Genomic DNA, 57,671 nt, shown 5'->3' on the forward strand with positions numbered 1-57,671 from the left:
TTGCTCCGTCAGACTTTCGTCCATTGCGGAAGATTCCCTACTGCTGCCTCCCGTAGGAGTCTGGGCCGTGTCTCAGTCCCAGTGTGGCCGATCACCCTCTCAGGTCGGCTACGCATCGTTGCCTTGGTGAGCCGTTACCTCACCAACTAGCTAATGCGCCGCGGGTCCATCTGTAAGTGATAGCCGAAACCATCTTTCAATGTTGAACCATGCGGTTCAACATATTATCCGGTATTAGCTCCGGTTTCCCGGAGTTATCCCAATCTTACAGGCAGGTTACCCACGTGTTACTCACCCGTCCGCCGCTAATATCAGGGAGCAAGCTCCCATCAATTCGCTCGACTTGCATGTATTAGGCACGCCGCCAGCGTTCGTCCTGAGCCAGGATCAAACTCTCCAATAAAGTAGTGTTTGACTTGCTCATAGTTTGTTTCGTTTTTGTACTATATAGTACGTTTTGTTAATCGAAATTAACGTTGGCACGCTTGGTTTTGTTTAGTTTTCAAAGAACTTTAACCGCTCAAAAGCGACTCCTTTAATATAACATAAATCATCGTAAAGGGTCAAGAGTTTTTTATTTTAATTTTCAATAGAAAATAGTGAAAATCTCAATCTCTGATCGGCTGACTTTTAAGAGTATATCAGCTTAATAATCATGCGTCAACACAATCAGAGTATTTTCCTTATAAAAGTTCCTCAATAAAAAGGTCACTTCTATCTTTAAGAGCAATTATCTCTTCAGAATAATCATATTTTATTAACGGTCTTGTAGGATACTTCTCATCTACAAAGACGATTTCAGCGGCAAAGCCATCGGAAATTCTCACCTTTGTTCCTGCGGAAAATTTAATTAACGCTTGTTTTAGGGCATCTATTATCTTAATATCAAATTTACCAAATTCATCTTGCATTATCTGTTCTAGTACTTTAAAAGGAGATTGTTTACTTCGATATGGCCTTACGGATACCATCGCTTGATATGTATCTGCTAAAGCAACTATTTTGCTATAGGGATTTAATTGATCTCCTTTAACTCCGAGAGGATATCCACTGCCATCAATTCTTTCATGATGTTGTAGTACACCTAATTTTACTCCCTCTTTTATAGACATAATATTTTTCAATAAATTGTAACTATGAACAGGATGTTGCTTAATATCTTTATACTCTGTTTCTGTAAGAGTAATATTTTTTTTGACAATTGTAGGTGTAATTTTCGACATTCCACAATCACATAATAAGCCGGTTAGAGCAATTTGGTTAATATCACCTTGCTTATATCCTAGTTTTTGAGCAAGAAACGCACTAAGTAAAGCTACTGAAATGGAATGATGATAAATATATTCTTCTTGTTTACAGTAATGATATAGCTTTAAAATTTCATCTTCTGAACTTTGTGATTTTTCAACTAAAGGAATGATTATTTGTCTCACTTTACCTATATCGATTAAAACTCCTGATTGCCATTCAGTAAAAAGTTGTTTAAAGGATTGAACAGCCTCTGTATAGTTTTGATAGAAGTCCTGAAAAACATTTCCTTGCTCTATAGTTTCCTGTTCAACAGAATCAACTGGATATACTTTGTCTTGATCTGTATTTTCTTCCACATCAACTTCTTTAATTAAAAATGCTTGTAATGCTTCTTTAATATTCTTCGTTACTACTGTTTTTTTATAGGCAAGTGGCCTTTTAGTAGCTGAAATGATATCTTTTGATAGAATGTAACCTTCTTTTAATTGATTGATATGGATCTTCAAAGGAACCGCTCCTTTACTTTTATCTAATATAGTCCTGAGTGAAGTTATATTTCGGGATCATATTTCTTTTACTTTTATTATCTTGTAAAAGATTGAATTAGTACATAGCTAAATGATCATATTAGCAGAATGTTGCACATAGTATATGGTTTTTACATTCTAACCATATACTAGATACCACCTCAAAAAGTGACGATTTAATTAATGTAATGAGGTTTATTGCTAATAACCATTCAACAAAAAAGCTGATACATAAGTTGTATCAGCTTTTTTACTCTTATTCTTCTCCTTGAGAATCATCATTATTTTCTGATGTTTCATCAACTGGAGTATCACTAGTATTTTCAATTTCTTCAACAGATTCTGTATCTAAATCGTCATCTGTTTTCTCTATTTCTTCTTTCTCTACTAAGGCAACTGTAGAAACGGCAACATTTTCATCAAGTCTTATTAGTTTTACACCTTGAGTGTTACGTCCCATTGTAGAAATCGTATCAACATCCATACGAATTAATACACCGCTTGCTGTAATAAGCATTAAATCTTCCTCACCAGTTGCTGCCTTAACTGAAACAACAGGACCGTTTTTATCCGTAATATTACATGTTTTTAAGCCTTTACCGCCTCGGCTTTGTACACGGTATTCTCCAGAAGGGGTACGTTTTCCGTAACCATTACTTGTGACGATTAAAACATCGACACCTTCTTCTAAGATTTCCATACCAACTACTTCATCATCAGCATCTAAAGAGATTCCTTTTACACCAGTAGCTGTACGTCCCATTGAACGAACATCTGTTTCAGGGAATCTGATTAACATTCCTTTTTTCGTTCCGATGACCATATCTTTAGATCCATCTGTTAATTTAACTGAAATTAATTCATCTTCTTCACGCAGATTAACTGCAATCAAACCATTATTTCTAATGTTTGCAAACTGCGATAAAGGTGATCGTTTAGATATCCCTTCTTTTGTTGTAAAGAATAAATACCAATCATCAACAAATTCAGAAACTGGGATAATCGCATTAACCCATTCACCTTTTTCAACACTTAATAGGTTAATAATCGGAAGTCCTTTAGCAGTTCTACTATACTCAGGGATTTCATAACCTTTAGCACGATACACTTTACCTTTATTCGTAAAGAAAAGAATGGTGTCATGTGTAGAAGTTGTTAAAAGTTGTTCTACGAAGTCATCGTCATTTGTACCCATTCCTTGAATACCTCTACCTCCACGTTTTTGGCTGCGGTAAGTAGAAACTGGAAGGCGTTTAATATAACCATTATGAGTTAATGTAATAACAATATTCTCAACAGGAATCAAATCTTCATCTTCAATATTTTCAAGACCGCCAGCAACAATCTCAGTGCGACGCTCATCATTAAAACGTTCTTTAATTTCTATAAGCTCTTCACGGATAATTTCTAATACTTTTTCTTCGTCAGCAAGAATCGCTTTTAATTCAGCAATTAACTTAACTAAAGATTGATATTCTTCTTCAATTTTTTCTCTTTCTAAACCAGTTAATCTTTGCAATCTCATATCTAGAATGGCTTGTGCTTGCTTTTCGCTTAATGAAAATTGCTCTATCAACCCATTACGAGCTATTTCAGTCGTTTGTGAGCTACGAATTAACGAAATAACAGCATCTAGATGATCAAGAGCAATTCTTAATCCTTCTAAAATGTGAGCTCTTGCTTCAGCTTTTCTTAATTCAAAAGCAGTTCTACGTTTAATAACAACCTTTTGATGTTCTAAATAATAATAAAGCATTTGCTTAATATTAAGAACTTTCGGATGCCCATCAACTAAAGAAAGCATATTAATACCAAAGCTTGTTTGTAGTGCTGTTTGCTTATATAGGTTATTTAAAAGCACATTGGCATTGGCATCTTTACGAACTTCAATAACTACGCGCATTCCATTACGATCTGATTCATCTCGTAAATCTGTAATACCTTCAATTTTCTTATCTCGAACAAGCTCAGCAATTTTTTCCACAAGCTTTGCTTTATTAACTTGATAAGGCAACTCTTTAACAATGATAACTTGCTTACCAGAAGGCTTTTCTTCTATTTCTACCTTCGCACGGATCGTGATTGATCCACGCCCTGTTTCATAGGCCTTTCTAATTCCGCTTCTTCCGATAATTTGACCGGCAGTTGGAAAATCAGGCCCTGGAATAATCTCCATTAATTCAGGAATTGTTATTTCTGGATCTTTACTAATAGCTAGTACCCCATCAATAACTTCTCCGAGTTGATGAGGGGGAATGTTCGTTGCCATACCAACCGCAATTCCTGTTGCTCCGTTTACTAGTAAATTAGGAAATCTCGCAGGTAATACAACTGGTTCTCTTTCTGATCCATCATAGTTATCTTGATAATTAATTGTATCTTTGTTGATATCACGGATTAATTCCATTGAAATCTTAGACATTCTTGCTTCTGTATAACGCATTGCAGCAGCCGAGTCGCCATCAACAGAACCAAAGTTTCCATGTCCATCAACTAGCATATAACGGAAGTTGAAGTCTTGAGCCATACGAACCATTGTTTCATATACAGCTGAATCACCATGTGGATGATACTTACCAATTACTTCTCCAACGATACGTGCCGATTTCTTAAATGGTTTATCTGAAGTCATCCCTAAATCGTTCATTGCATAAAGAATTCTTCGATGTACTGGTTTTAAACCATCTCTAACATCAGGTAAAGCACGTGAAACGATAACACTCATTGCATAACCTAAGAAAGATTCACGCATTTCATTACTAATATTTCTGCCTATAACGTGTGAGTTTTGATTTTCGGCCATACTATAACAACCTCCCTTATTCCTTTATGTATTTTAAATTGGAAGAGGTAAATGATTTATATAAGAGAAATTAATTCCTGCCCAATTGGAGTATTAATATATCTAATAGTCTACTCTTCATTATAGCAATATTCACTAGAGATTACACATCTATTTCCTATAATATTACTAGAACTGTGAAAATCTCTGCTTTTCTATATTCTGATTAACAATTAATCTTACTAGAAAAAAACACCTCACCATGTAATGAGGTGTTGCATATTATTAAAGGCCTTTTTCTAAGCTACTGTCTCATTTCACTAATTATCAGGTGAAAACAGTGTTTATTTCTAATTCTTCCCCTTGTAGAAACAGCTCTATTAAATATCTAGGTTCTTTACATATTGTGCATTTGCTTCGATAAAATTACGTCTCGGCTCAACTTTGTCACCCATTAGGGTATCAAATGTTTCATCAGCATCAATTGCATCTTCTAATGTTACTTGTAATAATGTTCTTGTTTGAGGATCCATTGTTGTTTCCCAAAGCTGACCTGGATTCATTTCTCCTAAACCTTTATAACGCTGTATACCTGGTTTAGGCTGTGTTGGCATTTCAGCAAGGAATGTTTCAAGTTGACGATCATTATATGCGTACTCAATGCGTTTACCTTGTTGAATCTTATAAAGTGGTGGCTGTGCAATATAAATATATCCTTGCTCTATAATTTCTCTCATATAACGATAAAAGAAAGTTAGTAATAATGTTCGGATATGTGCACCATCTACATCGGCATCAGTCATAATAACAACTTTATGGTACCTAGCTTTGGCAAGGTCAAAGTCTTCGCCAATCCCAGTTCCCAACGCTGTAATAATCGCTCTTATTTCATTGTTTGATAAAATTTTATCTAATCTCGCTTTTTCAACATTAATGATTTTACCTCTTAAAGGTAATATCGCTTGGAAATGGCGATCTCTTCCTTGTTTAGCTGATCCACCTGCAGAGTCACCCTCAACGACATAAATCTCACTAATTGTAGGATCCTTCGAAGAACAGTCTGCTAATTTACCTGGTAGATTAGAAATTTCCAATGCGCTTTTTCTTCTTGTTAACTCACGCGCCTTTTTAGCTGCAAGTCTAGCTCTTGCTGCCATTAAACCTTTTTCAACAATTTTCTTAGCTGTTGAAGGATTTTCTAAAAGGAATTTATCAAACGCTTCAGAAAAGACTGAGTCAGTAACAGTTCGAACTTCTGAATTTCCTAGTTTTGTTTTCGTTTGACCCTCGAATTGAGGATCAGGATGTTTGATAGAGATGATTGCTGTAATTCCTTCGCGCACATCTTCACCTGATAAGTTATCATCATTTTCTTTAAAGATTTTATTTTTACGAGCATAATCATTAATGACTCGAGTCAAAGCAGATTTAAAGCCCGCTTCATGTGTTCCACCTTCATAAGTGTGAATATTATTGGCAAAAGAATAAATATTACTTGTATAGCTATCATTATATTGAATCGCTACCTCTGTTGTTATCCCATCCTTTTCACCTTCAATATAGACAGGCTCATCATGGATAACCTCACGAGTACGATTTAAATGCTCAACATATGATTTAATTCCACCTTCGTAATAGTATTCATTTTGACGTTTATTTTCACGTTTATCTTCTATCGTTATTTTTAAACCACGATTAAGAAAGGCAAGTTCTCTAATACGATTAGCTAATGTTTCATAATCGTATTCTATTGTTTCTTTAAAAATCTCTTCATCGGGTTTAAAATGGGTGATTGTACCAGTTATATCTGATTCTCCGATGACTTCTAAATCTGCTGCAGGTGCACCTTTATGGAATTTTTGGAAGTGAACTTTCCCTTCACGGTGAACCGTAACATCCAAAACGGTAGAAAGTGCATTAACAACAGATGCTCCAACACCATGAAGGCCACCTGAAACTTTATATCCACCGCCGCCAAATTTACCACCAGCATGTAGAACTGTCATAATTACTTCAACTGCAGGACGTCCCATTTTCTCGTGAATCCCTACTGGTATTCCACGACCATTATCTTTAACTGTAATGCTATTATCTTCTTCGATGATCACATTAATTTCATCACAGTGGCCTGCTAGAGCCTCATCAATACTATTATCAACAATCTCCCATACTAAGTGATGAAGACCTTTTGCACTAGTAGACCCAATGTACATTCCTGGTCGTTTACGTACAGCTTCAAGACCCTCTAAAACTTGAATCTGGTTTTCATCATATGATTGTTCTTGGACTTGGTTCTCTTCCATCGTCACACTGATTCACCTACACTTTTCCTAAAGCTTTCTTTTTTATTCAATTACTTAAGTAGCAATGATTCCTTTGAAGTGATATTTCTAGTAAAGGTTGGGTATATATAAATAAATTTAGAAGCAATTATATAAAAAACATGGTTATAAATCTATATCAAGCGCTATTTCTGCTCGTTTTTTTAAAGTACCTGACGATAATGATGAAAAATAAATTTTATCAAACGTTACAATAATTGATTTTGCTTCACCACTTGCAAGTTCGACAATTTTATCTTGTTGTTTCACAAAAAATTCATCAACAATAGGTGATTCGAGTGAGGACTGTCGATCTAAAATCATAACAACTTCTTTTGAGGGAACAACAAAATTGTCACCTAAATGAATATACAAAACAAATCACCTCATTTATCGTCTGAAAGCTTTCCTGCCTGTACATGAAATGTAGCCGCTTCTCTAAGTGTTTGATGATCAATACCTTCCACACTTGTTGTTGTTACAAAGGTTTGTACTTTCCCTTGTATCGTATTTAACAAATGTGATTGCCTATAATCATCTAACTCTGATAAAACATCATCTAGTAAAAGAATAGGATATTCCCCAATCTCATTATGAATCAAATCAATTTCAGCTAATTTTAATGATAGGGCGGTTGTTCTTTGTTGACCTTGTGATCCATATGTTTGAACATCATGATTATTCACAAAAAATAGCAAATCATCACGATGCGGACCAACGAGTGTCGCACCACGTTCAATTTCTTTTTCTTTGACAGTAGCAAACTTATTTTCGAATACTTCTATCATTTTCGACAAATCATAATCTTCTGATACATCCAAAGATGGTTTATATTTTATTGTCAGTACCTCTAACCCTCTGCTTATTCCTGAATGGATTGGTTGCGCCCACTTTTCTAATTCTGATATAAAACGTAATCGTTTAATAATAATTTTAGCAGCCGCTTCACTCAATTGCGCAGTTAGTACGTCTAACATTGTTCGATCTGTTTGCTTTCTTAACTGTAAAAGCTTCAAATAGTGGTTTCGTTGCTGCATAATCTTTTGGTATCTACTCAAGTCATGGAGGTAAATGGCTGATACTTGCCCAATTTCCATATCAATAAATCTTCTTCTTACCTGAGGACTACCTTTCACAAGGCTTAAATCTTCAGGGGCAAACATAATCACATTCATTGCTCCAACATATTGGCTTAGTTTTTCTTGTTCAATATGATTCAACTTAGCTTTCTTACCCTTTTTCGAGATAACTAATTGCATTTCTGCTGATCGATTATGCTTTTCCACACTACCCTCTATTTTAGCATATTCTTTATCCCAGTATATAAGTTCTTTATCATTTGACGTTCGATGTGACTTCGCCATGGCTAGAACATAGATTGACTCCATTACATTTGTCTTACCTTGTGCATTTTCTCCAAGGATAACATTTACTTTATTTGCAAACTGAATGGTTAAATCTTCATAATTCCGGTAATTTTTTAATTTCAGCTCTTTAATAAACAAATTTTGTACACCAACTTTAATTTTTCACAATGTATGTGCCGAAATCAGGAATATAAACCATATCGCCATTTCTTAATTTTTTCCCACGACGATTTTCAGGTTCATTATTCACAAAGATTTCGTATTCTCCTAAGAACCATTTTGCCATTCCACCTGATTGAATAACATCTGCTAATTTCAGAAATTGTCCAAGTGTTATGTACTCTGTATCAATCTTAACTGGTTTTGCCATAGCGAACCACCTTCCTTCAGTAGTCTCTAACTTTATATTTTACTAAAAAATCACTCTAAAGTACAACAACACAAGTATCACCTAATGTTGTCCACTGGAGAAACACACTAAAACCACACCAAGAACACTCGTAGTCCTTTTTACCCATACAACCATTTTTAGGTAAATTTTCATTTAACTTTAAAGTGTGAAAATACTGTGCAAATTCTATGAAAAAATAGCAACTTTACAGAGGGGAACATTCATGAAGTAAAGAAAACTAATGAATACAGAAAAGAGGCTGACCTACGCCAGACCTCTTTTCTAACTCATTATTAGTAAGTTCTTACAGGTAAAATAAGTTGTAGCATAGAATCGTCATTTGTTGTTTTGATAACAAAAGGTCTCATCGCTCCAGTAAAGTTGACATTTATTTCTGTTCCTTCAAGAGCTTTTAATGCGTCCATTACATATTTTGCACTAAAAGAAATCTTTAATTCTTCACCTTGTACTTCTTCCGCTTGAATTTCTTCACTTACTTTTCCAATTTCAGGTGAGTTAGAAGATATTTCAATCAATCCATCTGTAAAAGTTGAAAGTTTAACAACATTATTTCGAGCTTCTTTCGCTAATAATGATGCACGATCTATTGCTTGTAAGAAATCTTTAGAGTTTAACGTTAGGTTTGTTTTGCTATCAGCTGGAATTAGTCGAGATGTATCTGGGTAATTTCCGTCTAATAATCTAGAGAAAAATAATAGATTTTTGGCTTTGAATAATACTTGATTTTCAGTGATGACAATCTCAATCAATTCGTTTGTATCATCAAGGATCTTACTCAATTCACTTAAACTTTTACCTGGAATGACGACATTGTAAGTTTCAAGTTTTTCTGAATCTATCATTGCTTTTCTTAAAGCTAGTCTGTGGCTATCAGTAGCGATACAAATTAGTTCACCATTTTCTAATTTCCAGTTAACACCTGTTAATATTGGTCTCGTTTCTGAAGTAGAGACAGCAAAAACAGTTTGGCGAACCATAGCTTTTAATAGATCTGTTGGTATTTTAAATATATTTTCTTCCTCAATTTGTGGAAGGTGAGGATATTCTTCTGCATCCAAGCCATTTAAACTAAATTCAGCTTTTCCTGAACGAATTGTTGTTGAATGATGATTTCCTACTTCAATTTCTACAATATCTTTTGGTAGTTTTTTAACAATTTCACTGAAAAACTTTGCTTGTAAAACGACACTTCCAGCTTGAAGCACTTCTACGTTTTCTTTGTCATCTTCTTCACCAGGGATAAAAGATTCAATAGAAATATCAGAGTCACTACCTGTTAATGTTACTCCTTCAGAATGTGCAACAATTTTTATACCTGTCAATATTGGAATTGTTGTTCTAGATGAAACAGCCTTCATGACATCTTGAACACTTTGGACTAATTTATCTTTTTGAATAACGAATTTCATAAATGATTTTCCTCCTTATGCTTAACCAACATTTTTAACACTATGAACAAATGATTTCCATGAAATTTTCTGGTTATAGTTATATTATTTATTATAAAAAATATAGTAGTAATAGTAATAGGGGCTGTGGAAATGTGGATAACTGCGCTAAACGAAAGGAAACACAGCCTATCCACATGTGGACAGACTGTGTATATGTTTGCACCAGTTATTCACATAATTCAGTTAGTAAATTCTATGATCCTCTTAAAAGTCCGGTAATATCTTTAAGCTGCTTTTGTAATAATTCATCATTTTGAAGCAACTTAGAAATTTTTTCATGGGCATGGATGACTGTCGTATGATCACGACCTCCAAATTCTTCACCTATTTTAGGCAAAGATGAATCTGTTAATTCCCTTGATAAATACATGGCGATCTGTCTAGGGAACGCAACCGATTTTGTTCGCTTTTTAGCTTTGAAATCCTCTAATTTCACTTGAAATTCTTGTCCAACAACTCGTTGGATATCACTAATTAAAATGATTTTGGGCTTAGAATTTGGAATGATATCTTTTAATGCTTCTGCTGCTAAATCAGCATTTATATCTTTATTAATTAATGAAGAATATGCGACAACGCGTATTAAAGCACCCTCTAATTCACGTATATTTGAATCAATTTGATTAGCTATATAGAGCATAACTTCATTAGGAATATCAAGACCTTCAGCTTTAGCCTTTTTTCTTAAAATGGCAATTCTCGTTTCAAGATCTGGTGGTGTAATATCGGTTATTAAACCCCATTCAAACCTAGAACGAAGTCTGTCTTCTAAAGTAGGGATTTCTTTAGGTGGTCGATCGCTGGAGATAACTATTTGCTTACTTTCTTCATGTAGAGTATTGAAAGTATGGAAAAACTCCTCTTGAGTTTGTTCTTTTCCAGCTAGGAACTGAATATCATCTATAAGAAGTACATCAACACTTCTGTATTTATTTCTAAAGTCTACAGCTTTGTTATCACGAATCGAATTGATAAATTCATTTGTAAACTTCTCTGAAGATAAATAAACGACCTTTGCAGAAGGGTTATGATCAATTACATAATGCCCAATAGCATGCATTAAATGCGTTTTCCCTAATCCCACGCCCCCGTATATAAATAAAGGATTGTATGCTTTTGCAGGAGCTTCTGCCACAGCAAGAGAAGCAGCATGAGCAAAACGATTACCTGAACCAATAACAAAAGTATCAAATGTATATTTAGGATTTAGCATATTTTGAGGTAATTCAGTCTGTTCCTCATCGTTTTTATTATTTTTTTTAATTGGGGAATTTGGAACAAAATCATCGTCAGCTTGATTTTGCGGAATAATAAATTTAATCGCGAACTCTTCACCAGTTAATTGATAAATTGTATCTGCAATTAAATGCAAATAACGAGACTCTAACCAATCTCTAGCAAATTCATTTGGTGCTGTGATTGTTAAAGTATCTCCTTGTATTGTGTGAGCTTTTGTAGACTTCAGCCAAGTTTCATAACTCGGTTTACTAATTTTCTTTTCAATCTCTGATAAAGCTTTATTCCAAAGTTCGGATATGTTCTCCATTAGGTGTTTTGTCCCTCCTTTACAACAGTGTCTTTTTAAATGTATAACCTTTGTACAAGACACGAATACTCATGTATAAACATACAAAATTCAAAAATGTGCATAAATATATAATATAGTAGAAAAACGTCTTTTCGACAAAACTCACGCGTTGTGGACAACAATTTACACAAGCTGTTTATAAACTTTCCACACTTTATCCACAACCTGTGGACAAAGTTAATTTACAGATAGAATATTAAGAGTGAAAACACAAATATAATATCAAAATAAATCAATAGATGCAATGGTTTTTACAAACTTATCCACATAACTATTGATTTGTTGAGAGAAATTGTCCACAAGAAGCTAACTTGTGAAAAACTTGTCGATAACATATGTGGATACTGCAGAATGATGTCGAAAGTTTATCCACAGGCTATTGTGTTGTACATAAAATGACTTTGTAGATCTATATTTTTGAAAAAACGGATCACATATATGAGCAAATTTAAAATAGTAGGATGTGTAAAAAGATCAAGTTTGCGAAAACAGCCAAAGTAAATGTCTAGAGTGGGAATTAAGGAAAAGTGAGTCAATAAATGTTGATTTGAGTGAGATGTATGAGAATCCTGCTGGAGAAGAGGTAGTTTTTTTCAGGGAAAGCGAATGCCTGTAACGGAAATCAACAATAAATTTATCAGAGTCTAAAAAACGAGAAAATATAAAAAATAGCACTATTATGTTGTTGATGATCGTGAAACGCATGTGAATTCTGTTTAAAAAAGGATGTAAAGGGAGAAATAAGTCTGCTCGTGGTGAGGAGGCTTATGAACTATGGAGAAATTCTGAATGCTTGAAATAGGAATCAACAATAAAGTTTAACAACATCAAAATTTAAAAGAGGGTGAAGAGCATCTAGAAAGAAACGAGCAAGACAGAATAAAAAAATGCTTTTAAAAAAAGTCTTTATTTTTAAAAACGTTTCAACGGTTGACAATTCCTATGTTAGGTAACTATAATTAGTAGGACTGTCTTTAACTGTTATTCCTCAGGGAGGTGTCATATATGAAACGTACTTATCAACCAAATAAACGCAAACGTAGTAAAGTTCATGGTTTCCGTAGCCGCATGAGCACAGCTAATGGACGTAAAGTTCTTGCTCGCCGTCGTCGCCGAGGAAGAAAAGTATTATCAGCATAGGCCACTGACAAATCAGTGGTCTTTTTTTAACAAATAAGTAGATTTCATTAATTGCTTCTTTTTTATAATAAAGAGGGGAGAAATTGTTTGAAATCTATTTACTACATAAATGATTTATGTTGAGTTAGAACTTGACTAGTTTAAATCAGAATTATTTCAGACATAATGAAGGTGAGAATTCTGTTAGAAATAATAAACAGAACATACCGGAGTGAACCAGATGAGAAGGAAATTTCGTATTAAGAAGAATAAAGACTTTCAAAAAGTTTTTAAAAAAGGTAAATCAATTGCGAATAGACAATTTGTTCTTTATATCTACAATGAAAAAGAAGAAAAGGAATTTCGAGTTGGTTTGTCTGTTAGTAAGAAAATAGGAAATGCTGTGACAAGAAATAAAGTTAAGCGGTTAATTCGACAAGTATTTTCTGAAGAAAAACACAGGTTTGTAATTGGTAAAGAATTTATTATCATAGCGAGAAAACCCGCTGCCAAAATGAATTATCATGAAGTGAAGAGCAGTTTGAACCATTTGTTTAGAAAAGCAAAAATTTATCAATGATCGTAACTGTTGAAAATTGTTGAAATTACCCTAGCGAAAACTTGTTTATATAAAAGAATTATTAAGATAAAGATGGTAAGATATTAATTATGTGGAACTTTTTCTATCTTTTAACGTACGTATACACATTCAATGGTATTAATTATTTGTTAGGAGGAAAAAAGGTTTGAAGAGGCGCATACTTTTAATCGCAGGGTTAATAAGTGTATTAACCCTATTAACTGGGTGTACAGAGGTAAATGTACCGATTACATCTGAAAGTGAAGGATTTTGGAACAGTTATATTGTGTATCCTTTATCTCAATTAATCACTTATTTTGCAGAAATAACAGGCGATAATTATGGAATAGCTATTGTTTTAGTTACGCTTATTATTCGACTAGCTATTTTACCGCTAATGATTAAACAAACAAAAAGCTCAAAGGCTATGCAAGCAATCCAACCAGAAATGCAAAAGCTTAAAGAACAATATAGTTCTAAAGATCAACAAACACAACAAAAGCTTCAACAAGAAACAATGGCACTTTTTCAAAAGCATGGTGTTAATCCGCTTGCAGGTTGTTTTCCATTAATTATTCAGATGCCAATTTTAATTGGTTTTTATCATGCGATTATGAGAACAGAAGCAATAGCTGAACACACTTTCTTATGGTTTGATTTAGGGGAAAGAGATCCATTCTTTATTCTTCCACTTGTAGCAGGTGTGACAACATTTGTTCAACAGAAGATGATGATGGCTGGAACAGCTAACCAAAATCCTCAGATGGCGATGATGTTATGGATTATGCCGATCATGATTGTTGTATTCGCAATCAGTTTCCCAGCCGCTCTTTCATTGTATTGGGTAGTAGGTAACTTGTTTATGATTGTCCAAACATATTTTGTTAAGGGTCCTGAATTAAAGTCAGCATCTGCAGCGAAAGATGGAGGAAAGAAGAAGTGAGAGAAGTAACTGCTAATGGACATACTGTCGAAGAAGCAGTGGAAGAAGCAATAAAAAGGCTAAATGCAACAAAAGATGAAGTAGAAATAACCATTTTAGATGAAGGTAAAAAGGGGTTACTCGGAATCTTTTGGAAAAAGCCAGCAATTGTTAAAGTAGTGCTTAAGCAAGATCCTGTTAAAGAATCTCAAACCTTTCTAGAAGAAGTTATTAAAAAAATGGGCATAGAAGCAAAAATCAATGTGAAGAAAACTGGTAAAACAGCTTTATTTCAAATAAATGGTGATAATATGGCAGTTTTAATCGGTAAAAGAGGACAAACTTTAAATTCACTTCAATTTTTAACACAATTAGTCGCAAATAGGTATTCAAATCATTATTTGCAAATAATTATTGATGCAGAAAATTATCGTGAACGAAGAAAAGAGACTCTAACTTTACTTGCTGCAAGATTAGCACAGCAAGTTAAGCGCACATCGAATAAGGTTTCTCTTGAACCAATGCCTTCGAACGAACGAAAAATTATCCATGCTGCTTTAGCAGAATATTCGGATTTAAAAACATATTCAGTGGGTGATGAACCAAATCGACATTTGGTGATATCACCTAAGAAAAAAGGATGACTAATTTTAGTCATCTTTTTTTGTGTCTAAAATTCCAGACAATGTCTGATATTTCTAAATCCATTATTTTTAAAGGTTCGATACTGAAAGACAATTGCTAATTGAAATAGTTCCACATAAATAAAGTCAATCATTGTTCTCTTAAATTTTTTTAGTGAAAACATTAAGAGAACAAAATGCTTTTAAATAAATGATGGATTTGGGGATAAGTTTAAAACCTAATTAGGCAAAATATTGTTATTAACATGTGGATAAGTTAAAATGGATAAAGGAAATAATCTAAGAGAAAATGCATTGTGGATAAATAGAATGTGATTTTACTTTCTAATAAAAATAAATTGTGATATCTTTAAATTTTGGCTAAGTATTTGAGGAATATATAGATAAAAGAGAGGTGATCGTAACGATGGAGTTAGATACAATCACAGCGATATCAACGCCATTAGGGGAAGGAGCTATTGCTATTGTCAGATTAAGTGGTGAAGAAGCAATTGATATTGCTGATAAGCTATTTAAAGCACCTTCCAATAAAAGGCTTAAAGAAGTTGACTCCCATACGATCCATTACGGACATATTATCGATCCAACAACAGGACAAATTGTTGAAGAAGTCATGGTCTCCTTAATGAGGGGTCCAAAAACCTTCACAAGAGAAAATGTTGTAGAAATAAATTGTCATGGTGGTTTAGTTACTGTTAATAAAGTTTTACAATTAGCTGTTCAAAATGGGGCAAGACTTGCAGAGCCAGGAGAATTTACAAAACGTGCATTTTTGAATGGACGTATTGATCTATCTCAAGCTGAAGCAGTAATGGATTTGATTCGAGCAAAAACGGACCGTGCTATGAATGTAGCATTAGGTCAAATGGAAGGAAAGCTTTCGAAGCTTGTCCAAAAGCTACGTCAAGAAATTTTAGAGACGTTAGCACATGTTGAGGTAAATATTGATTACCCTGAGTATGATGATGTAGAAGAAATGACACATAATATGCTTATTGAAAAGGCTACCTTTGTCAAAGATGAAATTAATAAACTTTTACAAACCTCACAGCAGGGAAAAATATTAAGAGAAGGTCTATCCACAGTGATTATAGGAAGACCCAACGTAGGGAAATCTTCTTTATTAAATAGTTTAGTTCATGAAAATAAAGCGATTGTTACAGATATTCCAGGTACAACACGTGATGTAATTGAAGAGTATGTAAATGTTCGTGGAGTTCCTCTACGTTTAGTTGATACTGCTGGGATAAGGGAAACAGAAGATATTGTCGAACGTATTGGTGTAGAAAGATCAAGGAAAGTTCTAAAGGAAGCTGATTTAATTTTATTAGTGCTCAATTATAATGAGCATCTATCACAGGAAGATGTTCAATTGTTTGAGGCTGTAAAAGATATGGACGTCATTGTGATCGTAAATAAAACAGACCTTGAAATGAATATTGACCTTCCAAAAGTAAATGATTTAGCTGAAGGAAGACCTGTTGTGACAACTTCATTGCTAGAAGAACAAGGAATTGATGAATTAGAAGAAGCGATTAGTACATTATTTTTCCAAGGAAATGTTCAAAGTGGTGATTTAACATACGTTTCTAATTCAAGACATATAGCGTTATTATCTGCAGCTAAAGCTTCTATTGATGATGCACTTACAGGAATTGAATCAGGTATTCCAATTGACATCGTCCAAATCGATTTAACTCGTTGTTGGGAACAGCTTGGGGAGATTATAGGTGATGCAGTACATGAAAGCTTAATTGATCAGCTATTTTCACAATTTTGCTTAGGGAAATAAAAGTACTGGCTAGAAATGTCACATTTTAAGTTGAAGACAAGTCAATAGGTAGGCAAGAAATCCTACACTAGAAGGTGCCAAAGGGATGCTCCACAGTGTTAACGCAAGGAGCCTTCCCATAGGAAGAATTGCTTGTAACGGAGTCAGCAACAATGATTAACACAGAGAAAGATAAAAGGAGGTAAATAATGTCTTATAAAGCAGGAGATTATGATGTTATCGTAGTCGGTGCAGGTCATGCAGGCTGTGAGTCAGCACTTGCATCAGCAAGAATGGGTGCAAAGACATTGGTTATTACAATTAATTTAGATATGGTTGCCTTCATGCCATGTAATCCATCAGTAGGAGGTCCAGCTAAAGGGATCGTTGTTCGGGAAATTGATGCTTTAGGTGGAGAGATGGGCAAAAATATCGATAAAACTCATATACAAATGAGAATGTTGAACACAGGTAAAGGCCCTGCAGTAAGAGCGCTTCGTGCCCAAGCAGATAAATTTTCCTATCAACATGAAATGAAAAAAACAATGGAAAATGAAAGAAACCTTACTTTACTACAAGGAATGGTTGATCATTTAATTGTTGAAGATGGTGTTTGTAAAGGGGTTGTTACTCAAACAGGTGCAGAGTATTCAGCAAAATCAGTTGTATTAACAACAGGAACCTTTTTAAGAGGGGAAATTATTCTAGGTGATCTTAAATATTCTAGTGGTCCCAATAATCAACAACCCTCTATTAAATTATCTGAACACTTACAAGAATTAGGTTTTGATTTAGTTCGTTTTAAAACGGGGACGCCTCCACGAGTTAATAGTCATTCCATTGATTATAGCAAAACAGAAATACAGCCTGGTGATGAGGTACCGCGTGCATTTTCATATGAAACCACTAAATATATCACAGATCAGCTTCCATGCTGGTTAACATATACAAGTGAGCAAACACATCAAATCATTGATAATAATTTACATCGTTCACCAATGTATTCTGGCATGATCAAAGGAACTGGACCACGTTATTGTCCTTCAATAGAAGATAAGGTAGTTCGATTTAATGATAAGCCTCGTCATCAAATCTTTTTAGAGCCAGAAGGACGAAATACACAGGAAGTATATGTGCAGGGACTTTCAACTAGTTTGCCTGAAGATGTTCAACAGCAAATATTAAAAACAATTCCTGGGCTAGAAAATGTTCAAATGATGAGAGCAGGGTATGCAATTGAATATGATGCGATTGTACCAACTCAATTATGGCCAACACTAGAAACAAAGAAAATAACATCACTATATACAGCGGGTCAAATCAATGGAACATCTGGCTATGAAGAGGCTGCAGGTCAAGGACTTATGGCTGGAATTAATGCAGCTCAAAAAGCGTTAGGTAAAGAAGAAGTTATTTTAAGTCGATCAGATGCCTATATTGGTGTACTTATTGATGATCTAGTGACAAAAGGTACAAGTGAGCCATATCGCTTATTAACATCAAGAGCAGAATATCGCCTTTTACTTAGACATGATAATGCAGATCTACGTTTAACAGAAGTTGGTCATAACATAGGATTAATAGCTGAAGAAAGATTTGGAAAGTTTAAAGAAAAGAAAGAAGCAATCGAAGCAGAGAAAGAACGCTTAGCATCCATCTTCATTAAGCCAAATCAAGAAACGCAAAATTTAATTCTTTCTGTTGGTGGAAGTGAATTAAAAGATGGCATTCGTGCTAGTGATTTGTTAAAACGACCAGAAATGCTTTATGAACATATATCACAGTTAGTTCCAGCGGAAAATACAGTAGATCCTGATGTTGCTGAACAAGTTGAGATCCAAACTAAATATGAAGGATATATTGAAAAGTCATTGCAACAAGTTGAAAAACTAAAGAAAATGGAAAATAAAAAAATACCAGAAAATATTGATTATGATGATATCAATGGTTTAGCATCTGAAGCGCGTCAAAAATTAAAAGAAGTAAGGCCATTATCAATGGCACAAGCCTCAAGAATATCAGGTGTAAATCCAGCTGACGTCTCAATCTTACTTGTCTATCTTGAGCAAGGAAAAATTGCTCGAGTGTCTAATCAATAATGGAAAGGTTTTGAGTATGGATACAGCATTATTTCAATCAAGTTTACAGGAGAAAGGGATAAACCTTTCTCCTCAACAAATGGAACAGTTTGATTTATATTATGAATTGCTAGTAGAATGGAACGAGAAGATGAATTTAACGTCTATCACAGATAAGAAAGACGTTTACTTAAAGCATTTTTATGACTCCATATCAGCAGCATTCTATTTTGATTTTTCAAAACCGCTTTCATTATGTGATGTAGGAGCAGGTGCTGGTTTTCCAAGCATTCCAATTAACATATGCTTTCCTCATTTGCATGTTTCAATTGTTGATTCCCTACAAAAAAGAATTACATTTTTGAGAGAGCTTACGAACCAATTAGGTTTGAAGCATGTAAAGTTACATCATGATCGAGCTGAAACATTTGGACAAACTAGTGAGTATCGTGAATCATATGATATTGTAACGGCTAGAGCAGTAGCAAGATTATCAGTTTTAAGTGAGCTTTGTATACCTTTAGTAAAAAAAGATGGATTTTTTATTGCCATGAAAGGTGCAGCAGCTCAAGATGAATTAGAATCTGGGAAAACAGCTCTCCAAGTTTTAGGTGGGAAGGTCCAACATACACATTCGTTTGAATTACCTATGGAAAATAGTGAACGTACAATATTTATTATTGAAAAACAGAAGAATACACCTAAAAAATATCCTAGAAAACCAGGGACGCCTAATAAGCTTCCGATCGAGTAAATGTTTCACATGAAACATTTACTTTAACATTTCCAACATATGCAGGAAAAAATGCTAGAAAAAGAGAATATTAAAAATGGTAGTTTTTAAAGGTGGTGTAGGCTCATGAAGCATCCATTTTCTCGCTTTTTTGGTTTGGGAGAAAAAGAACAAGCAGAACAAGTAGAACAAGTAGAACAGACAAAACAATTTATTAGTAATGATGTTGAACAAGAACCTATAGTTGAAGATAATCGAGAAGAAGTTAAAAAGATTGTCGTAAAGGACATTGTACCAAATCGATTTCAGCCACGTACCGTCTTCTCAAATGATAAAATAGAAGAATTGGCATTAACAATACGTACACATGGCATTATCCAGCCTATAGTTGTGCGTGAAGTAGATGGGAAATTCGAATTAATTGCTGGTGAAAGACGTTGGCGAGCCGTTCAAACATTAGGTTGGGATGTTATACCTGCAATTGTAAAGGATTTCAATGATACCGAAACAGCAAGTGTTGCACTAATTGAAAATTTACAAAGAGAAGAATTATCTTCTATAGAGGAAGCCGTGGCATATGCAAAACTCCTTGAGTTACATGATCTTACTCAAGAAGCTTTAGCACAGAGATTAGGTAAAGGTCAATCAACAATTGCTAATAAACTCAGATTGTTAAAACTTCCGCAAGAAGTACAGGATGCTTTACTACAAAAAACAATAACAGAACGTCATGCACGTGCTCTTATTCCTTTAAAAGATCCTGAACTACAACTTAAACTTTTAGAAGAAATTACTGAAAAGCAACTTAATGTAAAACAAACAGAAGATAGGGTAGTTAAACTTCTTGAAAAAAACAACGTAAAACCTAAGCCAAAGCGTAAGGCATTTAGTAGAGATACTAGAATTGCGATGAATACCATTAGACAGTCTTTATCTATGGTAGAAGATAGTGGTGTTAAGCTTAATACAGAAGAAGAAGAATTTGAAGAATATATTCAATTTACAATAAAGATACCTAAGTAATTTTTCATAGTTGCATTTATAATAACCTTACTACGAAATAACCAATTTTATGATACTTATAGCTAGGTACTGGCAAATGTCAGGCCTTTTTTCTTGTTTTAAGAGGTTATCTTTTGATTAAATTGTTACTATAAGCCCAAGATTACCTCCACTAAGTGCAATTCACAGAAAACGAAAGTCTACGATATTTCAAAATTCCCTTTTTACTAAGAGAAAATACTAAATTCAAGAAATCATAAAAAATTCAAACCTTTCTTAGAGTTTCATGATAAAATATAAAAATGATAACAAATGGTATATAAAGGTTTATCATTTTTATTAGTTTCTATTTATCATAGAAACCAAGTATAAATTCAAGATAGCATTTGCTCCTTTGAAAGTAACAATATTGGGGTTTAGACGATAGTAAACAATAGATTTTATGTATTATGAAAGCAGGTGACATCGTGGGAAAAATTATTGCGATTGCAAACCAAAAAGGTGGAGTTGGTAAAACAACAACCTCTGTGAATTTGGGTGCTTGCTTAGCATACATCGGTAAACGAGTCCTTCTCGTCGATGTTGACCCACAAGGAAATGCTACAAGCGGGATAGGCATCGAGAAAGCGGATGTTGAACATTGCATATATGATATTTTAGTAGATGATGCAGATGTTAAGGATGTTATCAAGCAAACAGCTGTTGAAAACCTAGATATTATTCCTGCTACGATTCAATTAGCAGGTGCAGAAATTGAACTAGTTCCGACCATTTCCAGGGAAGTTAGATTAAAAAGAGCACTTGAAACTGTCAAAAATCAATATGATTATATGGTAATAGATTGTCCTCCTTCATTAGGGTTACTTACAATTAATGCATTAACGGCTTCAGATGCAGTATTAATACCTGTTCAGTGTGAGTATTATGCATTAGAAGGATTAAGCCAATTATTAAATACTGTACGTCTTGTTCAAAAACACTTAAATACGGATTTAATGATAGAAGGTGTTTTACTTACAATGCTTGATGCTAGAACCAATTTAGGTATTCAAGTAATTGATGAAGTGAAAAAGTATTTTCAGGATAAAGTATACAAAACAATTATTCCTCGAAATATCCGCTTAAGTGAAGCACCAAGTCATGGACAACCAATTATTATTTACGATCCAAGATCTAGAGGGGCAGAGGTTTATTTAGATTTGGCAAAGGAAGTGGTTGTAAATGGCTAAAGGATTAGGAAAAGGCATAAATGCTCTATTTTCTAACATGGAAGTAGGACAGGAAGAATCTGTTCAAGAAATAAAGCTAAATGAAATCCGTCCTAACCCTTATCAACCGCGAAAAAATTTCGAAGAAGATGCAATTCGGGAACTAAAGGAATCAATATTACAACATGGTGTTTTGCAGCCAATTATTGTTCGGAAAAGTATAAAAGGCTTTGAAATTGTAGTAGGTGAACGTCGTTTTAGAGCTGCAAAAGAAGCAAAACTATCAACAATACCAGCTGTTATTAGGGATTTATCTGAACAGCAAATGATGGAACTAGCTTTATTGGAAAATTTACAACGTGAAGATTTATCTCCAATAGAAGAAGCACAAGCATATCAAACATTAATGGATAAATTGAACTTCACTCAAGAAGCATTAGCAAAACGATTAGGCAAGAGCCGACCTCATATTGCCAATCATGTGAGGCTGTTATCCTTATCAAAACCAATTCAACAATTAATTGCTGAAGGTAAGCTTTCAATGGGACACGGTCGTACATTATTAGGCTTAAAAAATAAAAATAAGCTTCAACCACTTGTAGAGAAAATACTTCGTGAACAGTTAAATGTACGTCAAGTTGAGCAGCTTATACAACAAATCAATCAAAATGTTCCACGTGAAACAAAGAAGAATAAACCTGAAAAAGATTTATTTATTAAAGAAAGAGAATCATTTTTACAGGAGTATTTTGGAACATCAGTTATTATAAAGAAACAAAAGAAAAAAGGGAAAATAGAAATTGAATTTTTCTCTCAAGATGACTTAGATCGTATTTTGGAGCTGTTGAATTCACAGAAATAAACCTTAACGATTCTTACTATTTAGAAAGTCGCTGACTATTATATAGTCAGTCTTTTTTTGTGAAATGATTGGTTTTTAATGGAAAAAAACTGATGAACCATAACAATTATTAAAAGGGCGATCATGAATGGGAAGAAGATTCTTTTCTCCACTCATCATGATCGTCTTAAGCATTTGCGTGCAGTTTTTTTATAAATTGCCCTTAAAAAATTTAGTTGGTTATAGGTGGAGGATCACTTTGGTTTTACTTGGAAGTATAGTAAATGCTATTGGAATTATAGTAGGGACTTTAATCGGATTATTACTGAGACGTATTCCTGAACAAATGAAACAAACAGTATTAATTGCTATTGGTCTTTCAGTAGTCGTATTAGGTATTGATATGGCATTAAAAAGTGCAAACTTTTTTTATGTGATTGTAAGTCTAGTACTTGGGACAGTGATAGGTGAATGGCTTCGGATTGAAGATAAACTACATCAAATGGGAAATATGTTAGAAAAAAAATTAGGTAAATCTCAGAATGGTGATATAGCTCAAGGTTTTGTGACCGCAACGTTAATTTTTGTGGTAGGTGCTATGGCTATTGTGGGTGCACTTGATAGCGGGTTAAGGTTAGATCATTCAGTTTTATTAACGAAATCAATGATAGATGGCTTTACAAGCATGGTATTAGCAAGCACGCTTGGTGTAGGTGTTCTTTTTTCAGCTATCCCAGTCTTCTTATATCAAGGTGGTATTGCTTTATTCGCAAATGTCATCCATGCCTTTCTTCCGGACGATTTACTAGAACTTTTAATAGCTGAACTCACTGCAACTGGTGGAGTTTTAATTTTTGCGATAGGAATCAATATTCTGGGAATAAAGCAAATCCGAGTTGCTAATCTTCTACCAAGCATCATTATTATTACAGTAATAGTGCTCATTCAATATTTCTACTAGTATAGTTAACACTGTATATTGCATGATATGCAGTGTTTTTTATTTTGAGCTATTTTCGTAAACTTTGTTGCTTTTAGTCATAAAGTCTATTGACATCTTTATTTCATAGGATAGTACTTATATTCAGAATAGAACCTTTATTTATATTTGATTTAGTTAATGACTGAATCTTGACTATCTAACCATTTACTTCTAACTTCTACACGTTTTTCTACATATGCTTTTTCTGCAGAAATTATTCCATGTGAAATGATATCTGCCATACTCATAACAAGATGAAGTCGTGTGTTTTGTAAAACTAAAAACTCCATATATCCACTTATATTAACAATTCCAGTAATATGCATATCACCAACTGCTGGTAAATCTTTATTTACACCTGCTCCTGGCTTTATTGAACCTTTATCAACCTGAATATATCCAACACTTTTCAAACGACCAAGACATGCATCGATAGCTATAATAAAAGGATTATTATGTTTTTCTTTTATCATTTCTAATGTTTCTTCTAAATTAACAGCGTGAACAGGATCCTTTAATGTTCCATATACATGAAAATGAGCGATTTCTTTTTTAATTGCTGAACCTATTAGAGGACCTAAGCAATCTCCTGTTGAACGATCTGTACCAATACATATGATCACAATTGGTTTGTAATATAACCTCGGTAAGTGTTTTAAAAGGGTTTCTGATAATAGTTGAACAGCTTCGCTATTTTCATAATAAATACGATCTTGTTGGGGATCAGATTGAAAAAGTCTTGATTTTAGATTCATAGAATTCACTCCTACGTCATAGTAGTAACAGTATACGGAAGAATGTTCATTTCTATACATGTTGATTACAAATAGGACAGCCTTAAGAGGTGGGAAGAAGATGAAATCAGGAATTAAGTGGATGTTTCTTATACTAGGAACGATTATAGGAGCAGGATACGCATCAGGAAGAGAGTTATGGCAGTTTTTTGGTTTTGAAAGTGGACTGGCTATTGTTATTTTCACCATTATTTTTATTTTAGCAGTCTATGTGATTATGAAAATAAGCTATGAGGAAAAAACAAATCATTTTTTCCCTGTATTAGAGAGATTAATAGGGAAAAAGCTATCATATGTATACGATGTTTTAATTGTGTTGTATTTATTTTCAACAACGATTGTTATGATAGCGGGTGGAGGAGCGACACTTGAATCATTTTCAATTCCATATTGGGGGGGCATTACTCTTTTTGCAGTATTGCTTGTTTTACTCTTTTTAGGAAATTCAAGTGGCATAATCAGGTTAAATGCAATTATTATTCCACTACTTGTAATAGGTCTCTTCTATGCATTACTTTCATTTAATATTTCCCATCATCATTCTTGGGTATTAGATTTAAATGAACAGTACAATTGGCCGGCAGCCTTTACATTCACTTCTTTAAATATCTTGCCACTTATTGCTGTTTTATCAGCTATTGGTAGAGAAATAAAGGGGTTAAAGGAAGCGAAAGTAGCGAGTATTGGTAGTGGAGTAATATTAGGATCTATTTCATTTGTTTATAATGAAACATTAATTCAGATGGCAGATTATGTGGCAGAATATGAGATTCCGTTATTTGCAGTTCTACAGGATTCTCCTTTTGCATTTTTTCTTTTCATGTCAGTCATGCTTTGGTTAGCCATTTATACGACTGCTGTATCTGGAATTTTTGGACTTGCTTCAAGATTTAAGGAAGTACTGAAAATTCCATACTCATTAATTGCACTTCTGTTAGTATTGATGATGCTTCCTTTTACCAAGTTTGGTTTTGCCAATCTAGTGAGTATCCTCTATCCAGTATATGGGCTGATAAATCTTTATTTACTCGTTTCAATTCTCTTATATCCAATACTTAATCGCTATAAAACACGATGAAGAAAAATTGAAAGCATGAGAGGGCCTATCATCCAATATGATACAGATGGAGTGGAAATTATCACTATAACCACTATCTGTATTTGAGGGTGTTAGGCCTTTATTAGTTAGAGGGAAATTTTTATTAGATTATTAATCTGATAAAATTGAAAGATGAAATCCTATAAAAAAGAATTAATAAAGCTGTGTTAATCTATAAAAAGTGAAAGACTCTAATAAATGCAACAATGTTTATTAAATTTGCTTAACTTTTGATCGTTTAAGAAGCAAATTGTTCTTAAAATGAAGTATAATTGGCAATAAAAATAGTAAACAGATAAGTGCTGTTATCCGAAATTTTATAAATAAGTTTATGAGAAAAAGGTGAATGGTATGGATTTTATTAATGACCTATGGAATGGCTTTTATGAGTACATTACAGATGCCGAGCTATGGATCAGTTTCGGACAAGGTTTATTGAAGATTGTTCTTATCTTTATTGTAGCGAGTATCTTTATTCGAATTGGAAGAATAGCGATTAGAAAGGTATTTTTATTCCGCGGTAAATCTCCCATCCGAATTTCCGAGAGAAGAGAGAATACTCTTTCAAAACTATTGGAAAATATTTTAACCTATGTTATTTATTTTGTTGTGATTATTATGGTTTTAGAGACATTAGGTATTAATGTAGGTGCTTTACTTGCCGGTGCTGGAATTATTGGTCTTGCTGTAGGTTTTGGTGCACAGAACTTAGTAAAGGACATAATCACTGGATTTTTTATTATCTTTGAAGATCAGTTTTCAGTAGGTGATTTTATTAGAGTATCTACCTTTGAGGGAACAGTTGAAGAAATTGGTTTACGTACAACAAAAATTAAAAGCTGGACAGGCGAATTGCATATTTTACCTAATGGTAGCATTACTGAAGTGACTAATTATTCTATTCACAATAGTATTGCAGTTGTCGATATTAGTATTTCCTATGAAAGTGATATTCCAGAGGCTGAACGTGTGATTCAGGAATTATTAACAGAAATTCCTGATAAATATGAGGATGTCGTAACACCACCTGAGTTGTTAGGTGTTCAAACTCTAGGAGCTTCAGAGGTGATTTTACGTGTCATTTGTGAAGTTGAACCTATGCGTCACTTCCATATATCACGAATGCTTAGAAAAGATATTAAGATTTGTCTAGATGAAATGGGTATAGAAATTCCTTATCCAAGAATTGTGATGTACAACAGAAAAGAAGAGGCTAGTTAAGTAAGGAGGATATGTAATGGATAAAGAATTTGGTTTACACGATATAGTTGAAATGAAAAAACAGCATCCATGTGGAACAAACAAATGGAAAATTATTCGTATGGGCATGGATGTTAGAATAAAATGCCTTGGCTGTGAGCACAGTGTGTTAATTCCTCGAAAAGAGTTTGCAAGAAAAATGAAAAAAATGCTTGTTAAACATGAGGAACCAGCTGAATAAAAGATGGGGGGCAGAGTAAATGAAGCAAATTGTAAAATCTTCTTGCCCTTTAAACTGTTGGGATAGCTGCGGGTTTGACGTAACAGTTGAAAATGGAAAAGTAGTTAAGATAGATGGAGATAAAGATCATCCCATTACTCAAGGGAAAATTTGTGGTAGAGGTAGAATGCTCGAGACGAAGACAAATAGTCCAGAGCGTCTAACAGTACCATTAAAGAAAATAAATGGACAATTCACTGAAATAACTTGGGCGCAAGCATTGGATGAGATTGCTGATATAATGCTTGAGCTTAAGAAAAAGTATGGATCAACGTCAGTGCTGCACAGTCATGACTATGCTAATAATGGACTTTTAAAAAATTTGGATAAACGCTTCTTTAATTGCTATGGAGGTGTAACTAGTTTAGTAGGAAGTATTTGTTGGGGTTCAGGAATTGAAGCTCAAACTTGGGATTTTGGTAGCTCTGATAGTCATGGACCAGATGATATTTATAATAGTAAACATATTGTCATTTGGGGAAGAAATGTTGCGCGAACAAACATGCATCTTTTCAATCATTTACAAGAAGCAAAGAAGAATGGTAGTACAATAACAGTTATTGATCCAATCTTTAATGCAACGGCGAAAATAGCAGACAAATACATGTCAATCAAGCCAGGTATGGATGGTTTAGTGGCAATTGGAATAATGAAATATATCATTGAACAAAACAATCATGATGATATGTTTATTAAGAATTATACAGTTGGATTCTCAGATCTACTTGATTTATTGGATCATTTTACATTAGAAGAAATTCTTGATAAAACCGAACTATCTTATCAAGATCTACAGTATCTAGCAAGCATTTATTGTGATGGTCCAACCTCCACATTTTTAGGATTAGGGATGCAAAGATATGCCAATGGTGGGAATACAATCAGACTAATTGATGCTCTAGTAGCAATTAGTGGAAATGTTGGGATTGCTGGTGGAGGAGCTAACTTTGGTAATATTCAAGTGGGTAAAAATTTTAACATGAGTGCTCTGACTCTGCCTGATAAAGCAAAGTCCTCAAGAAATTTTACAATGATGAAACAAGCGGATGGTATTTTAAAAGCAATCAATCCTGAAATAAAAATGATTATGGTTACTTGTGGCAATCCTCTTGTACAAGTACCTGATTCAAATAAAGTAAAAGAAGCATTCGAATCTGTCGAAACACTTATTGTCGTCGATCACTTCCTAACTGATACAGCAGAGGTGGCAGATTATGTATTACCTACAACAACTGTTTTTGAGGAAGAAGATATTTATTATGCTTCAATGTATCATCATTATGTAAATTATGGAGAAAAGCTGGTCGACCCGCCTGGTGAAGCAAAACCTGACTTATGGATTTGGACTGAGTTAGCAAAAAGACTAGGTTTTGGGAAAGAGTTTGAATTCTCAATAGATGAATTTCTAGAAATGGGAATTGCTCACCTTAGTGATCATGAGATAACAATAGAAAACTTAAAAGAACAAAAAAGATTACCATTACCAGTAAAAAATGTCCCATGGAATACAAAAGAATTTAGTACACCTAGTGGCAAATTTGAATTCACATCAACATTGGCTACGGAAAAAGGGTTCAATGGAAAACCAGCGTATTATCTTCCAAAAGAATCTAGTATTTCTAATCCAGCTCTAGCAAAAAAATACCCATATCAACTTTTATCAATACACCCTTTACGTTCAAACCACTCACAGCACTATCCATTAATCGCTGCAATGCAATCAGTAAAAATCGAAATTTCAGAAGACATTGCAAAAGATAACGAGTTAGTTGAAGGGGATACGGCAACAATTTTTAACGAAAGAGGTAGATTGTCAGGTGTGATTAAGATCCTAAAAAAAGCTCATCCGAAAACAATCAATGTTGATGAAGGACAATGGCATAAATTTGGTGGATCAGTAAATCTCCTAACGCCAGATCATGACTCGGATAATGGACAAGGTAGTGTGTTATACGATTGTTTGGTGAACATTGAGAAAAATGAATAAAATTAAAAATGAAGAGGAGCTTACCAAAGGCTCTTCTTTTATTATGTCATTTTATATGATCATTAGACTTCCCCGATAGCTATGCACTTGTTGTGGCTTCCTTTACTTTGATTAGGAAAACCACACTGATCTTCCGTTGAACAGCTGTGTTTGATTAATCTTGTTTTCGTAAAGCTATTTTCGTAAACTTTGGTGCTTCAACAACTCTATGTAGATAGCACTGTATAAAGAATATTGGAGTCTTTGCTTCCTAGATACCTATCTTTTATTCTATAAAAATAATGTTTCGACGATATTGTTATGTCCATTAACCAGAATGTTTTAGAAAGGTGATGTTTAAGCTTAAAGTTGATTTTTTAGCACTTTGTTGATTGGAGTGAAAGGTATGAGACTCCTGCGGGAGAAGCGTGTCAAAGGGAGACCCCACAGGCGCTTGCGCCGAGGAGGCTCCCGGACCGCCCGCGGAAAGCGAATGCCTGTAACGGAAATCAACAACAAAGTTTGAGCCTTTCTACTAAACAAATTGAGTTAATAAATCCATGTTATATGTCTCTATTAGGTGATGAAATATAGATGATCTGCTTGTTTTTTATGTGTTTACTATCTATAATTGTTGAAGGTTGAAAAGAAATCGGACAAACTATTTGTATTAGATAGAGGAGTGGGAACATGGCATTAACTGCAGGAATTGTAGGTCTTCCTAACGTTGGAAAATCAACATTATTTAACGCAATTACACAAGCTGGTGCAGAATCAGCAAACTATCCATTTTGTACAATCGATCCAAACGTTGGGATTGTAGAAGTACCGGATGAAAGATTACAAAAATTAACTGAGCTTGTAAAACCTAAAAAAACAATACCTACTGCATTTGAATTCACTGATATTGCCGGAATTGTTAAGGGTGCTAGTAAAGGTGAAGGTTTAGGAAATAAATTCTTATCACATATTCGTCAGGTTGATGCAATTTGTCATGTTGTACGTTGTTTTGCTGATGATAATATTACTCACGTATCTGGTAAGGTTGATCCAATCTCAGATATTGAAACAATTAACTTAGAGTTAATATTAGCTGATTTAGAAACAGTTGATAAACGCTTAGATCGTGTTGCTAAGCTTGCAAAACAAAAAGAAAAAACGGCTGTATTTGAGCATGATATTTTAGTTAGCTTAAAAGAAGCTTTTGAAGATGAAAAGCCAGCTCGTTCTTTAGAGCTAAATGAAGAACAACAAAAATATGTTAAGCAGCTTCATTTACTAACAAGTAAACCTGTTTTATATGCAGCGAATGTGAGTGAAGATGAAGTAGCAGATGCATCAGACAATGAATATGTTCAAAAAGTTCGCGAATTTGCTGCTGGAGAAAATGCAGAGGTTATTGTTGTATGTGCGAAAATTGAATCTGAAATTGCTGAGCTTGATGGCGAAGAAAAGGCAATGTTCCTAGAAGAGCTTGGAATTGAAGAATCAGGATTAGATCAGTTAATTAAAGCCTCATACCATTTGTTAGGCTTAGCAACGTACTTTACTGCAGGTGAGCAAGAAGTTCGTGCTTGGACATTCACAAAAGGTATGAAAGCACCTCAATGTGCTGGCATTATTCATACAGATTTTGAAAGAGGGTTTATTCGAGCTGAAACTGTTTCATACGATGACTTGTTAACAGCTAAAACAATGGGAGCTGCCCGTGAAGCTGGTAAAGTGCGTCTTGAAGGTAAAGAGTATATCGTTAAAGATGGAGATGTTATTCATTTTAGATTTAATGTATAAGATCTTTTCTTAAATATTGTAATTTTCACAAATGCTTGTCAGATCTAAACGGCCGCTTGCGCTTTTCGATTGTCTAGCTCCAGCGGCCAGTGACTAATGAACTTCACACTTCTCCTTATGATAAGTCAACATCGAATCGCTGACGCTCTTCGTGTTTCCTTTATCTCATTCGAAGTGCTCCAGTTCATACGTCACTAAACGGCCGCTTGCGCTTTTCGTTGTCTAGCTCCAGCGTCCAGGTCCTCGAGGTCATAAGCCAATTTGGAATTGAAGGTAAAGAGCACCTTCGATTCCAAATCGTCTTATGCTTGTCGGACCTAACAAGCCGCTTGCGCTTTTCGTATTCATTTGTTATAATTCTATATTGTGAGTAAATTATTTTAATAATTGCTCCTTGCCCGAATGAGGGCCGTTTAGACCAAAAGGAGGTGTAAGATGATGAGAAAGTACGAAGTTATGTACATCATCCGTCCAAATATCGAAGATGAAGCTAAAAAAGCTTTAGTTGAGCGTTTCAATAACGTTTTAGCTGATAATGGTGCGGAAGTTACAGAAGCGAAAGAGTGGGGCAAACGTCGCCTAGCTTACGAAATCAATGATTTACGTGATGGCTACTACATGCTTCTTCAAGTTAATGCTGAAGCTGCTGCTGTTCAAGAATTCGATCGTTTAGCGAAAATTAGCGAAGATATCATTCGCCATATCGTTATTAAAAAAGAAGATAAATAATATAAAGTTAGATAAGATATTCAAAAAAGGATGATTTTGATGTTGAATCGAGTAGTTTTAGTCGGAAGACTTACAAAAGATCCAGAGCTACGTTACACACCAAGCGGAGTAGCTGTTGCTACATTTACTTTAGCAGTAAACCGAACGTTTACTAATAACCAAGGTGAAAGAGAAGCTGACTTTCTTAACTGTGTGATTTGGCGTAAACAAGCTGAAAACGTTGCGAACTTCCTTAAAAAAGGTAGCTTAGCAGGTGTTGATGGACGTTTACAATCACGTAGTTATGAAGATCAAACTGGGAAACGCGTATTTGTTACAGAAGTTGTTGCGGAAAGTGTTCAGTTCCTTGAGCCAAGATCTGCAAGTGGCGGAGGTAACAACAACAATAACTACAACAACAACAATAATAACAATTCGGGTGGGTATCCAGGTAATTCTGGTAATCAAAATCCTTTCGGTTCAGATCAAAATCAAAACCAACAGCGTAATCAGGGTCGTACAAGCTTTGATGATGATCCGTTTGCTAATGATGGAAAACCTATTGATATATCTGATGATGACTTACCGTTTTAATACAATATATGTTTCTACATTCAAATAAGAAGGGAGGAAATTGAAAATGGCAGGTGGACGTAAAGGTGGACGTGCGAAACGTCGTAAGGTGTGTTTCTTCACATCAAACGGTATCACACACATCGATTATAAAGATGTAGATTTACTTAAAAAGTTCGTATCTGAGCGTGGTAAAATTTTACCTCGTCGTGTAACAGGTACTAGCGCAAAATATCAACGTAAATTGACTGTAGCTATTAAAAGAGCTCGTCAAATGGCATTATTACCATATGTTGCTGGTGAATAATCAATAAAAAGCACAGAGGAGAATTTTCCTATCTGTGCTTTTTTCAATTAAATGATGATTATTTAAGGTCTTTTCTGAAGGCTCTTTTCTCAAAGATTGTTGCTAATATGCCCTAATAATCTGTTTAAAACTGTGTGTTTAACGCTAAAAGGTATTTAAAGAAGAAAAGATGCCACTAGACTGCATACAGTGAGGTTTCCTTTAGGTTATTAAAAGCAACAAAGTTTACGAAAACAGCCTTTCTAAAAGATTGTTGTTAATTGACGTTTATATCTTTTAGAACCAGTGTATTATCGGGTAAAAGGTCCGATCTGTAGAAGAAAAGATGCCACTAGACTTTATACAGTGTTGTTTCCATCAGAATTCTAAAACAACAAAGTTTGCGAAATCAGCCCTATTTTTAAAAACAAATTTTACATATATCAAATAAAAATTAGTTTGAATGAAATACTAGGTATGAATAAATGGTTTATGCACTGATGTTGATTAGCAGTAGGTGAGTTTAACAGAACCAGTCATACAAGTAAATCTAAAAGGGGAGGACAATGTGCGGAGACTTCATGTGATCACAGAAGGAGCTATTTTATTAGCCATTTTTTTAGTTTTAATGCTTTTTACAAATTACGCGCCAATTATAGGTTCTTTATTACACTTTGTTCTTCCTTTACCATTTTTACTTTTTGCGATAAGACATAAAGTCACTGATGGACTACTATTATTTTTCGCCGGCTGTATTCTTTCCTTATTATTCGGCTCGATTACAAATATCTTACTTGTGCTCATTTTTGGTTTGAGTGGATTAATAATGGGGATATCTTATAAAAGAAACCAGCCTATAGGGGCATTAATTGTTGGCAGTTTAACTTATACAATAAGTTTGCTACTAGCTTATATTGGAACAATTGTTTTTCTTAAGATTGATTTAATAAAAGATACTGTTTCTATTTTAGAGCAATCAATGCTTCAATCAAAATCAATTTTAACAAAATTTAATTCAAGTGAAGAGCTAACAAAGCAATATAAACAGTTAGAACAGGGTATAGAACTAATACCAACGATATCTCCAACGATCTTTGTAGCAACAGCTATTAGTTTTGCTGTGTTGACTCATGTTATTAGCATGCCTATTCTAAGAAGACTGAGAATAAAAGTGCAAGCTTTAACACCATTTAGAGAGTGGAAATTGCCACTAAGTATTGTTTGGTATTATTTAATTGTTTCAATTTTACTTATATTTAACCCTGATAAAGATTCCTTCTATTTTATGGCTATAATAAATCTCTACATTATTTTACAGATAATTATTCTTATCCAAGGATATTCATTTGTTTTTTATTATTGTTATATAAAAGGATTGTCAAAATCAATACCAGTTATTATTGTCATTGTATCACTCCTATTACCATTACTTCTTTATATTATAAGAATCTTAGGTATAATTGATATAAGCTTTCCTCTACGTAGTAAAATATCAAAAGGTAAGATGTGATTCACTGTTGCGAGGAGTTGATAAAAACGAATGCCAACCTTTTATGAAAAACCATTAATCCGTTATCCTATTTATGCATTAATAAGTGTAACAGTGATAGCTGTCATTCTTCTGTTTTTATTTAATTGGATTATCGGTTTAGTCTTGACCATGTTCCTATTGGTTGCCTTGTATGTTATTAGAAAAGCTATTATCGAATTTAAACTTGAAATGCAAGGTTATATTACTACTCTTTCTTATCGTCTTAAAAAGGTCGGTGAGGAAGCATTAATGGAAATGCCAATTGGAATTCTCTTATATAATGATCAATTTCAGATTGAATGGTCTAATCCATTTATGACTTCTTGTTTTGATGAAGACACTTTAGTGGGGAGGTCTCTTTATGATGTAGCAGATTCTCTCGCACCGTTAATCAAACAAGAAATAGAGTCAGAAACAATTGCTTTATTTGATCGGGAATTTAAAGTGATTATTAAAAGAGATGAACGGTTATTATACTTTTTTGACGTAACTGAGCAAATTGAAATTGAAAAGCAATATGAAGATGAACGCACTGTACTTGCATTCATATTTTTAGACAATTATGATGAAGTAACACAAGGTATGGATGATCAAACTAGAAGTGTCATAAATAGTGAAGTGACTTCTTTATTAAATAAATGGGCAAAGGATTACGGGGTATTTTTAAAAAGAGTTTCATCAGAGCGTTTTCTAGCTGTCTTAAATGAAGATATTCTAACTAAACTTGAAAAAACAAAGTTTTCTATTCTTGATGAAGTTCGTGAAAAGACAACAATGCAAAATGTTTCATTAACATTAAGTATTGGAGTTGGAACAGGAGTATCTTCTTTACAAGATTTGGGTGGTTTAGCTCAATCAGGGTTAGATCTTGCCTTAGGGCGCGGTGGAGATCAGGTTGCAATTAAACAAACTAGTGGGAAAGTTAAGTTTTTCGGGGGAAAAACGAATCCAGTAGAAAAGCGTACAAGAGTACGTGCGCGAGTTATTTCACATGCATTAAGGGAAATTGTGCTTGAGAGTGACAAAGTAATGATTATGGGTCATAGATTTCCTGATATGGATGCTGTAGGCTCTGCGATAGGTATTTTAAAGGTTGCACAGGTAAATGGGAAAGAAGGATTTATTGTTTTAGATCCTAACACACTTGATTCAGGTGTTGAGCAGCTTCTTATTGAGTTGAAAAAACATCCTGATTTATGGTCTAGATTTATTACACCAGAACAGTCTCTTGAAATTATGACAGATGAAACATTACTCATCGTTGTTGATACACATAAACCTTCTTTAGTGATTGATGAACGTTTACTTATAAGAAGTGAAAATGTCATAGTCATTGACCATCATAGACGTGGGGAGGAATTTATTAAAGATCCTATTCTTGTCTATATGGAACCATATGCTTCCTCAACGGCTGAACTTGTGACAGAGCTGTTAGAATATCAACCAAAAAGTCTTAAAATGAATATGATTGAGGCAACTTCATTACTTGCAGGTATTATCGTTGATACAAAAAGCTTCACATTACGTACAGGTTCACGTACATTTGATGCAGCATCTTATTTAAGAGCAAAAGGTGCAGATACAGTTTTAGTCCAAAAGTTCCTAAAAGAAGATATTCATCATTATGTGAAGCGAGCTAGACTTATTCAAAATGCATCGATATACAAAGATGGAATCGCGATTACCGTTGCTCAGGATAAGGAGCATCATGACCAAGTGATTATCGCCCAGGCGGCAGACACATTGTTAACAATGAATGGAGTAGATGCTTCCTTTGTTATAGCGTACCGAGATGAAAACTGTATAAGTGTGAGTGCTAGATCGTTGGGTGATATTAATGTCCAAATCATTATGGAAGCACTAGATGGAGGCGGACATTTAACAAATGCGGCAACCCAATTAGTCAATGTTACGCTAGAAGAAGCAGTAGAAAAATTAAAAGTAGTTCTAGAGGATTATCTTGAAGGAGGAACCAAATCATGAAAGTTATCTTTTTAAAGGATGTTAAAGGAAAAGGAAAAAAAGGTGAAGTGAAAAATGTAGCAGCTGGTTATGCACATAATTTTCTTATTAAACAAGGCTTTGCGGTTGAAGCAACAGGTGCAAATGTAAGCTCTTTAAATGCTCAAAAGAAAAAACAAGAACAAGAATTAATTGAAGAACTAGAGCAAATGCAACAGCTTAAAATAGATTTAGAGAAATTAACAGTTGAAATTCAGGCTAAATCTGGTGAAGGTGGTCGTTTATTTGGTTCAGTTACAAGTAAGCAGATTGCAGATGAGTTAAAAAAGACACATAATATCAAGCTAGACAAACGTAAACTTGATCTACCAGACGGAATAAGAGCACTAGGTTTTACGAATGTTCCTGCTAAGCTACATCCAGAAGTAACAGCAACAATTAAGGTACATGTAAAAGAATAGTAAATGTTGGAGAATCATGTGGTTTGGTGGAAAGAGTGAAATTTATCTTGAAGCTTTGCCACATTTTTTTTATGCTTAGTACTTAAGAATCTTTCAAAAGATGATATAGTAATTGTAAGATGTGAAGTATTTGTGCATGTCACTTTTCTTAGAGATTGCTAGTAATTATTATTAATATAAAGGACGGTGGTCATCATAAACGAGCTACTTGGTGATCGTATTCCACCACAAAATATAGAAGCAGAGCAGGCTGTCTTAGGTGCAATCTTCCTACAACCAGCTTCTCTTACATTAGCATCAGAGCTATTGATTCCAGAAGATTTCTATCGAGCAGCACATCAGAAAATATATAATGCGATGCTTGATTTATCTGATAAAGGTGAACCTGTTGATTTAGTAACAGTGACATCAGAGCTTGCAGATGTAAACCTATTAGAAGAAGTAGGTGGAGTTTCATATTTAAGTGATTTGGCAAACTCTGTTCCAACAGCAGCCAATATTGAATACTATGGAAAAATTGTTGAAGAAAAATCTATTTTACGTCGGTTAATACGAACAGCAACGACCATTGCCCAAGATGGCTATAGTCGAGAAGATGAAGTCGAGGTTTTATTAAACGAAGCAGAAAAAACAATCATGGAAGTTGCACAGCGTAAAAATGCAGGTGCCTTCCAAAATATAAAAGACGTACTTGTCCAAACATACGATAATATCGAATTGCTACATGATAACAAAGGCGATGTTACGGGAATTCCTACTGGATTTACCGAGCTTGATAGAATGACAGCAGGATTTCAACGAAACGATCTTATTATCGTAGCAGCCCGACCTTCAGTTGGTAAAACAGCATTCGCCTTAAATATTGCACAAAACGTTGCAACGAAGACAGAAGAAAATGTTGCAATTTTTAGTCTTGAGATGGGTGCAGATCAGCTTGTAATGAGGATGTTATGTGCTGAGGGTAACATTGATGCACAAAGGTTAAGAACAGGTTCATTAACACCTGAAGACTGGGGAAAGCTTACGATGGCCATGGGTAGTCTATCAGACTCTGGAATTTATATTGATGATACACCGGGTATAAGAGTAAGTGAAATTCGTGCAAAATGTCGTCGTTTAAAGCAAGAAACTGGGTTAGGTATGATCTTGATTGATTATCTACAATTAATTCAAGGTTCAGGTCGTTCAGATAATCGTCAGCAAGAGGTATCAGAAATCTCTCGTACACTTAAAGAGTTAGCACGTGAGCTTAAAGTGCCTGTAATAGCCCTATCTCAGCTTTCACGTGGTGTTGAGCAACGACAGGACAAACGACCAATGATGTCTGATATTCGTGAATCTGGATCGATTGAGCAGGATGCCGATATCGTTGCCTTCTTATATCGTGATGATTATTATGATAAAGAATCAGAGAATAAGAACATCATTGAAATTATCATTGCTAAACAGCGTAATGGTCCTGTTGGTACCGTAGCACTAGCTTTCGTAAAAGAATATAATAAATTCGTAAATCTGGAGCGGCGTTTTGATGATGCAGGTGTTCCAGCAGGTGCTTAGAGAAAGATCGCGATGGCGGTCTTTTTTTGTGCAAAAAAATCTATAAGTTGTAATTAAATCTTTTTTGAATCTTTGACTTTGTTAGTAGTGAACTAGCTTTTTAAAAAATATAAATCAATATATGCTAATCCTGCACTTTAAAGTCTTGTCTAAAAATATAAAAAATCATCATACTAAGAGTGTTTAAAGCTATTAGCAATTTATAGCGTCATTCGAAAATAGAACCCTAGCCTAAAAAACAGAAAAAGTAGCTATTTTAGAATAACACTGAGCTTTAATGAATAAAAAAGTAAAATATACGAACGAACAGCGGATCTCTTTTTATTAATGTTCGTATTTCAATTGACTTTCCTCATTTACACTGTTAAAATAAACATGTTTGAATAGTGCGAAATCACGGAGGTGCACGGAATGTCTTCAGTAGTAGTCGTTGGAACACAGTGGGGAGATGAAGGAAAGGGAAAAATAACAGATTTCCTTTCTGAAAATGCAGAGGTAATTGCCCGTTATCAAGGTGGGAATAATGCAGGACATACAATTAAATTCGATGGAGAAACATACAAGCTTCATTTAATTCCATCAGGGATTTTCTATAAAGATAAAATTAGTGTGATTGGTAATGGGATGGTTGTTGATCCTAAAGCACTTGTTAAAGAGCTTGCTTACCTTCATGACCGTGGAGTGACAACTGAAAATTTACGTATAAGCAATCGCGCACATGTTATTCTTCCATATCACTTAAAGTTAGATGAAGTTGAGGAAGAAAGAAAAGGTGCAAACAAAATAGGTACAACGAAAAAAGGAATCGGTCCAGCATACATGGATAAAGCAGCACGTGTTGGAATCCGTATCTCAGATTTATTAGAATATGATACATTTGAAGAAAAACTAACTCGTGCTTTACAAGAAAAAAACCGCCTTCTAGAGAAATTCTATGAAGTAGAAGGTTTTACAGTTGAGGAAATATTAGAAGAATACTATGAATATGGACAGCAGTTTAAAAAATATGTAATTGATACATCTGTTGTTTTAAACAATGCATTAGACGAAGGTCGTCGTGTTCTTTTTGAAGGAGCACAAGGTGTTATGCTAGATATTGACCAAGGTACATATCCTTTTGTCACTTCATCTAACCCAGTGGCAGGTGGAGTAACAATTGGTTCTGGAGTAGGTCCAACGAAAATCAATCATGTTGTTGGTGTTTCTAAGGCGTACACAACTCGTGTTGGTGATGGTCCTTTCCCAACAGAACTGAACAACGAGATTGGTGATCAAATTCGCGAGGTAGGAAAAGAATACGGTACGACAACAGGGCGCCCACGTCGTGTAGGTTGGTTTGATAGTGTCGTTGTTCGTCATGCAAGAAGAGTTAGTGGATTAACTGATCTTTCACTTAATTCTATTGATGTTTTAACGGGTATCGAAACATTGAAAATTTGTGTTGCTTACAAATATAAGGGTGAAACGATCAATGAATATCCTGCTAGCTTAAAGGTTCTTGCAGAATGTGAGCCAGTTTATGAAGAACTACCAGGCTGGAAAGAGGATATCACAAGTGTTCGTAACTTAAGTGAATTACCTGATAATGCGAGACATTATATCGAGCGTATTTCACAGTTAACAGGTATTCCACTATCGATTTTCTCTGTAGGACCAGATCGTTCACAAACAAATGTCATACGCAGTGTATATAGCTAAGAGCTTTAAATAAATGAGAAGGGTGAGTGTTCACTTCTTCTCATTTTTTTATTGATTGGCTCTGTTAAACTTTGTTGTTGATTTCCGTTACAGGCATTCGCTTTCCGCGGGCGGTCCGGGAGCCTCCTCGGCGCAAGCGCCTGTGGGGTCTCCCTTTGACACGCTCCTCCCGCAGGAGTCTCATGCCTTTCACTCCAATCAACAAAGTGCTGAAAAATCAACATGAAGCTTTAACATAGCCTATTGATTATTAAAAACAATTCTATTACAATGAAATTCTGGTTAAGAGATGATGTTTTTTTGAAAAAATATAAAATAATATTTTTTCAAAAAAACATTGTCATATGTATTGTTTCTATGTTATGATAGGAAACGTCCTGTTAGAGAGACGCGAAATAAGAGCCATTAGCTCAGTTGGTAGAGCATCTGACTTTTAATCAGAGGGTCGAAGGTTCGAATCCTTCATGGCTCACCATTTTTTATTAGATTATTATAATGGCCCATTGGTCAAGCGGTTAAGACACCGCCCTTTCACGGCGGTAACACGGGTTCGAATCCCGTATGGGTCATCATATATTTAATGAAAACAGTTATTTTGAATGAAGTGCAAGGTTGATTATTTCACTTCGTTTTTAGAAGCAAGTGCAAGGTTGTTTATTTTCACTTCGTGAAAAAACTTGGTCCGGTAGTTCAGTTGGTTAGAATGCCTGCCTGTCACGCAGGAGGTCGCGGGTTCGAGTCCCGTCCGGACCGCCACTATATTTTTTAAAAGAGTTATGATATCCTTAGTAAAAGGTATCAAAGTTTAATAAGATACTTAATTCAATATGGCTCGGTAGCTCAGTTGGTAGAGCAATGGACTGAAAATCCATGTGTCGGCGGTTCGATTCCGTCCCGAGCCACTTTATAAAAAGCATGATTCACTTGAATCATGCTTTTTTACTTTTTAGAATCAAAAAGTATGAAATTTATACTTAGCTTTAGTGTCTAGTTCAAAACACTTGGAGCTTTACTTATTAATAGCACCTTTTAACTCAAGCTACTTAAACGGATTTACTAGAAACCAACAAATTATGCAGAAACAGCAAATAATCAGCATGCTAATACGACAAATTCTATTAAAAAAAGATATAAATTCTACGTTACACACTTGTCATATAACAACCAAATTATGTAACTTATAATACAATATCATTACAATTCGATGAGAAAATAGATCAATAATCTGCTTTTATGGTAAGTTAATAAAGTGTAAAATTACGCACATTATGTCGACTTAGAACCATGTTTACATGTAAGAGGCTTCCTGAGTTTCTTGTAGGTAAGAATTAGGGGGAAAGATGAGTGTTTAAACGTTCTAATAGATTCATAGCTAATGAATCACGGAAAAAAAAGACTTCCTTTTTTAGTAAAATTACATTAGGTGTGGCTTTGGCTACTTTTTCTTTAGGATTAACTAGTGCATCTGCAGAAGAATCACTATCAACGGTTTATCATATCTATTTAGATACTAAATATATGGGATCTGTAAATGATCAAAATATTATTAGTCAAGTAACTAAGAAAAAGCTAGAAATTGCATCTGAAAATTATAAAGATCTTAATTTATCTGTCGAAGATATTGAGATCATACCAGAAAAGATGTTTCGTCCTGTTTATGATAACGATGATACGATCATCAATTTAAATAAAGAGCTTGATGTTGTTGTAGAGTCTACTCAACTAATGATTAACGATGAAGAAATTGCTCATTTTAATAGCAAAGAAGAAGCAGAATCAGTATTAAATAAATATAAAAGTCTTTATGTGTCAGAAGAGGAGTTAAAAACTCTTGAATTGAAAAAAGCAGTTCCAGCTGCATTGAGTTCTCTTCAAGAAGGTAAGTCACAACTATTAGACGTGACATTCACTGAAAAGGTTTCACTCCAATCAAAAAAAATCACACCAGATAAAGTCCTCTCAGTGGATCAAGGGTTAAACTTGCTTAAAAAAGGTACTTTATCAGAGAAAAAATACGTTGTTAAAGAAGAAGATGTTCTAGGTGGAATTGCTGCACAGCATAATCTTTCCTTAAAGCAATTATTACATTTAAACCCTGGTTTAAAGGAAGATTCACTTATTAAGCCTGGTGATGAATTAAATGTAACAATTTTAACTCCGTTTGTGAAAGTAAGTGTAGAAGAGGAAATTTCTAAGAAAGAAACGATCTCTTTTGAAACAGAAATCAAAGAGGATTCATCTATGCCTAAAGGTGAGGAAAAAACAACTCAAAAAGGTGAAGATGGTGAAAAGTTAGTTCATTACAAGATCTATAAAGAAAATGGATCAGAAGTGAAACGTGAAACAATTAGTGCAGAAACAATCAAAGAACCTAAAAAAGAGATTATAGTAAAAGGTACAAAAGTAATTCCTTCTAGAGGCACTGGAGACCTCTCTTGGCCAGCAGTTGGTGGTTATGTTTCTAGTGGGCTTGGTCAGCGTTGGGGCAAGCTACATAAAGGAATTGATATTGCTAGACCTAGTAACTATACAATTAAAGCAGCAGATAACGGGAAAGTGGTTTCAGCTGGCTATGATGGTGGTTATGGCAATAAAGTAGTTATTGATCATAACAATGGAATGAGAACAGTTTATGCTCATCTTGAATCGATCTCTGTTTCACCTGGACAAGTTGTAGCACAAGGACAAAAATTAGGTGTAATGGGTTCAACTGGTAACTCCACAGGTGTTCATTTACATTTTGAAGTATATGAAAATGGAAATCTTAAAAATCCTATGGATTATTTATAAAGCTTACAAAGGGTCTGACAAGTCAAAATTGAGTCAGGCCCTTTTTCATTAAAACACGCTAATACTCTATACCACTTACAAGAAAAGTTTAAACATCTTTTCATTATTTATTGGTAGATATGTAGAAGATTAATTATAATACAACTATTGGAAGTAAGTGTAAAAGGTGATTATCATGAGTGAACATGTTACATTAAAATAAAGTAAAACTGTCACGAGAAGGGGCGATAACTTTGGAGAAAAAGATCCTAGTTGTAGATGACGAGAAACCTATTGCAGATATATTACAATTTAACTTAAAAAAAGAAGGATATACCGTTTTTTGTGCATATGATGGTCAACAAGCTTTAGATATGGTTGAAGAACAGAAGCCTGACCTTATTTTATTAGATATTATGCTTCCAATTAAGGATGGTATGGAGGTATGTCGAGAAGTTAGAAAGAAGCACGAAATCCCTATCATTATGCTAACAGCAAAGGACTCTGAAATCGATAAAGTTTTAGGACTTGAGCTTGGAGCGGATGATTATGTAACAAAGCCTTTCAGTACAAGAGAATTATTAGCACGTGTAAAAGCAAATTTAAGAAGACAACAAGCTATTGAAATCAGTGGATCTAAAGGACAAACAAATGAAATAACAATTGGTTCACTTGTTATTCATCCAGATGCTTATGTAGTCTCAAAACGTGGAGAAACAATTGAACTAACTCATCGTGAATTTGAGTTACTTCACTACCTAGCACAACATATCGGACAGGTTATGACAAGAGAACATCTTCTTCAAACAGTTTGGGGTTATGATTATTTTGGCGATGTTCGTACAGTAGACGTTACAGTTAGAAGATTAAGAGAAAAAATCGAGGACAACCCAAGTCATCCTACATGGATTGTAACAAGACGTGGTGTTGGTTATTATTTACGTCATTCTGAACAGGATTAATAACATGAAAAGAGTGAACTTTTTTCGTTCTATTCATTTTAAATTTGTTATGGTTTATGTGTTGCTAATTATGCTCGCCATGCAAATTATTGGAATTTATTTTGTTCGTGAACTAGAGACTTCTTTGAAAACTAATTTTGAAACCTCACTAACTAAACGGGTAAATTTACTTGTATATAACATCGAACAAGAAATGTCTCGTGATCCAAAGGAATACTCGGATGGTAAGACAGCTGAGGGTGAGATCACAACTATTATTGAAGATTTCGCAAGAGGAGAAATACTTGAAGTAAAAGTAATAGACAAAAATAAGACTGTTATTGCTACATCAAGTTCTAATCAAGATATAGTCGGTAAAAAAACGACAGAGGATCGAATACTTCGAGCACTTTTAGGGCTAGATCACAGCAAGATGTATTTTGATGAGGGGAAAAGGCAGCGCGTTGTCATTATGACACTTCCTGTTAACCATAACCAAACGACCATTGGTGCAGTTTATATTGCTGCTTCAATGGAGGAAGTGTTTGTCCAGATGAGAATTATCAATAAAATATTAGCAACTGGCACAATCCTTTCACTTTTGATTACAGCTGCATTAGGTATTTTCTTAGCAAGAACCATAACTAGACCAATGACTGATATGAAAAAGCAAGCAATGGAACTGGCGAATGGTAATTTCTCACGCAAAGTAAAGGTATACGGAGAAGATGAAATCGGTCAATTAGCTCAAACGTTTAATTATTTAACAGAAAGATTAGAAGATGCTCAAGCGATGACAGAAGGTGAAAGGAAAAAATTAGCATCTGTTATTGCTCATATGACTGATGGAGTTATTGCTACGAATCGACATGGACAAGTCATTTTAGTTAATAATCCAGCTCTAGAAATGCTAAATGTTTCACGTGGAACAATAGAAAATATCAATATTACAAGATTATTAGGTATTGATGATGAACATACCTTTGAGAGCTTGGTCGATGCACAAGAATCATTTATCCTTGATTCGAGTACAGGTGAGACACCATTTATTCTACGGGTTAATTTTTCAACTATACAAAAAGAAACAGGTAAAATTGAAGGATTAATTGCCGTCTTATATGATATTACTGAGCAGGAAAAGATTGAGCAAGAAAGAAGAGAATTTGTTGCGAATGTGTCACATGAACTAAGGACTCCTTTAACAACAATGAGGAGTTATTTAGAGGCATTAGCAGATGGTGCATGGAAAGATAATGATTTGGCACCACAGTTTTTAAATGTCACACAAACAGAAACAGAACGGATGATTCGTTTAGTGAATGATCTTCTACAGCTTTCAAAGCTAGATCGGACAGATTATCGCCTAAATAAAGAGTGGATTAACTTTACTGTTTTCTTCAATAAAATTATCGACCGTTTTGAGATGACTAAAACACAGCATATTTCATTTAAAAGAAATATTCCAAAAGATGAACTTTATGTTGAAATGGATACAGATAAAATCACTCAAGTTTTAGACAATATTATCTCAAATGCATTAAAGTATTCTCCAGAAGGTGGAAAAGTTACATTTACAATTGACGTTCTATCAACTGAAATCCAGATAAGGGTAAAGGATGAAGGTGTTGGGATTCCTCAAGATAGCTTAAATAAAATCTTTGACCGTTTTTATCGAGTTGATAAAGCAAGAACAAGACAGTTAGGCGGAACAGGTTTAGGCTTAGCTATTGCTAAGGAAATGGTTTATGCACATGGAGGAGATATTTGGGCACAGAGCAAAGAGGGTCAAGGAACAACAGTGTATTTCACACTGCCATATGACCCAGAACAAGAGGATGAGTGGGAATGAACATAGAATCCATAAAAAGTGCAATATTAATTGTATTAGTATGTATTAGTTTATTTTTCACCTGGAATATGTGGAGTACCCAACCATATTTACCAGAATATCAAGATGATAAATTTTTTGATAGTAATTCAATTAGTAATGAAAAGCGACAAGTATATGAAGTTGTTAAACCACAACAGCTTTTTATTCATACAAATGAAAATCATTATAGTACACTAGATGATAATCACCTTGAAGATTTATGGTTGGAAATGCAAGAATGGGAGTATACAACAAGTGATCAAAGAATTTCACAAACCTTTACGGAGCAAAAATTCAATATTTGGATTCATGGGTTGGAAGAAGCTAAATTAGAATTGCGTTTTTTTGATAAGATTCCTATTGAAACCGTTCAATCATTTTTCGATTGGAATTCTGATAAAGATGAGTCATTAGATTTTGATCGTATATATTTAAACGTACCTAAAGAAAATGAAATACAAAAAGTTTACTTTGTAGCGACAGAAGAAATGAGAATGATCGAAACATCGGTTAGTGAAGAAACAGCAAATCAATTTGTCTCAAATCTCTTTAATAAAAGAGAAGAATTCCCGACTTATTTTGGCTTTTATTCTAATGATGGCACTGAATTTATGCTACCTACGAATGAATTGAAATTAAAAAGCTTTCAATATGTAACAAATGAAATTGGTGCAGAAAAATTCAAAAATGCACTTTTTAGTGATCCACGGTTGGTTAAACAAGATGTGATTCTTTCGAAAAATCGTTATACAGACGGAACAAGAGAGTTAAATATCTATCCAAATCAACATCTAGTTGAGTATGTGAATCCAATACCATTTGATACGAATTCAATACAACCTAGTCACCTGATCAATCAGAGTATCAATTATATAAACGACCATGGTGGCTGGACAGATAATTATGTTTTATTTAATATAGATGAGTTCACTCAGGAAATAAGATATATCATGTCATTAGATTCAATACCTGTGATAAATTCAGTTCAAGAATCGTATGGGCCAACAATGATCTCACAAAGATGGGGACAAAATGAAATTGCTATCTATGAACGCCCATTTTATCAATTAAAAGAAAGACCAATATCTAGTCAACCTGTTACTTTAATGTCTGGTAAGAAGGTAGAGGAGTTATTAATAGATAGTGATAACTTTGATGATATGGAAATAAAGAATATTTTTGTTGCTTATGAGCTTGGTGGTTCTGTTAATAATAAATATGTTAATTTAACTCCTGCTTGGTGTGTTGAATTGCAAGATGGCACACTTTTGAAAATTAAAGAAACAAAGCAAAAAGTTGGGGGGGATGAAATTGGAGTGGAGTAAAACGAAATCCATTTTTATCCTTGCATTTTTAATTCTAGATATCTTTTTGGCCATTGAGTTTTATGAATTACAATATAAATCTAATTATGAAATTATGAAAGAAGCAACAATAGAAGAGAAATTAGCTGTTGAGAATATTACGTATAGCAAGTTGCCTGATATTGAAGGAAAAAGCTTTTATATTACTGCGAAAAGTAAAGAGTTTACTTTTGAGGAAGTACCAAAGGATCAAACATTAATCCTGACTAATACTAGTAACCCATTTCGTTCACTAAAAGTAAAACTTAATAAACCTATACCAGTTCCAGAATCAAATCTTGAAAATAGAATCAATCAACTATTAAAGGATTATGTTAATTTTGGTGACAAATATAAGTACTGGTATACAGATGAACAAACAAATTCTATTATTTGTATTCAAAGATATAATGGTCGTAACATTTTTCAATCTAAAGATGATCATATAGGAATGGTTAAGTTCATCGTGAATGAAAATAATGAAATCGTAAGCTATGAGCAGTCTATGCTTGAGGATATTAAAGAGGTTGAGGAAAAAGAATCTGCTGTACCTGCGTTAAAAGCGATTGAAGCACTATATAATAAGAATTATTTAACAACTAATAGTGAAGTGAAAAATATCCAATATGGCTATTACACTCATATTCCTTTAACCAATCAACAAATTCTAGCACCAACTTGGCATATTATTGTTGAAACAGATACAAATGAGAGAAAAGATTTTTACGTTAATGCCTTAGAGGGCGACGTTTTACAATCAACACAGTAGGGAAAAGAGGAGTGACCAGATATGAGCTTGCAGTTTAGTGTTCTTGCAAGCGGTAGTACGGGGAATGCAATATTTGTAGAAACAGAGAATCAATCATTTTTAGTTGATGCAGGTCTTAGTGGAAAGCAAATGCAAAACTTATTTGAGCAAATTGGAAGAGATATAAGTAAGCTTTCTGGAATTTTCGTTACACACGAGCATAGTGACCATATTAAAGGTCTAGGAGTATTAGCAAGGAGATTTAAGCTTCCTATTTATGCAAATGAAAAAACATGGAAAGCTATGGATGGCTTAGTTGGAGAAATTGCTACAGATCAAAAGTTTGTGTTTCAAACAGGGACAGTAAAAACATTCACATCTCTTGATATTGAATCGTTTGGTGTTTCGCATGACGCAGCTGAGCCAATGTTTTTTGTTTTTCATCATGAAGGTAAAAAGTTAGCACTGATTACGGATACAGGTTATGTAAGTGACAAAATGAAGGGAACCATTCAAAACGCGGATGCCTTTGTTTTCGAAAGTAATCATGATGTTTCAATGCTTCAAATGGGTCACTATCCATGGAGCATTAAGCGTCGTATTTTAAGTGATGTTGGCCATGTATCGAATGAAGATGCTGCTATTGCCATGATGGATGTAATCGGAGACGCAACCAAGAGTATTTATTTAGCTCATCTAAGTAAAGATAATAATATGAAGGATTTAGCACGAATGTCTGTAGAGCAAACATTAGCAAGCAAGGGCTTTATAACAGGAGAGCGATTTGAATTATACGATACAGATCCAACAACCCCGACACCGCTTGTTGCAATATAATTTAACTTTATAAATATTTATTGTTTAATGAAAAATATAACATACTAATAAAAATTATGTAAAATCATCATCTTCTTGGTTAATTTTCATTAGACAAGAGAATAATGTTGATTAGATATCACACTATTCACACGAGCTATGGAAAGGAATGGTGAACATAATGGGCTATTATGATCAAGATTATGAAAATTATAATGCTAAACGTCAAAAAGGAAATCGTGGAGGTTGGTTTTTAGCAGGTTTAGTTGGTGCCATTTTAGGTGGATTACTCATGTTATTTGCTTTTCCAGCTTTTTCGAACTTCCTCCCTTATAATATGGATTTAAGTGGTGAGGAAACAGAGCAAGAAGGACCAGCTGAAGCAACAGGTCCTGTTAAAAATGTTGCCGTAAATGTAAATACAGCTATTACTGGCATTGTTGATGAAGTCTCAGAAGCTGTTGTAGGTGTTGTAAACTTACAAGAGGCCGGATTTTGGAATGAAACGGGTGAAGCAGGAACTGGATCAGGTGTGATTTACAAACAGGAAGGCGATAATGCCTTTGTTGTTACAAATCATCACGTGATTGCTGGTGCTTCACAAGTGGAAATTAGCTTAAATGATGGTACAAGAGTGCCCGCTGAACTTCTTGGTAGTGATGCTTTAACAGATTTGGCTGTTTTAAGAGTTGATAGTGAAAAAATAACAAAGGTTGCTCAATTTGGGGACTCTGATAAAGTGAAACCAGGTGAGCCTGTCATTGCAATAGGAAATCCTTTAGGCCTTCAGTTTTCTGGATCAGTTACACAAGGTATCATATCAGGTACAGAAAGAGCGATTCCAATTGATGAGAACGGTGATGGACTAGTTGACTGGAATGCAGAAGTATTACAAACAGATGCTGCTATAAACCCTGGTAATAGCGGTGGAGCACTTATTAATATGGATGGTAAGGTTATTGGTATCAATTCAATGAAAATTGCTCAAGCAGCTGTTGAAGGGATCGGTTTATCCATTCCAGCAAACCACGCGATTCCAATTATCGAAGATCTTGAAAACTATAGCGAAGTAAGACGTCCATTTATGGGAATAGGGATGAGATCATTAAACGAAGTCTCAAGCTACCATAAGCAACAAACATTAAAACTTCCAGAAGACACTACAAATGGAGTAATCGTCATGAGTGTCTCACCACTATCACCAGCTGCTCAAGCAGGTTTACAAGAGTTTGATGTAATAACAGAGTTTGCAGGTGAAGAAGTAAAGGATATCATCGCATTACGGAAAATCCTTTATACGAAAAATATTGGTGATACAGTAGAATTTAATTTCTATCGAGATGGTAAAATGCAAACCGGAAAGATGAAATTAGGAGAAGAAGATATGTTAGGGGGCTAATACTTAGCTCTCTCTTTTTTATGAATTGATTTGTGGATAACTATAATATCAGATATAGTCTAGTATAAAAAGGAAATATCCACATGTGGATAAGGAGGAATTTTGAATTATGTATTGTTGTGAAGAACATATAGATTTAGCGATTGATATGTATGTAGATGAAAAGGAAGTAGCTCCTATTATCGAAAAAGTGAATGAAAATAATAAGTTATCCACAATTTGTGGGTTGTGCAAGAACCCAGCAGTATATATAGTTGGTAGCTAGTTTATTTTTGTGATTGTGGATAACTGGTGAACGATTGTGGATAAGAATTCTGATAGCGTTTTTATGAAATGGAGTAAATAAAGAGATGAATATTTCAATTATCACAATAGGGAAGTTAAAGGAAAAATACTTAAAACAAGGCATTGATGAATACTTAAAAAGATTATCAGCATACGCCAAGTTAGACATCATTGAATTAGCTGACGAAAAAGCACCAGAAAACCTTAGTGAAACCGAAATGGAAATTGTGAAGGAAAAAGAAGGAGAGCGAATCTTAAGCAAAATCAGTGATGACACACATGTTATTGCTCTAGCGATAGAAGGAAAAATGAAAACATCAGAACAACTAGCAAAAGAGATCGATCAGCTAGCTACATATGGAAAAAGTAAAATCGCAATTATAATCGGAGGATCACTGGGACTGAGTCAACAGGTGATGAAAAGGGCGAATGATACGTTGTCGTTTTCTAAGATGACCTTTCCCCATCAGTTGATGAGGTTGATATTGTTGGAGCAGGTTTATCGGGCGTTTCGGATTAATCGGGGGGAACCGTACCATAAGTAAATGAGGTTTTTTTGTGGAAAACAACCTAAAAATGTTTTTCTTTTGTTTTATAGAAAGAATTGTGGTAAATTATACTAGAACAAACGTTCCCTTTTTGGTACCAGACAAAAACAATTCTTTTTGTTATAATGGTTAGAGTCTTATTGAACGTCTAAAAAATAAAGGGTGAAGCGCCAATGTTAAAATTAGGAACTGTTTTTAGTGGAATAGGTGCTATTGAGCATTCCCTAGAAAGATTAGGTATTGATTATAAAATAGCCTTTGCATGTGATAATGGAGGCATTGATATCTTTTCAAAAAAAATAGAGAGAAACTTGCTGGCTATAGATAAAGAGATTGAAGAATTACAAATAAGATTATTAAGCCTAACAGATGAGAGATATGAGGATGCTAATGAACTTAATATTCAAGAGCATTTTGAGCATATTCAAACGTTGAGAGAAGAGTTAGAAAATGTTTCAGTAAAAGTAGGAGAGGAAATTACTGAAAACCAATTAATAATATCAAAAATGAGTTTATTTTTTGATTGGGTATCTATGAGAAATGAAAAACTAAAGATAACTCCTCTTACGGAAAGTTTCCAAGATAAGCAATTAACCGAGATTTCTAAGGCTCATTATTATTATCTTTTAAAAGATATCAAAGATTACTATAAAAATGTAAAAGATGAAGAATTGCTAAAAAAGATTCTTGGTATCCCGTTAGAGCAATATGAAGCTCATTTTAAAGCTTTTGTTGAAAGGTCTTCAGTAAAAAAACTTAATAGTAATTTGACTGAAATCCTCGATATTATAAACATGTTATTAGAGAGATTATCAAGTGTAGAAATTCTTGATGATTTATCAAAAATAAACGATTCCGATAAGAAAAAAGAATATGTAGATGATTTATATAAACCTAAGAAAAAATCAAACTTTGTACTACAAAGTTACTTAGCAAATTACGATATTGATGAGAATCATTTTCATTGGAATGCATCATTCTTAGACGGAAGCCAATATAAGGACCAAATAGATTTATTTGTAGGCGGTAGTCCATGTCAGTCTTTTTCTATGGTTGGAAAAAGAAGAGGGCTACAAGATACAAGGGGAACTTTATTTTATGAATATGCCCGTCTAATTAAAGAAATACAACCCAAAGTATTTATTTATGAAAATGTTAAAGGACTTATAAATCATGATGGTGGAAACACTTGGGCTACAATGCAACAAGTATTTGATGACCTTAATTATAATTGGAAATTTGATGTTTTGAATTCCAGGAACTATGGTATTCCTCAAAATAGAGAAAGATTATTTGTTGTAGGATTTAGAAAAGATATCGAATTATCAAATGAATTCTCCTTTCCAAAACCTATTCCACTTGAAAAAACGATGCAAGATTTTTTATTAGATTCAGTATCAGGAAAGTATTATTTGAATAAAAAAGGCGTAGAGTTTGTAACAATGGAAAAAAATATTAATAAAAGATATACGCAAATTGATGGTGAAATACAACTTTGTCAAAAGGCAAATCAACAATTCAATTGGCATGGGGATTTTGTTTTTGTGGAGGAAAATAAAGACCAAGAAAAGATGATGGAAGACCTTGAAAAGTATTTCCTATCAGCCAAAGTCGAAAAGTACGTCATGTCTAGTGGAACTAAGAACTTTTATTCCAAGCCAAAAATTGATTTGAAAATTGCAAGACCGTTATTAACTACAATGCACAAAATGCATAGGGCTGGAGTGGATAATTACGTTACAACACAGGGACGTATAAGAAAATTAACTCCAAGAGAATGTCTGAGACTTATGGGGTTTTGCGATAGTTTCAATATCGTAGTATCAGACACACAAATGTATCAACAGGCAGGTAATTCAATTGTGGTTGATGTTCTAATGGAAATAATGAAATCAATTAATGCTAGCTTGCCAGAAATTTTAGAAGGTGAAAATTATAAGTATAAAAATGAAATTGAACAATTATCTTTATTTTAATAGACAAACACCCGTTCATATTTGAACAGGTGTTTATTTTTTTACTGCTTGAAAATGTTTTCTCTGTGGTATTTCAAGTAAGGAGAGCGTTTACCAGTTCCATTTGATATGCTGTAAGTTTCCCCTAAAATAAGATTTAACTTTTGGATGATTTCCTTTGAAACAAGTGGTGAAATCATTAGTGTGCCATCATCTTCAAAAGAAATTAATCCTCTGTCAAACAGTACGTCGTATGTTGGAGTTAGAAGAAGTCCATTATATCCATCTAGTCTTTCAAGATTATTTGATTCACTCCAAGGTTTGGCATGACTTGCTCTTAACAAAATAGGGTCTGAAATTCCTGTAAAAGGACAGTTTTTCATTGTTTCGAGTAATCTGTTCTTAAATTTCCCTTGTCCTTTTCTTGAGGTTACTAGAGACAACGCATCGGTTTCTTCTTCTTCATATTGTTCTGCATCTTCATAAATTTCCCTTATCACAGTTGGCATTTCTCTATCAACAAACTTTTCCTTGATTGATAATAAAAATTCATATTCATCTTGGCTTGGACCTACAGACTTGGTAATAGACAACGTTGAAATATGGGGTAAAGCAATTTTTCTGAAAATACTCCAAATTTCGCTGTCGGAATTGATGTAGAACCTCTCAGTATCCTTTTTTCCTCTATGATTAAAGACCTTAAAATATATTTTTTCTTCGCTATAGTCTTCAAGTTTCTCTTTGAGTTCGAAATAATGTTCGCTTATATCATAAAAATAGTTTTGAGCAGGTTCATGGTACTCCTTGAAGGCTAGCTCTAAATACTCTAAAAGGTTACTTTTTAAAAAGAAGCAGTTAGCATTTGAAGCTGCAAAATCGTTCTTTAAGTATTTTACTGTACCAGTGAAAGAAAAGAAATTTGAGGCTACAGGAGAGCTCTGTGAACCAATGTAAATTCTGGATTCTCCACTGGATGGTTTTGTCTTTGAGGCGTTTCTTTCTGTGCGTAGTTTGTTCCTTGAAACAAAACTATCTGAAATTGCAACTGTTAGTTTAGATTGGTAAGACCCGTTCTCGTACTGCTCAATTCTTTTACTCATTAAAATCATCCCCCTGTAAATATTCTGACATTTCCTCTTGCTTAATTCATCTTAAAATAAAGTCAGAATTATGTCAAATAAAAATTACAAATCCTTTATTTAAGGGTTTCTTTTATTTTTTACAAGTCAGAGGATTTTATTTTTCTGACTTATGGTTTAGGCGATGATTTATATTTTGAATAACAACTTATCATAATTGCTGTTTTCTGTTAAAATTAATTAGATAGGAAAGTCAGTTGTATATGAGAAATCGTTTACAAATCTCTGTGCTAAAATTTATTGACTCAAAGGAGAGAAAATAAGTGGAAATGTTAGGTACTGTACTCCCATTAATTCTTATGTTTGCTATTTTTTATTTCCTTTTAATTCGTCCTCAGCAAAAGAAACAAAAGGCAATAAGAGAAATGCAAAATAACATTCAAAAAGGCGATAAAATAGTAACAATTGGTGGACTTCATGGTATTTTAGATTCAATGGATGAAGGGAAAATTGTTATTGTAGTTGATAATGGAACTCGTTTAACATTTGACCGTAGTTCAATTCGTGAAGTAATAAAAGGATAATTTATACATAACTGTTCAGGAAAAAGGGTCTCAACTTGGACCCTTTTTTTGTCTTTAGAGATAGAATGTTTTTAACTATAGAGGAACAAAAGAGTTATTAAAGAAGGGAATTTAAATCTATCAGTGAAAGATTTAATGAATTAGATACTTTCCTATTCACCTGTCAACTTTTTACCATATTGAAATTTTTTCCAAAGTCATATGGCTGACTGTAAAGAATCTGACCACATAATAGACATTCGACACCACATAACCGCTCATAGTTGATTTTATTTATAATTTTACTGGGATAATCCTCAATTCTTATAACAGAAAGAATACCACCGCATTTACACTTCACTACAATCATTCCTTTTTCGTATATATCATTTACAATTATAAGTTTTAAAACCGAATATAATGAGAATTCAAATATATATTATATTAATAGAAAGCAATGTAAATAAGCAAATCAGCTCTAATTCCTCTTTGGAATTAGAGTGTTTTATTTTTGGAGGAATGAATAATGGATAACTATGGAAATCAACAACAATTTTTATTGAATCTTGATAAAAAAGAGAAAAAGAAAGTCTCTGCAAAAAGAGTAAATATTGTATCTGTTAAGTTAGTTAAGGAATCTAGTCTACTTTACAAAGAAAGGTCTATTAGGTCACCAAATGATGGATACCAACTTATGAAACTGTTCCTTGAAGATAAAGACCGTGAGCATTTCATTGTTGCTTCACTTGATACGAAGAACCAACCAGTATCCATTAATGTCTGTCATATTGGGAGTTTAAACGCAAGTATAGTGCATCCTAGAGAGGTAATGAAGGCTGCTGTCTTAAGTAATGCAGCATCAATAATTGTAGGGCATAATCACCCTTCGGGAAAAACTGAACCAAGCAAAGAAGATTTAGAGGTAACTAAAAGGCTAAAAGAAGCTGGGAAAATCATTGGCATAGATGTTTTGGACCATATAATTGTAGGTGATGAAACCTTCACTTCATTAAAAGAAAAAGGCTATATCTGAAGGGAGTAAAGAACAGTGAAAGCAACAAAAAGCACGATAAAAACAGAAGTTACTTATGATGAGGAAATGAAAAATAAGTATCTTATCAGGAAAGAGTGGGACAAGAACAAGAAAAAGGCACTTGTTATTATGAAAAATGCAGGTCAGGCAGACGAAATTGTACAAGACCAAACAACGATGTATGTTATTAATAACCTTTCTAAATTGGAATATGGGGTTGTTGATATTGTGAATTTATTTCCAACTATTGAAGGTAAAGAAACGACAAAATCTGCTACTGAAAATTTGAAATGCATTCAAGAAGCAATAGCAAGAGCAGATGATGTGATTATTGCAGTCGGAAAAGGAGTTAAGACAAATAAGAAAGCAAATGAACGATTGAATATGATATTAGCTATATTACTAGACAAGAAAGCAAACATTCTTCAAATAGAAGCAAAGTTTGGTAGGAAAGGTTTTCACCCTCTCTACCCTGCTCTGAAACAGCAGTGGAAGTTAGTAGCGTATGACGTTAGCAAGAGTGTATGCTAAAAAAATTATGTAAGGAAGGCATAGCTATGTTTAATATTGAGGAATTGAAAGATTTTATGGAAGAGAAGTACGGTGTAGCAGTTAAATCAGATGCAGTAGGAGAAGAGACGGTACTTTTATATCATGATGAAATGGACGAAGAATTCATTTCAATAGATATTAAGAGAATTTTACCGAATCCAGTTTTGTTTCAAACTTATATATACAATGAAGATTCAGAGTGGATTATTGGAATTGCTTTAGAAGTGTCATCCAATAGTCCACTCTTTTTAGTTTGTATAAAAGACTCAGAGAAGATTTTTGAAGAGGTATTACTCCCAAAAAGGGATAATGAAAAATGATATATACAGCATATGTTAATGAATTAGAAGAACGTTCCTATCAGCAGGTGACCTTTGATATGGAAGATTGGTCTTTTGTCTATTTTCCAGCACAAGATAAGGGGGAAGAAATCGAAATGAAAATTTGTCTCGAAAGCGAAAATATCTATAAACGTAAAATGGGATATGAAGATTGGTGGTTTGTGGATTACTTAGAAGGAGATATTGTCTTAAGTGATATTGGTGTAAAATAAAGAGTGAAAAATCGGAAACGAGATTCCGATTTTTTTTAATAATAGAAGGGATATACCCTTCTAAGGAGTTGAAAAGATGGTTGAAAAAATTACTATGTATCAAATTACTAAAGAGTTACTGGCACTAGAAGGTGAGGATATAGATTCGATACCTGCCGACGTAGTAAAAGATGCCAATCCTAATAATTGTAAATATTTTAAAAAGGTATTAAATTCAGTAGCTATAGATGAAGAAGTATTTAAGAATAATATTGGATTTTCTTTTAGCAAAGATTCTAAAGAAGCTATTAAATCAATAATTAAAGACCATGTTACTTACAGTAAGTTGATGCAACAGCATCCAGAGGATAGAGATTTAAAACTTTTAACCGTGCTAACAGCTCATATTAAAACGCTTTTAATAAATGAGATTGAAGACCGCCTTTCTTTACAGTCAATGTTAGCAAAACTAGAACTGGTAACCTTCAATGAAAGGCAACAACTGAATAAATATTTGCAAAGTTTGAGCATACCAAACCTTGAAGAGACATTAAGTCCCACAGACGAAGAAATATTACATATGTATTATATTGAAGAAATGATTTTACTTAAAAGGAAGTTTAAACATATCCGTGAACTTTTCTCAGAAATTAGAGCAGAAGAAGTTATCGATAAGTCGGTCGAAGAAATTGTAAATTTGAATTGCAATCTATTATTAGAAGAAATCAGTCCATCTACGGAGAAGATTAAGTTAGACCGTTTAGTTATAAAAGACTTGTTAGATACTAAAAAGCAGAAAGATGCCATGGTACAGAAAACAATTGAAGAATTGGCTAATCAGGCTGAACTAAAAGAAAAAGAATTTATCAATGAGTTAAAAGTTTTTAGAAAGAAAGGATATAAGGACCATAGTTTATTCGAATTAAATAACGAAAGAAACTATGTAGACACTGAAGAATATGCTTCACCTTACGAAATTTTAGAGCAGGCAAAAAAAGAATATAAGGAATTCAAAAGCAAAAAGCCAAAAAAATTAACCTCTTCTAAAGAGATGATGGCACTGAGAGAAATACTAAGAGCAAATGGATTTTTAAAGGGACAATAGTGTGGAGTGCACTATTGTTTTTTTTTTTTGAGAAAGGGTGTCTCATATTTCTATTTATGAGATACCCATTGGCTATATAAGCATATGGCATTATAAGATTTGAAGAAGATAGTTAGCTCTTCAAACCTGTGAAATCAGAATAGAGTATTGAAAATTAACTATATTTTAGGAGGGGAAATTTATGCTATTGAAAGAACAAACTCAAAAATATTACAAAGGAAAATTGAACTTCATTAATAATGTTCAGGAGCATAACAGGTTGGAAAATATTTTAGGAAAGGAACAAAGATTAATGGATATGAATCCTTTTGGAGATGAACTATCCGGTGAAAATGGAGAGAATGATTTCGCTGTACTAGATGATGTAAATACAGTAAAAAATGTAATGGTCTTTGCGGAAATTAATCGCTACAAAGAAACTCTCTTGTTAGATATGCAAGAGGAGGAAAGAAGCAAAGTCATTAGTCTTATTATTGACAACCTAAATAGGTTTCACGTAAAACCTGTTGCTTATGAAGTAAAAACTGATTCCATTGTAGTTGCATGGTATCTCAATACAGTAATGAATACTTTTAGGTTTTCTGAGTCCATTGAGGCTTTAGTAGACTTCTATGGCGAGGTAGAAAACAGCAGTGAAGAAATTGGAGG

At 34.0% G+C, this 57,671-nt stretch carries 51 protein-coding genes, 4 tRNA genes and 1 rRNA gene (1 of these 56 running past the window's edge); 45 read left to right on the forward strand and 11 right to left on the reverse strand.

The window, feature by feature from the left end:
- The 9 genes from LC076_RS10670 to dnaA all read right to left on the reverse strand — a co-directional run.
- Positions 1 to 403: ribosomal RNA gene (locus tag LC076_RS10670) — 16S ribosomal RNA — on the reverse strand; the annotation flags it as partial.
- Between the two features lie 280 nt (positions 404 to 683).
- Complete coding sequence (locus LC076_RS10675; RefSeq protein ID WP_226668570.1) at positions 684 to 1,757, reverse strand: HD-GYP domain-containing protein; 1,074 nt, start codon at positions 1,755 to 1,757, stop codon at positions 684 to 686.
- Positions 1,758 to 2,034: 277 nt separating this feature from the next.
- Positions 2,035 to 4,581, reverse strand: a complete 2,547-nt coding sequence (gyrA, locus tag LC076_RS10680; RefSeq protein ID WP_226668573.1) for a DNA gyrase subunit A — start codon at positions 4,579 to 4,581, stop codon at positions 2,035 to 2,037.
- A 359-nt stretch (positions 4,582 to 4,940) separates the two neighbouring features.
- Positions 4,941 to 6,863: a DNA topoisomerase (ATP-hydrolyzing) subunit B gene (gene gyrB / locus LC076_RS10685; protein ID WP_226669322.1), complete on the reverse strand. Its 1,923-nt coding sequence runs from the start codon at positions 6,861 to 6,863 to the stop codon at positions 4,941 to 4,943.
- A 144-nt stretch (positions 6,864 to 7,007) separates the two neighbouring features.
- Complete coding sequence (gene remB / locus LC076_RS10690; RefSeq protein ID WP_226668577.1) at positions 7,008 to 7,256, reverse strand: extracellular matrix regulator RemB; 249 nt, start codon at positions 7,254 to 7,256, stop codon at positions 7,008 to 7,010.
- An 11-nt stretch (positions 7,257 to 7,267) separates the two neighbouring features.
- Positions 7,268 to 8,386 (reverse strand): DNA replication/repair protein RecF, encoded by a 1,119-nt coding sequence (gene recF / locus LC076_RS10695; RefSeq protein WP_226668580.1) that lies wholly within the window; start codon positions 8,384 to 8,386, stop codon positions 7,268 to 7,270.
- A gap of 16 nt (positions 8,387 to 8,402) precedes the next feature.
- Entirely contained in the window at positions 8,403 to 8,618 is a 216-nt protein-coding gene (gene yaaA / locus LC076_RS10700) for a S4 domain-containing protein YaaA (RefSeq protein WP_226668584.1), read from the reverse strand.
- Positions 8,619 to 8,932: 314 nt separating this feature from the next.
- Complete coding sequence (dnaN, locus tag LC076_RS10705; protein WP_226668588.1) at positions 8,933 to 10,069, reverse strand: DNA polymerase III subunit beta; 1,137 nt, start codon at positions 10,067 to 10,069, stop codon at positions 8,933 to 8,935.
- 235 nt (positions 10,070 to 10,304) lie between these two features.
- Complete coding sequence (gene dnaA / locus LC076_RS10710; RefSeq protein WP_226668591.1) at positions 10,305 to 11,657, reverse strand: chromosomal replication initiator protein DnaA; 1,353 nt, start codon at positions 11,655 to 11,657, stop codon at positions 10,305 to 10,307.
- A gap of 1,047 nt (positions 11,658 to 12,704) precedes the next feature.
- On the opposite strand from dnaA, the gene rpmH reads away from it, so the two are divergent.
- The 11 genes from rpmH to LC076_RS10765 all read left to right on the forward strand — a co-directional run bounded on the left by rpmH (position 12,705) and on the right by LC076_RS10765 (position 23,558).
- Positions 12,705 to 12,839 (forward strand): 50S ribosomal protein L34, encoded by a 135-nt coding sequence (rpmH, locus tag LC076_RS10715; protein WP_026561635.1) that lies wholly within the window; start codon positions 12,705 to 12,707, stop codon positions 12,837 to 12,839.
- A gap of 220 nt (positions 12,840 to 13,059) precedes the next feature.
- The gene (gene rnpA, locus LC076_RS10720; protein WP_226668594.1) at positions 13,060 to 13,398 is read left to right on the forward strand and encodes a ribonuclease P protein component; all 339 of its coding nucleotides are present in this window, start codon (positions 13,060 to 13,062) and stop codon (positions 13,396 to 13,398) included.
- A gap of 166 nt (positions 13,399 to 13,564) precedes the next feature.
- On the forward strand, positions 13,565 to 14,341 hold the full coding sequence (spoIIIJ, locus tag LC076_RS10725; protein WP_226668596.1) for a YidC family membrane integrase SpoIIIJ: 777 nt from the start codon (positions 13,565 to 13,567) through the stop codon (positions 14,339 to 14,341).
- Positions 14,338 to 14,964, forward strand: coding sequence for an RNA-binding cell elongation regulator Jag/EloR (gene jag / locus LC076_RS10730; protein ID WP_226668599.1), 627 nt, complete (start codon positions 14,338 to 14,340; stop codon positions 14,962 to 14,964). The genes spoIIIJ and jag overlap by 4 nt, the downstream gene beginning before the upstream one ends.
- Before the next feature lie 406 nt (positions 14,965 to 15,370).
- Positions 15,371 to 16,756, forward strand: coding sequence for a tRNA uridine-5-carboxymethylaminomethyl(34) synthesis GTPase MnmE (mnmE, locus tag LC076_RS10735; protein ID WP_226668602.1), 1,386 nt, complete (start codon positions 15,371 to 15,373; stop codon positions 16,754 to 16,756).
- 188 nt (positions 16,757 to 16,944) lie between these two features.
- Positions 16,945 to 18,834, forward strand: a complete 1,890-nt coding sequence (gene mnmG, locus LC076_RS10740; protein WP_226668604.1) for a tRNA uridine-5-carboxymethylaminomethyl(34) synthesis enzyme MnmG — start codon at positions 16,945 to 16,947, stop codon at positions 18,832 to 18,834.
- A 16-nt stretch (positions 18,835 to 18,850) separates the two neighbouring features.
- Positions 18,851 to 19,567 carry a 16S rRNA (guanine(527)-N(7))-methyltransferase RsmG gene (gene rsmG / locus LC076_RS10745; protein ID WP_226668606.1) on the forward strand — a complete coding sequence of 239 codons (717 nt, stop codon included), beginning with the start codon at positions 18,851 to 18,853 and terminating at the stop codon, positions 19,565 to 19,567.
- A 105-nt stretch (positions 19,568 to 19,672) separates the two neighbouring features.
- Positions 19,673 to 20,569 (forward strand): nucleoid occlusion protein, encoded by an 897-nt coding sequence (gene noc, locus LC076_RS10750; protein ID WP_226668609.1) that lies wholly within the window; start codon positions 19,673 to 19,675, stop codon positions 20,567 to 20,569.
- A gap of 446 nt (positions 20,570 to 21,015) precedes the next feature.
- Positions 21,016 to 21,777: a ParA family protein gene (locus LC076_RS10755; protein WP_226668612.1), complete on the forward strand. Its 762-nt coding sequence runs from the start codon at positions 21,016 to 21,018 to the stop codon at positions 21,775 to 21,777.
- Positions 21,770 to 22,618, forward strand: a complete 849-nt coding sequence (locus tag LC076_RS10760; protein ID WP_226668615.1) for a ParB/RepB/Spo0J family partition protein — start codon at positions 21,770 to 21,772, stop codon at positions 22,616 to 22,618. Before LC076_RS10755 ends, LC076_RS10760 begins: the two co-directional genes overlap by 8 nt.
- A gap of 238 nt (positions 22,619 to 22,856) precedes the next feature.
- The gene (locus LC076_RS10765; protein ID WP_226668616.1) at positions 22,857 to 23,558 is read left to right on the forward strand and encodes a DUF554 domain-containing protein; all 702 of its coding nucleotides are present in this window, start codon (positions 22,857 to 22,859) and stop codon (positions 23,556 to 23,558) included.
- 152 nt (positions 23,559 to 23,710) lie between these two features.
- Here the strand turns inward: LC076_RS10765 and yyaC are convergent, their stop codons facing one another.
- Positions 23,711 to 24,334: a spore protease YyaC gene (yyaC, locus tag LC076_RS10770; RefSeq protein ID WP_226668620.1), complete on the reverse strand. Its 624-nt coding sequence runs from the start codon at positions 24,332 to 24,334 to the stop codon at positions 23,711 to 23,713.
- Between the two features lie 100 nt (positions 24,335 to 24,434).
- Between yyaC and LC076_RS10775 the strand changes: the two genes are divergently transcribed.
- From LC076_RS10775 to LC076_RS10905, 27 genes are all read left to right on the forward strand, one after another.
- The gene (locus tag LC076_RS10775; RefSeq protein WP_226668624.1) at positions 24,435 to 25,451 is read left to right on the forward strand and encodes a hypothetical protein; all 1,017 of its coding nucleotides are present in this window, start codon (positions 24,435 to 24,437) and stop codon (positions 25,449 to 25,451) included.
- 372 nt (positions 25,452 to 25,823) lie between these two features.
- A complete protein-coding gene (locus LC076_RS10780; RefSeq protein ID WP_226668626.1) occupies positions 25,824 to 26,693 on the forward strand; it encodes a mechanosensitive ion channel family protein in 870 nt (289 codons plus the stop codon).
- Between the two features lie 16 nt (positions 26,694 to 26,709).
- Positions 26,710 to 26,913 (forward strand): DUF951 domain-containing protein, encoded by a 204-nt coding sequence (locus tag LC076_RS10785; RefSeq protein WP_226668628.1) that lies wholly within the window; start codon positions 26,710 to 26,712, stop codon positions 26,911 to 26,913.
- Between the two features lie 19 nt (positions 26,914 to 26,932).
- On the forward strand, positions 26,933 to 28,939 hold the full coding sequence (locus tag LC076_RS10790) for a molybdopterin-dependent oxidoreductase (protein WP_226668632.1): 2,007 nt from the start codon (positions 26,933 to 26,935) through the stop codon (positions 28,937 to 28,939).
- A 669-nt stretch (positions 28,940 to 29,608) separates the two neighbouring features.
- The gene (gene ychF / locus LC076_RS10795; protein ID WP_226668644.1) at positions 29,609 to 30,709 is read left to right on the forward strand and encodes a redox-regulated ATPase YchF; all 1,101 of its coding nucleotides are present in this window, start codon (positions 29,609 to 29,611) and stop codon (positions 30,707 to 30,709) included.
- A gap of 438 nt (positions 30,710 to 31,147) precedes the next feature.
- Positions 31,148 to 31,438 (forward strand): 30S ribosomal protein S6, encoded by a 291-nt coding sequence (rpsF, locus tag LC076_RS10800; protein WP_146949878.1) that lies wholly within the window; start codon positions 31,148 to 31,150, stop codon positions 31,436 to 31,438.
- Positions 31,439 to 31,477: 39 nt separating this feature from the next.
- Complete coding sequence (gene ssb / locus LC076_RS10805; RefSeq protein ID WP_226668648.1) at positions 31,478 to 32,011, forward strand: single-stranded DNA-binding protein; 534 nt, start codon at positions 31,478 to 31,480, stop codon at positions 32,009 to 32,011.
- Positions 32,012 to 32,057: 46 nt separating this feature from the next.
- Positions 32,058 to 32,297 (forward strand): 30S ribosomal protein S18, encoded by a 240-nt coding sequence (gene rpsR, locus LC076_RS10810; RefSeq protein WP_026561616.1) that lies wholly within the window; start codon positions 32,058 to 32,060, stop codon positions 32,295 to 32,297.
- 547 nt (positions 32,298 to 32,844) lie between these two features.
- Complete coding sequence (locus LC076_RS10815; protein ID WP_226668653.1) at positions 32,845 to 33,786, forward strand: YybS family protein; 942 nt, start codon at positions 32,845 to 32,847, stop codon at positions 33,784 to 33,786.
- Between the two features lie 30 nt (positions 33,787 to 33,816).
- A complete protein-coding gene (locus tag LC076_RS10820) occupies positions 33,817 to 35,790 on the forward strand; it encodes a DHH family phosphoesterase (protein WP_226668656.1) in 1,974 nt (657 codons plus the stop codon).
- On the forward strand, positions 35,787 to 36,230 hold the full coding sequence (rplI, locus tag LC076_RS10825) for a 50S ribosomal protein L9 (protein WP_226668659.1): 444 nt from the start codon (positions 35,787 to 35,789) through the stop codon (positions 36,228 to 36,230). The genes LC076_RS10820 and rplI overlap by 4 nt, the downstream gene beginning before the upstream one ends.
- Positions 36,231 to 36,425: 195 nt before the next feature.
- Entirely contained in the window at positions 36,426 to 37,787 is a 1,362-nt protein-coding gene (gene dnaB, locus LC076_RS10830) for a replicative DNA helicase (protein WP_226669325.1), read from the forward strand.
- 411 nt (positions 37,788 to 38,198) lie between these two features.
- Positions 38,199 to 39,485, forward strand: a complete 1,287-nt coding sequence (locus LC076_RS10835; protein ID WP_226668662.1) for an adenylosuccinate synthase — start codon at positions 38,199 to 38,201, stop codon at positions 39,483 to 39,485.
- A gap of 399 nt (positions 39,486 to 39,884) precedes the next feature.
- Positions 39,885 to 39,960: transfer RNA gene (locus LC076_RS10840), tRNA-Lys, on the forward strand.
- A gap of 22 nt (positions 39,961 to 39,982) precedes the next feature.
- Positions 39,983 to 40,054 (forward strand) — tRNA-Glu (locus LC076_RS10845).
- A gap of 110 nt (positions 40,055 to 40,164) precedes the next feature.
- Positions 40,165 to 40,241 (forward strand) — tRNA-Asp (locus tag LC076_RS10850).
- Positions 40,242 to 40,314: 73 nt separating this feature from the next.
- Positions 40,315 to 40,387: transfer RNA gene (locus tag LC076_RS10855), tRNA-Phe, on the forward strand.
- A 442-nt stretch (positions 40,388 to 40,829) separates the two neighbouring features.
- Positions 40,830 to 42,275, forward strand: coding sequence for a peptidoglycan DD-metalloendopeptidase family protein (locus LC076_RS10860; protein ID WP_226668665.1), 1,446 nt, complete (start codon positions 40,830 to 40,832; stop codon positions 42,273 to 42,275).
- A gap of 233 nt (positions 42,276 to 42,508) precedes the next feature.
- Entirely contained in the window at positions 42,509 to 43,216 is a 708-nt protein-coding gene (gene yycF / locus LC076_RS10865; RefSeq protein ID WP_226668669.1) for a response regulator YycF, read from the forward strand.
- 4 nt (positions 43,217 to 43,220) lie between these two features.
- Positions 43,221 to 45,044, forward strand: a complete 1,824-nt coding sequence (walK, locus tag LC076_RS10870; protein ID WP_226668673.1) for a cell wall metabolism sensor histidine kinase WalK — start codon at positions 43,221 to 43,223, stop codon at positions 45,042 to 45,044.
- Positions 45,041 to 46,390, forward strand: coding sequence for a YycH family regulatory protein (locus LC076_RS10875; protein ID WP_226668676.1), 1,350 nt, complete (start codon positions 45,041 to 45,043; stop codon positions 46,388 to 46,390). Before walK ends, LC076_RS10875 begins: the two co-directional genes overlap by 4 nt.
- The gene (locus LC076_RS10880) at positions 46,377 to 47,177 is read left to right on the forward strand and encodes a two-component system regulatory protein YycI (protein ID WP_226668677.1); all 801 of its coding nucleotides are present in this window, start codon (positions 46,377 to 46,379) and stop codon (positions 47,175 to 47,177) included. Before LC076_RS10875 ends, LC076_RS10880 begins: the two co-directional genes overlap by 14 nt.
- Before the next feature lie 21 nt (positions 47,178 to 47,198).
- Positions 47,199 to 47,993 (forward strand): MBL fold metallo-hydrolase, encoded by a 795-nt coding sequence (locus LC076_RS10885; protein WP_226668682.1) that lies wholly within the window; start codon positions 47,199 to 47,201, stop codon positions 47,991 to 47,993.
- Positions 47,994 to 48,153: 160 nt separating this feature from the next.
- Positions 48,154 to 49,371 carry a S1C family serine protease gene (locus tag LC076_RS10890; protein WP_226668684.1) on the forward strand — a complete coding sequence of 406 codons (1,218 nt, stop codon included), beginning with the start codon at positions 48,154 to 48,156 and terminating at the stop codon, positions 49,369 to 49,371.
- 109 nt (positions 49,372 to 49,480) lie between these two features.
- On the forward strand, positions 49,481 to 49,636 hold the full coding sequence (locus LC076_RS10895; protein WP_226668687.1) for a CxxH/CxxC protein: 156 nt from the start codon (positions 49,481 to 49,483) through the stop codon (positions 49,634 to 49,636).
- A gap of 85 nt (positions 49,637 to 49,721) precedes the next feature.
- Complete coding sequence (gene rlmH / locus LC076_RS10900; protein WP_226668690.1) at positions 49,722 to 50,201, forward strand: 23S rRNA (pseudouridine(1915)-N(3))-methyltransferase RlmH; 480 nt, start codon at positions 49,722 to 49,724, stop codon at positions 50,199 to 50,201.
- Positions 50,202 to 50,377: 176 nt separating this feature from the next.
- Positions 50,378 to 52,180 (forward strand): DNA (cytosine-5-)-methyltransferase, encoded by a 1,803-nt coding sequence (locus tag LC076_RS10905; RefSeq protein ID WP_319005514.1) that lies wholly within the window; start codon positions 50,378 to 50,380, stop codon positions 52,178 to 52,180.
- A 41-nt stretch (positions 52,181 to 52,221) separates the two neighbouring features.
- On the opposite strand, the gene LC076_RS10910 is transcribed toward LC076_RS10905, so the two are convergent.
- The gene (locus LC076_RS10910) at positions 52,222 to 53,259 is read right to left on the reverse strand and encodes an HNH endonuclease (protein ID WP_226668693.1); all 1,038 of its coding nucleotides are present in this window, start codon (positions 53,257 to 53,259) and stop codon (positions 52,222 to 52,224) included.
- 308 nt (positions 53,260 to 53,567) lie between these two features.
- Here LC076_RS10910 and yajC point away from each other — a divergent pair, with 308 nt between their 5' ends.
- From yajC to LC076_RS10945, 7 genes are all read left to right on the forward strand, one after another.
- Positions 53,568 to 53,822: a preprotein translocase subunit YajC gene (yajC, locus tag LC076_RS10915; protein WP_264191513.1), complete on the forward strand. Its 255-nt coding sequence runs from the start codon at positions 53,568 to 53,570 to the stop codon at positions 53,820 to 53,822.
- 505 nt (positions 53,823 to 54,327) lie between these two features.
- Positions 54,328 to 54,834: a RadC family protein gene (radC, locus tag LC076_RS10920; RefSeq protein WP_226668697.1), complete on the forward strand. Its 507-nt coding sequence runs from the start codon at positions 54,328 to 54,330 to the stop codon at positions 54,832 to 54,834.
- A gap of 15 nt (positions 54,835 to 54,849) precedes the next feature.
- A complete protein-coding gene (locus tag LC076_RS10925) occupies positions 54,850 to 55,365 on the forward strand; it encodes a DUF1643 domain-containing protein (RefSeq protein WP_226668699.1) in 516 nt (171 codons plus the stop codon).
- Positions 55,366 to 55,391: 26 nt separating this feature from the next.
- Positions 55,392 to 55,706 (forward strand): hypothetical protein, encoded by a 315-nt coding sequence (locus LC076_RS10930; protein WP_226668703.1) that lies wholly within the window; start codon positions 55,392 to 55,394, stop codon positions 55,704 to 55,706.
- On the forward strand, positions 55,703 to 55,939 hold the full coding sequence (locus LC076_RS10935) for a hypothetical protein (RefSeq protein ID WP_226668708.1): 237 nt from the start codon (positions 55,703 to 55,705) through the stop codon (positions 55,937 to 55,939). Before LC076_RS10930 ends, LC076_RS10935 begins: the two co-directional genes overlap by 4 nt.
- Positions 55,940 to 56,015: 76 nt before the next feature.
- Positions 56,016 to 57,023, forward strand: coding sequence for a hypothetical protein (locus LC076_RS10940; protein WP_226668711.1), 1,008 nt, complete (start codon positions 56,016 to 56,018; stop codon positions 57,021 to 57,023).
- A gap of 181 nt (positions 57,024 to 57,204) precedes the next feature.
- Positions 57,205 to 57,671 carry the 5' portion of a hypothetical protein gene (locus LC076_RS10945; protein ID WP_226668714.1) on the forward strand. The gene runs 10 nt beyond the window's last position, so 467 of the gene's 477 nt are visible here — the first part of the coding sequence; its start codon is at positions 57,205 to 57,207; the stop codon falls past the right edge of the window.

Origin of the sequence: Metabacillus litoralis (assembly GCF_020524045.1) — a bacterium.
Lineage (GTDB): Bacteria > Bacillota > Bacilli > Bacillales > Bacillaceae > Metabacillus > Metabacillus litoralis_C.

Excerpts from the sequence above, each read along its gene's own strand:
- LC076_RS10890 (WP_226668684.1), top strand. The coding sequence starts at position 48,154 with ATGGGCTATTATGATCAAGATTATGAAAATTATAATGCTAAACGTCAA.
- rplI (WP_226668659.1), top strand. The coding sequence starts at position 35,787 with ATGAAAGTTATCTTTTTAAAGGATGTTAAAGGAAAAGGAAAAAAAGGT.
- yyaC (WP_226668620.1), bottom strand. The coding sequence starts at position 24,334 with ATGAATCTAAAATCAAGACTTTTTCAATCTGATCCCCAACAAGATCGT.
- dnaN (WP_226668588.1), bottom strand. The coding sequence starts at position 10,069 with ATGAAATTCGTTATTCAAAAAGATAAATTAGTCCAAAGTGTTCAAGAT.
- LC076_RS10780 (WP_226668626.1), top strand. The coding sequence starts at position 25,824 with ATGGATTTTATTAATGACCTATGGAATGGCTTTTATGAGTACATTACA.
- LC076_RS10785 (WP_226668628.1), top strand. The coding sequence starts at position 26,710 with ATGGATAAAGAATTTGGTTTACACGATATAGTTGAAATGAAAAAACAG.
- LC076_RS10775 (WP_226668624.1), top strand. The coding sequence starts at position 24,435 with ATGAAATCAGGAATTAAGTGGATGTTTCTTATACTAGGAACGATTATA.
- radC (WP_226668697.1), top strand. The coding sequence starts at position 54,328 with ATGGATAACTATGGAAATCAACAACAATTTTTATTGAATCTTGATAAA.
- rpmH (WP_026561635.1), top strand. The coding sequence starts at position 12,705 with ATGAAACGTACTTATCAACCAAATAAACGCAAACGTAGTAAAGTTCAT.
- LC076_RS10930 (WP_226668703.1), top strand. The coding sequence starts at position 55,392 with ATGTTTAATATTGAGGAATTGAAAGATTTTATGGAAGAGAAGTACGGT.
- LC076_RS10835 (WP_226668662.1), top strand. The coding sequence starts at position 38,199 with ATGTCTTCAGTAGTAGTCGTTGGAACACAGTGGGGAGATGAAGGAAAG.
- rpsR (WP_026561616.1), top strand. The coding sequence starts at position 32,058 with ATGGCAGGTGGACGTAAAGGTGGACGTGCGAAACGTCGTAAGGTGTGT.
- LC076_RS10820 (WP_226668656.1), top strand. The coding sequence starts at position 33,817 with ATGCCAACCTTTTATGAAAAACCATTAATCCGTTATCCTATTTATGCA.
- gyrA (WP_226668573.1), bottom strand. The coding sequence starts at position 4,581 with ATGGCCGAAAATCAAAACTCACACGTTATAGGCAGAAATATTAGTAAT.
- yajC (WP_264191513.1), top strand. The coding sequence starts at position 53,568 with ATGTTAGGTACTGTACTCCCATTAATTCTTATGTTTGCTATTTTTTAT.
- mnmE (WP_226668602.1), top strand. The coding sequence starts at position 15,371 with ATGGAGTTAGATACAATCACAGCGATATCAACGCCATTAGGGGAAGGA.
- LC076_RS10875 (WP_226668676.1), top strand. The coding sequence starts at position 45,041 with ATGAACATAGAATCCATAAAAAGTGCAATATTAATTGTATTAGTATGT.
- LC076_RS10760 (WP_226668615.1), top strand. The coding sequence starts at position 21,770 with ATGGCTAAAGGATTAGGAAAAGGCATAAATGCTCTATTTTCTAACATG.
- gyrB (WP_226669322.1), bottom strand. The coding sequence starts at position 6,863 with ATGGAAGAGAACCAAGTCCAAGAACAATCATATGATGAAAACCAGATT.
- walK (WP_226668673.1), top strand. The coding sequence starts at position 43,221 with ATGAAAAGAGTGAACTTTTTTCGTTCTATTCATTTTAAATTTGTTATG.
- LC076_RS10935 (WP_226668708.1), top strand. The coding sequence starts at position 55,703 with ATGATATATACAGCATATGTTAATGAATTAGAAGAACGTTCCTATCAG.
- LC076_RS10895 (WP_226668687.1), top strand. The coding sequence starts at position 49,481 with ATGTATTGTTGTGAAGAACATATAGATTTAGCGATTGATATGTATGTA.
- ssb (WP_226668648.1), top strand. The coding sequence starts at position 31,478 with ATGTTGAATCGAGTAGTTTTAGTCGGAAGACTTACAAAAGATCCAGAG.
- yaaA (WP_226668584.1), bottom strand. The coding sequence starts at position 8,618 with ATGGCAAAACCAGTTAAGATTGATACAGAGTACATAACACTTGGACAA.
- rpsF (WP_146949878.1), top strand. The coding sequence starts at position 31,148 with ATGAGAAAGTACGAAGTTATGTACATCATCCGTCCAAATATCGAAGAT.
- LC076_RS10910 (WP_226668693.1), bottom strand. The coding sequence starts at position 53,259 with ATGAGTAAAAGAATTGAGCAGTACGAGAACGGGTCTTACCAATCTAAA.
- rsmG (WP_226668606.1), top strand. The coding sequence starts at position 18,851 with ATGGATACAGCATTATTTCAATCAAGTTTACAGGAGAAAGGGATAAAC.
- ychF (WP_226668644.1), top strand. The coding sequence starts at position 29,609 with ATGGCATTAACTGCAGGAATTGTAGGTCTTCCTAACGTTGGAAAATCA.
- LC076_RS10940 (WP_226668711.1), top strand. The coding sequence starts at position 56,016 with ATGGTTGAAAAAATTACTATGTATCAAATTACTAAAGAGTTACTGGCA.
- rlmH (WP_226668690.1), top strand. The coding sequence starts at position 49,722 with ATGAATATTTCAATTATCACAATAGGGAAGTTAAAGGAAAAATACTTA.
- noc (WP_226668609.1), top strand. The coding sequence starts at position 19,673 with ATGAAGCATCCATTTTCTCGCTTTTTTGGTTTGGGAGAAAAAGAACAA.
- rnpA (WP_226668594.1), top strand. The coding sequence starts at position 13,060 with ATGAGAAGGAAATTTCGTATTAAGAAGAATAAAGACTTTCAAAAAGTT.
- LC076_RS10885 (WP_226668682.1), top strand. The coding sequence starts at position 47,199 with ATGAGCTTGCAGTTTAGTGTTCTTGCAAGCGGTAGTACGGGGAATGCA.
- LC076_RS10905 (WP_319005514.1), top strand. The coding sequence starts at position 50,378 with ATGTTAAAATTAGGAACTGTTTTTAGTGGAATAGGTGCTATTGAGCAT.
- mnmG (WP_226668604.1), top strand. The coding sequence starts at position 16,945 with ATGTCTTATAAAGCAGGAGATTATGATGTTATCGTAGTCGGTGCAGGT.
- dnaA (WP_226668591.1), bottom strand. The coding sequence starts at position 11,657 with ATGGAGAACATATCCGAACTTTGGAATAAAGCTTTATCAGAGATTGAA.
- LC076_RS10790 (WP_226668632.1), top strand. The coding sequence starts at position 26,933 with ATGAAGCAAATTGTAAAATCTTCTTGCCCTTTAAACTGTTGGGATAGC.